This window comes from Streptococcus sp. HMSC066E07 (assembly GCF_001814695.1).
In the GTDB taxonomy this organism is placed as follows: Bacteria; Bacillota; Bacilli; order Lactobacillales; family Streptococcaceae; genus Streptococcus; species Streptococcus hominis.
Map to the genome: position 1 here is coordinate 1 of NZ_KV817414.1, position 57,671 is coordinate 57,671.

Annotated in this window: 55 protein-coding genes, 1 tRNA gene, 1 pseudogene and 1 riboswitch (1 of these 58 running past the window's edge); of the genes and pseudogenes, 8 read left to right on the plus strand and 49 right to left on the minus strand. The window is 40.5% G+C overall.

What is annotated here, in order from left to right:
• Positions 1-199: 199 nt before the first annotated feature.
• The 4 genes from leuS to HMPREF2984_RS01035 form a co-directional block, all read right to left on the minus strand.
• Positions 200-2,701: a leucine--tRNA ligase gene (leuS, locus tag HMPREF2984_RS01020; RefSeq protein ID WP_070670047.1), complete on the minus strand. Its 2,502-nt coding sequence runs from the start codon at positions 2,699-2,701 to the stop codon at positions 200-202.
• Between the two features lie 203 nt (positions 2,702-2,904).
• The gene (locus HMPREF2984_RS01025) at positions 2,905-4,572 is read right to left on the minus strand and encodes an amino acid ABC transporter ATP-binding/permease protein (protein ID WP_070670049.1); all 1,668 of its coding nucleotides are present in this window, start codon (positions 4,570-4,572) and stop codon (positions 2,905-2,907) included.
• Positions 4,562-6,325 (minus strand): ABC transporter ATP-binding protein/permease, encoded by a 1,764-nt coding sequence (locus HMPREF2984_RS01030; RefSeq protein ID WP_070670051.1) that lies wholly within the window; start codon positions 6,323-6,325, stop codon positions 4,562-4,564. The genes HMPREF2984_RS01025 and HMPREF2984_RS01030 overlap by 11 nt, the downstream gene beginning before the upstream one ends.
• 224 nt (positions 6,326-6,549) lie before the next feature.
• Positions 6,550-8,445 carry a M13 family metallopeptidase gene (locus HMPREF2984_RS01035; RefSeq protein WP_070670053.1) on the minus strand — a complete coding sequence of 632 codons (1,896 nt, stop codon included), beginning with the start codon at positions 8,443-8,445 and terminating at the stop codon, positions 6,550-6,552.
• A 176-nt stretch (positions 8,446-8,621) separates the two neighbouring features.
• Here HMPREF2984_RS01035 and HMPREF2984_RS01040 point away from each other — a divergent pair, with 176 nt between their 5' ends.
• The 4 genes from HMPREF2984_RS01040 to HMPREF2984_RS01055 all read left to right on the plus strand — a co-directional run bounded on the left by HMPREF2984_RS01040 (position 8,622) and on the right by HMPREF2984_RS01055 (position 11,960).
• Positions 8,622-9,341: a metal ABC transporter ATP-binding protein gene (locus tag HMPREF2984_RS01040; RefSeq protein WP_070670055.1), complete on the plus strand. Its 720-nt coding sequence runs from the start codon at positions 8,622-8,624 to the stop codon at positions 9,339-9,341.
• 1 nt (position 9,342) lies between these two features.
• The gene (locus tag HMPREF2984_RS01045) at positions 9,343-10,191 is read left to right on the plus strand and encodes a metal ABC transporter permease (RefSeq protein WP_306806811.1); all 849 of its coding nucleotides are present in this window, start codon (positions 9,343-9,345) and stop codon (positions 10,189-10,191) included.
• Between the two features lie 34 nt (positions 10,192-10,225).
• On the plus strand, positions 10,226-11,155 hold the full coding sequence (locus HMPREF2984_RS01050; RefSeq protein ID WP_049533312.1) for a metal ABC transporter substrate-binding protein: 930 nt from the start codon (positions 10,226-10,228) through the stop codon (positions 11,153-11,155).
• Between the two features lie 154 nt (positions 11,156-11,309).
• Complete coding sequence (locus HMPREF2984_RS01055) at positions 11,310-11,960, plus strand: metal-dependent transcriptional regulator (protein WP_070670059.1); 651 nt, start codon at positions 11,310-11,312, stop codon at positions 11,958-11,960.
• Between the two features lie 118 nt (positions 11,961-12,078).
• On the opposite strand, the gene dtd is transcribed toward HMPREF2984_RS01055, so the two are convergent.
• The 8 genes from dtd to HMPREF2984_RS01090 form a co-directional block, all read right to left on the minus strand.
• Positions 12,079-12,522, minus strand: a complete 444-nt coding sequence (gene dtd / locus HMPREF2984_RS01060) for a D-aminoacyl-tRNA deacylase (protein WP_003038975.1) — start codon at positions 12,520-12,522, stop codon at positions 12,079-12,081.
• Between the two features lie 87 nt (positions 12,523-12,609).
• Complete coding sequence (locus tag HMPREF2984_RS01065) at positions 12,610-14,826, minus strand: RelA/SpoT family protein (protein ID WP_049533310.1); 2,217 nt, start codon at positions 14,824-14,826, stop codon at positions 12,610-12,612.
• A 174-nt stretch (positions 14,827-15,000) separates the two neighbouring features.
• Entirely contained in the window at positions 15,001-15,147 is a 147-nt protein-coding gene (locus tag HMPREF2984_RS09705; protein ID WP_003028899.1) for a hypothetical protein, read from the minus strand.
• A 165-nt stretch (positions 15,148-15,312) separates the two neighbouring features.
• Complete coding sequence (locus HMPREF2984_RS01070; protein WP_070670061.1) at positions 15,313-16,056, minus strand: 16S rRNA (uracil(1498)-N(3))-methyltransferase; 744 nt, start codon at positions 16,054-16,056, stop codon at positions 15,313-15,315.
• A complete protein-coding gene (prmA, locus tag HMPREF2984_RS01075) occupies positions 16,057-17,010 on the minus strand; it encodes a 50S ribosomal protein L11 methyltransferase (protein ID WP_070670063.1) in 954 nt (317 codons plus the stop codon). It lies immediately after the preceding gene.
• Between the two features lie 3 nt (positions 17,011-17,013).
• Positions 17,014-17,493, minus strand: coding sequence for a GNAT family N-acetyltransferase (locus HMPREF2984_RS01080; RefSeq protein WP_059221200.1), 480 nt, complete (start codon positions 17,491-17,493; stop codon positions 17,014-17,016).
• On the minus strand, positions 17,490-17,933 hold the full coding sequence (locus tag HMPREF2984_RS01085) for an NUDIX hydrolase (protein ID WP_024052633.1): 444 nt from the start codon (positions 17,931-17,933) through the stop codon (positions 17,490-17,492). Before HMPREF2984_RS01085 ends, HMPREF2984_RS01080 begins: the two co-directional genes overlap by 4 nt.
• A gap of 50 nt (positions 17,934-17,983) precedes the next feature.
• Positions 17,984-18,454, minus strand: coding sequence for a DUF3013 family protein (locus HMPREF2984_RS01090; RefSeq protein ID WP_049533305.1), 471 nt, complete (start codon positions 18,452-18,454; stop codon positions 17,984-17,986).
• Between the two features lie 101 nt (positions 18,455-18,555).
• Here HMPREF2984_RS01090 and HMPREF2984_RS01095 point away from each other — a divergent pair, with 101 nt between their 5' ends.
• The 3 genes and pseudogenes from HMPREF2984_RS01095 (at position 18,556) to HMPREF2984_RS09310 (ending at position 20,908) form a co-directional block, all read left to right on the plus strand.
• On the plus strand, positions 18,556-19,827 hold the full coding sequence (locus HMPREF2984_RS01095) for a replication-associated recombination protein A (protein ID WP_049516989.1): 1,272 nt from the start codon (positions 18,556-18,558) through the stop codon (positions 19,825-19,827).
• Between the two features lie 272 nt (positions 19,828-20,099).
• A tRNA-Lys gene (locus tag HMPREF2984_RS01100) sits at positions 20,100-20,172 on the plus strand.
• Between the two features lie 222 nt (positions 20,173-20,394).
• Positions 20,395-20,908: pseudogene (locus tag HMPREF2984_RS09310) on the plus strand (DUF308 domain-containing protein).
• 70 nt (positions 20,909-20,978) lie between these two features.
• Here the strand turns inward: HMPREF2984_RS09310 and HMPREF2984_RS01110 are convergent.
• The 18 genes from HMPREF2984_RS01110 to HMPREF2984_RS01195 all read right to left on the minus strand — a co-directional run bounded on the left by HMPREF2984_RS01110 (position 20,979) and on the right by HMPREF2984_RS01195 (position 35,150).
• Complete coding sequence (locus HMPREF2984_RS01110) at positions 20,979-21,638, minus strand: HD domain-containing protein (RefSeq protein ID WP_070670065.1); 660 nt, start codon at positions 21,636-21,638, stop codon at positions 20,979-20,981.
• Positions 21,639-21,703: 65 nt separating this feature from the next.
• Positions 21,704-22,342 (minus strand): deoxynucleoside kinase, encoded by a 639-nt coding sequence (locus tag HMPREF2984_RS01115; protein WP_070670067.1) that lies wholly within the window; start codon positions 22,340-22,342, stop codon positions 21,704-21,706.
• A 186-nt stretch (positions 22,343-22,528) separates the two neighbouring features.
• The gene (locus HMPREF2984_RS01120) at positions 22,529-23,296 is read right to left on the minus strand and encodes an epoxyqueuosine reductase QueH (RefSeq protein WP_070670069.1); all 768 of its coding nucleotides are present in this window, start codon (positions 23,294-23,296) and stop codon (positions 22,529-22,531) included.
• Positions 23,297-23,627: 331 nt separating this feature from the next.
• Positions 23,628-25,250 (minus strand): chaperonin GroEL, encoded by a 1,623-nt coding sequence (groL, locus tag HMPREF2984_RS01125; protein WP_049513151.1) that lies wholly within the window; start codon positions 25,248-25,250, stop codon positions 23,628-23,630.
• Positions 25,251-25,281: 31 nt separating this feature from the next.
• Complete coding sequence (gene groES, locus HMPREF2984_RS01130) at positions 25,282-25,563, minus strand: co-chaperone GroES (RefSeq protein WP_070670071.1); 282 nt, start codon at positions 25,561-25,563, stop codon at positions 25,282-25,284.
• Positions 25,564-25,707: 144 nt separating this feature from the next.
• Positions 25,708-25,998, minus strand: a complete 291-nt coding sequence (locus tag HMPREF2984_RS01135) for a PTS fructose transporter subunit IA (RefSeq protein ID WP_070670073.1) — start codon at positions 25,996-25,998, stop codon at positions 25,708-25,710.
• A gap of 15 nt (positions 25,999-26,013) precedes the next feature.
• On the minus strand, positions 26,014-26,844 hold the full coding sequence (locus HMPREF2984_RS01140; protein WP_003035287.1) for a PTS system mannose/fructose/sorbose family transporter subunit IID: 831 nt from the start codon (positions 26,842-26,844) through the stop codon (positions 26,014-26,016).
• Position 26,845: 1 nt separating this feature from the next.
• Positions 26,846-27,697 (minus strand): PTS mannose/fructose/sorbose/N-acetylgalactosamine transporter subunit IIC, encoded by an 852-nt coding sequence (locus HMPREF2984_RS01145; RefSeq protein ID WP_003030857.1) that lies wholly within the window; start codon positions 27,695-27,697, stop codon positions 26,846-26,848.
• 32 nt (positions 27,698-27,729) lie between these two features.
• Positions 27,730-28,224, minus strand: coding sequence for a PTS sugar transporter subunit IIB (locus tag HMPREF2984_RS01150; RefSeq protein WP_003030874.1), 495 nt, complete (start codon positions 28,222-28,224; stop codon positions 27,730-27,732).
• A gap of 23 nt (positions 28,225-28,247) precedes the next feature.
• Positions 28,248-28,682 (minus strand): PTS sugar transporter subunit IIA, encoded by a 435-nt coding sequence (locus tag HMPREF2984_RS01155; protein WP_003028528.1) that lies wholly within the window; start codon positions 28,680-28,682, stop codon positions 28,248-28,250.
• A 196-nt stretch (positions 28,683-28,878) separates the two neighbouring features.
• A complete protein-coding gene (locus tag HMPREF2984_RS01160; RefSeq protein ID WP_049533299.1) occupies positions 28,879-30,165 on the minus strand; it encodes an ABC transporter substrate-binding protein in 1,287 nt (428 codons plus the stop codon).
• The gene (locus tag HMPREF2984_RS01165; RefSeq protein WP_070670075.1) at positions 30,162-30,845 is read right to left on the minus strand and encodes a response regulator transcription factor; all 684 of its coding nucleotides are present in this window, start codon (positions 30,843-30,845) and stop codon (positions 30,162-30,164) included. Before HMPREF2984_RS01165 ends, HMPREF2984_RS01160 begins: the two co-directional genes overlap by 4 nt.
• On the minus strand, positions 30,838-32,151 hold the full coding sequence (locus HMPREF2984_RS01170; protein ID WP_070670077.1) for a sensor histidine kinase: 1,314 nt from the start codon (positions 32,149-32,151) through the stop codon (positions 30,838-30,840). The genes HMPREF2984_RS01165 and HMPREF2984_RS01170 overlap by 8 nt, the downstream gene beginning before the upstream one ends.
• On the minus strand, positions 32,151-33,137 hold the full coding sequence (locus HMPREF2984_RS01175; RefSeq protein ID WP_070670079.1) for a sugar ABC transporter substrate-binding protein: 987 nt from the start codon (positions 33,135-33,137) through the stop codon (positions 32,151-32,153). Before HMPREF2984_RS01175 ends, HMPREF2984_RS01170 begins: the two co-directional genes overlap by 1 nt.
• 292 nt (positions 33,138-33,429) lie before the next feature.
• Positions 33,430-33,825 carry a single-stranded DNA-binding protein gene (locus tag HMPREF2984_RS01180; protein WP_003028522.1) on the minus strand — a complete coding sequence of 132 codons (396 nt, stop codon included), beginning with the start codon at positions 33,823-33,825 and terminating at the stop codon, positions 33,430-33,432.
• An 80-nt stretch (positions 33,826-33,905) separates the two neighbouring features.
• Positions 33,906-34,532 (minus strand): YtpR family tRNA-binding protein, encoded by a 627-nt coding sequence (ytpR, locus tag HMPREF2984_RS01185; RefSeq protein ID WP_049533296.1) that lies wholly within the window; start codon positions 34,530-34,532, stop codon positions 33,906-33,908.
• A 16-nt stretch (positions 34,533-34,548) separates the two neighbouring features.
• Positions 34,549-34,866, minus strand: coding sequence for a thioredoxin family protein (locus HMPREF2984_RS01190; RefSeq protein ID WP_003028520.1), 318 nt, complete (start codon positions 34,864-34,866; stop codon positions 34,549-34,551).
• Positions 34,863-35,150 carry a DUF4651 domain-containing protein gene (locus tag HMPREF2984_RS01195; protein ID WP_059221210.1) on the minus strand — a complete coding sequence of 96 codons (288 nt, stop codon included), beginning with the start codon at positions 35,148-35,150 and terminating at the stop codon, positions 34,863-34,865. The genes HMPREF2984_RS01190 and HMPREF2984_RS01195 overlap by 4 nt, the downstream gene beginning before the upstream one ends.
• Before the next feature lie 119 nt (positions 35,151-35,269).
• On the opposite strand from HMPREF2984_RS01195, the gene pepA reads away from it, so the two are divergent.
• Positions 35,270-36,334, plus strand: a complete 1,065-nt coding sequence (pepA, locus tag HMPREF2984_RS01200) for a glutamyl aminopeptidase (RefSeq protein ID WP_003039238.1) — start codon at positions 35,270-35,272, stop codon at positions 36,332-36,334.
• 62 nt (positions 36,335-36,396) lie between these two features.
• On the opposite strand, the gene HMPREF2984_RS01205 is transcribed toward pepA, so the two are convergent.
• The 19 genes from HMPREF2984_RS01205 to HMPREF2984_RS01295 all read right to left on the minus strand — a co-directional run.
• Entirely contained in the window at positions 36,397-36,957 is a 561-nt protein-coding gene (locus HMPREF2984_RS01205) for a folate family ECF transporter S component (protein WP_003039137.1), read from the minus strand.
• A gap of 33 nt (positions 36,958-36,990) precedes the next feature.
• A riboswitch (THF riboswitch) is annotated at positions 36,991-37,080 on the minus strand.
• Positions 37,081-37,134: 54 nt separating this feature from the next.
• Positions 37,135-38,439 carry a bifunctional folylpolyglutamate synthase/dihydrofolate synthase gene (locus HMPREF2984_RS01210; protein WP_022525281.1) on the minus strand — a complete coding sequence of 435 codons (1,305 nt, stop codon included), beginning with the start codon at positions 38,437-38,439 and terminating at the stop codon, positions 37,135-37,137.
• 65 nt (positions 38,440-38,504) lie between these two features.
• A complete protein-coding gene (locus tag HMPREF2984_RS01215; protein ID WP_070496723.1) occupies positions 38,505-39,143 on the minus strand; it encodes a hypothetical protein in 639 nt (212 codons plus the stop codon).
• Between the two features lie 263 nt (positions 39,144-39,406).
• Positions 39,407-41,266 (minus strand): proline--tRNA ligase, encoded by a 1,860-nt coding sequence (locus HMPREF2984_RS01220; protein WP_070670081.1) that lies wholly within the window; start codon positions 41,264-41,266, stop codon positions 39,407-39,409.
• Positions 41,267-41,303: 37 nt separating this feature from the next.
• Positions 41,304-42,575, minus strand: coding sequence for a M50 family metallopeptidase (locus HMPREF2984_RS01225; protein ID WP_049533288.1), 1,272 nt, complete (start codon positions 42,573-42,575; stop codon positions 41,304-41,306).
• Positions 42,576-43,016: 441 nt separating this feature from the next.
• Entirely contained in the window at positions 43,017-43,820 is an 804-nt protein-coding gene (locus tag HMPREF2984_RS01230; RefSeq protein ID WP_059221217.1) for a phosphatidate cytidylyltransferase, read from the minus strand.
• Between the two features lie 8 nt (positions 43,821-43,828).
• On the minus strand, positions 43,829-44,578 hold the full coding sequence (locus HMPREF2984_RS01235) for an isoprenyl transferase (RefSeq protein ID WP_003028510.1): 750 nt from the start codon (positions 44,576-44,578) through the stop codon (positions 43,829-43,831).
• Between the two features lie 345 nt (positions 44,579-44,923).
• Entirely contained in the window at positions 44,924-45,262 is a 339-nt protein-coding gene (yajC, locus tag HMPREF2984_RS01240) for a preprotein translocase subunit YajC (protein ID WP_003026971.1), read from the minus strand.
• 102 nt (positions 45,263-45,364) lie between these two features.
• On the minus strand, positions 45,365-45,853 hold the full coding sequence (locus HMPREF2984_RS01245) for a prolyl-tRNA synthetase associated domain-containing protein (RefSeq protein ID WP_070670083.1): 489 nt from the start codon (positions 45,851-45,853) through the stop codon (positions 45,365-45,367).
• A 92-nt stretch (positions 45,854-45,945) separates the two neighbouring features.
• Positions 45,946-47,922: a transketolase gene (tkt, locus tag HMPREF2984_RS01250; RefSeq protein ID WP_037619098.1), complete on the minus strand. Its 1,977-nt coding sequence runs from the start codon at positions 47,920-47,922 to the stop codon at positions 45,946-45,948.
• Positions 47,923-48,032: 110 nt separating this feature from the next.
• Complete coding sequence (ulaG, locus tag HMPREF2984_RS01255) at positions 48,033-49,124, minus strand: L-ascorbate 6-phosphate lactonase (protein WP_049533283.1); 1,092 nt, start codon at positions 49,122-49,124, stop codon at positions 48,033-48,035.
• 160 nt (positions 49,125-49,284) lie between these two features.
• Positions 49,285-50,955 (minus strand): BglG family transcription antiterminator, encoded by a 1,671-nt coding sequence (locus tag HMPREF2984_RS01260; RefSeq protein ID WP_070670085.1) that lies wholly within the window; start codon positions 50,953-50,955, stop codon positions 49,285-49,287.
• A 196-nt stretch (positions 50,956-51,151) separates the two neighbouring features.
• Positions 51,152-51,853 carry an L-ribulose-5-phosphate 4-epimerase gene (locus HMPREF2984_RS01265; protein WP_003028497.1) on the minus strand — a complete coding sequence of 234 codons (702 nt, stop codon included), beginning with the start codon at positions 51,851-51,853 and terminating at the stop codon, positions 51,152-51,154.
• Positions 51,847-52,716, minus strand: a complete 870-nt coding sequence (locus HMPREF2984_RS01270; protein ID WP_022525287.1) for an L-ribulose-5-phosphate 3-epimerase — start codon at positions 52,714-52,716, stop codon at positions 51,847-51,849. The genes HMPREF2984_RS01265 and HMPREF2984_RS01270 overlap by 7 nt, the downstream gene beginning before the upstream one ends.
• Positions 52,717-52,719: 3 nt before the next feature.
• Positions 52,720-53,385, minus strand: a complete 666-nt coding sequence (locus HMPREF2984_RS01275; RefSeq protein WP_049513200.1) for a 3-keto-L-gulonate-6-phosphate decarboxylase UlaD — start codon at positions 53,383-53,385, stop codon at positions 52,720-52,722.
• A 50-nt stretch (positions 53,386-53,435) separates the two neighbouring features.
• Entirely contained in the window at positions 53,436-53,921 is a 486-nt protein-coding gene (locus tag HMPREF2984_RS01280) for a PTS sugar transporter subunit IIA (protein ID WP_049533281.1), read from the minus strand.
• Positions 53,922-54,322: 401 nt separating this feature from the next.
• Complete coding sequence (locus HMPREF2984_RS01285; protein ID WP_003032305.1) at positions 54,323-54,604, minus strand: PTS sugar transporter subunit IIB; 282 nt, start codon at positions 54,602-54,604, stop codon at positions 54,323-54,325.
• Positions 54,605-54,634: 30 nt separating this feature from the next.
• A complete protein-coding gene (locus HMPREF2984_RS01290; protein ID WP_070670086.1) occupies positions 54,635-56,092 on the minus strand; it encodes a PTS ascorbate transporter subunit IIC in 1,458 nt (485 codons plus the stop codon).
• A gap of 195 nt (positions 56,093-56,287) precedes the next feature.
• Positions 56,288-57,671 carry the 3' portion of an ATP-dependent Clp protease ATP-binding subunit gene (locus HMPREF2984_RS01295; RefSeq protein ID WP_070670088.1) on the minus strand. It continues 749 nt past the right edge of the window, so the window shows 1,384 of its 2,133 coding nt (coding positions 750-2,133); the start codon falls outside the window, past its right edge; it ends in the stop codon at positions 56,288-56,290.

Genomic DNA, 57,671 nt, shown 5'->3' on the forward strand with positions numbered 1-57,671 from the left:
CTTGTCAATACCTTTTTTCATCTTTTTTTATTTTCTTGTTTTTAAGTTTAAGCTTTTTTAGTTTAAGGTAGCAAAAAAGGATTCCAAATGTTATCAGAATCCTCATTTTTCTTTTATTTCGCAACAATATTCGCCAATTTAGGTGACTTCAATAGCCTGAGAAGCTATTAAATGTTGGTGTTACGGCTAACAGAACCTATTACTTAACAACAATATTAACAAGTTTGTTAGGGACTACAATCACCTTGATGATTTCTTTGCCAGCGATTTCTGACTTGATTTTTTCGTTGGCAAGAGCAAGTTTTTCAAGTTCTTCACGGCTGGAATCTTTTGCTACAACGAGTTTCGCACGAACTTTGCCCTTGATTTGGAGAACAATTTCAATCTCGTCTTCAACGAGTTTTGCTTCATCCCAGGTTGGCCAAAGAACGTATGAAATAGACTCGCCTGATTGTGTCAATCCTTGCCAAAGTTCTTCTGCCAAGTGCGGTGCAAATGGAGCTAGGAGTTGGATCAAGCCTTTTGCATATTCCACATAGAGACGGTCTTCCTTGTTGGCGCTATTAACAAAGACCATGAGCTGGGCAATGGCTGTATTGAACTTGAGTTCTTCAATCTGCTCAGTTACAGCTTTGACTGTCTGGTTGTAGACTTTATCAAGCGCACCACTGTTTTCTGCCACAATTTCCTTGCTAGTCAGCAAGCGGTAAACGCGGTCGAGGAATTTACGCGAGCCTTCAAGACCCTCTTCAGACCAAGCGATTGACGCATCAAGCGGTCCCATGAACATTTCGTACACGCGCAGCGTATCCGCACCATAACGGTCAACCACATCATCAGGGTTCACAACGTTTTTAAGTGATTTAGACATCTTCGCCGGAGCTTGCTCCAGTTCTTCACCGGTTTCGATGTTAAAGAAGGAGCCATCACGTTTTTCAACCTTATCACTGGCAATCAGAGCTCCTCTGCTGTCACGATAGCTTGATCCCAAAATCATCCCTTGGTTAAAGAGCTTTTGGAATGGTTCCTTGGTTGGAACGATACCTAAATCATAAAGGAATTTATGCCAGAAACGAGCGTAAAGAAGGTGAAGCACAGCGTGTTCTGCACCACCGATGTAAATATCAACTGGTAACCAAGCCTTGAGCAATTCTTCATCTGCTAATTTTTCATCGTTGTGTGGATCAATATAGCGCATATAATACCAGCTGGAACCAGCCCATTGAGGCATAGTATTGGTTTCACGGCGGCCCTTCACCCCGTCTTCACGGGTCACTTCCAGCCAATCGGTCAAGTTAGCAAGTGGGGATTCCCCTGTACCGGAAGGTTTGATGTCTTTGGTTACTGGCAATACAAGTGGTAATTGCTCTTCTGGAACAGCTGTTGTTGTGCCGTCTTCCCAATGGATGATTGGGATTGGTTCACCCCAATAACGTTGACGTGAGAAGAGCCAGTCACGCAAGCGGTAAGTCACTTTCTTGTTACCAGCGCCTTCTGCTTCAAGCCATTCAACCATTTTGTCAATAGCTTGCGCTTTATCAAGACCGTCTAGAAAACCAGAATTGATATGAAGTCCGTCTTCTGTGTAAGCTTCTTCTTCAACATTTCCGCCTTCAAGAACTGGAATAATTTCCAAACCGAATTGTTTTGCGAATTCCCAGTCACGTGTATCGTGAGCAGGAACCGCCATGATAGCACCAGTACCGTAGCTTACAAGAACATAATCAGCAATCCAGATTGGCATTTCTTTACCATTTACTGGGTTAATGGCATAGCTACCAGTCCAAACACCTGTTTTTTCTTTAGCAAGGTCCGTACGAGCAAGGTCAGATTTAAGGCTTGCTTGATGTTTGTAGTCAGCAACTGCTTGCGCTTGTTCTGGTGTTGTAATAGTTTCAACAAGTGGGTGCTCAGGCGCTAAAACAGCGTAAGTCGCACCAAATAATGTATCTGGACGAGTTGTAAATACGGTGAAATCTTTGTCAGTACCCTTAATTTTAAAGGTAACATTGGCACCAGTTGATTTACCAATCCAGTTACGTTGCATGTCCTTGATAGACTCTGGCCAATCAAGGTCTTCTAAATCTTCCAGCAGACGTTCAGCATAAGCTGTGATTTTCAGCATCCATTGGCGCATGGGTTTGCGGACAACTGGGTAACCACCACGTTCAGATGTCCCGTCAGGAAGGACTTCTTCGTTGGCGATGGCTGTACCTAGTTCTTCAACCCAGTTTACTGGGACTTCCGCTTCATAAGCCAAGCCTTTCTCGTAAAGCTTGGTGAAAATCCACTGAGTCCACTTATAGTAGTTTGGATCTGTTGTATTGACTTCACGATCCCAGTCATAAGAAAAGCCAAGCGCATTGATTTGGCGTTTGAAGTTAGCAATATTTTCCGCCGTAAACTCAGCTGGGTCATTTCCTGTGTCCATCGCGTATTGCTCAGCAGGAAGCCCAAAAGCATCCCAGCCCATTGGGTGAAGAACGTTGTAGCCTTGAGCACGTTTGAAACGGCTGAGAATATCAGTCGCCGTGTAGCCTTCTGGGTGTCCTACGTGTAGACCTGCTCCAGATGGGTAAGGAAACATATCCAGCGCATAAAAGTTTGGTTTGTCAGCATCTGTTCCTGTCTTGAAGGTATGATTTTCAGCCCAATAATGTTGCCATTTTTTTTCAATTGATTTGTGATTATAAAAAGTCATTGATTCACTCCAATTTTGTGATGTTATTATTATACCATTTTTAGGCGATTTTAAAAGGCATAATTAGGGAAAGAGGAAACATAATCAAAAAAGAATACTTTACTAACTAGATTTGTTTTCTAGCTCATTTTATTGAGAAGTTTTAACTCCATAGCTAAATGGAAAATCCTCAAATATGAAGCCTAGCATTTATTCTACCCTTTTTATTGCAGTCGCTTTAACCGCGATGCGTCCAATTCATAGATTTCACCTGCAAATGCCACTGTTGACGTACGGTGTGAAATCATAAAAATCATTCCTTGGCATTCTTCTTTTACAATAGATAGAAACGCCGCTTCGTTGAGCGAATCAAGATTGCTAGTCGGCTCATCAAAGATATAACAATCCGCCTTTTTCAAGAGTGCCCGCATAAGCTCTAAACGCTGTCTTTCTCCAGCTGAAAAGTCACGCTCACCGTCAATAATTGTATCCAAACCATCCGGCAATCTTTCTAGACACTCTTTTAGTCGGCATCTTTCTGCCAACTTCCAGATACTCTCATCACTAATGTCGTTTCTCCCCAGTAAAAGATTTTCTCTCAAAGATTGGTGAAAAAGCTGAGCTATCTGTGGTACATAGGCAAATGAAGCCTGCAAATGCTGACGATTGATTTCTCTGGCGTCTACACCAGTAAGAAAAACTGAACCAGCATTGCTGTCATACCAACGCATAATGAGCTTCATCAGGGTTGATTTACCACTACCACTCTTACCAATCAAGCCAATAATCTTCCCTTTTTCAAAATGTGCAGAGAAATTATTAAACAGCTTTTGCTGATGATTGTCGTAAGCAAAATCCATATTCTCAATCAGAATATCGTCTAAAGTGACAGCTATTTCCTGACCAGTTTGGACGGGCTCTACCTCATCTAAGAGAGCAAAAACAGTACGACCAGCATTCATAGCACGTTTAAATCCTAAAGGCAGGCGGCCTAATTCTAAAAAAGGAGCAAAAGAGCTAGAAAAAGCAACTAAAACGAGAACCGCTCCCTGCCAAGATAACTGATGATTTTCCACTTGATAGAATGCCAAAAGAGCAACGCTTGTAAGAGACAGTCCCACCACCAAAAAGGTTACCGTTTGCTGTAGATATTGTTTCTGGGTAACCTGTCTTTCCAACTGGTTCACAGTCTGACTTTTGCCCGTCAATTCTACAAATCGTTCGTGACTCTTGCCAAATTGAGACAAATCGCCCATCGCTTTCAGACTTTCCAAGAAAAAAGAAACATAATTCGAGCGTTCCTGATTTTGCTTCTGCAAAATATCTTGTAAACCGAGAGCAAACATTCTCGGTAAAATAATAGCTAAAATCCCATAAGTCATTAAAGTCACTAAAGCAAACCAAAACGAGAAATATGCAAAATACATTCCCATCAAAAGAGCTGTCAAGAACCCTGTACAAATAGGAGCTATCGTATGTGCAAAAAAGATTTCCAGCGCTTCAATATCTTCACCAATCATCTTGAGCAATTTGCCGCTGTCCTGACGATCCAACTTTGCTGGTGCCAAACGACGAAGCTTCGCAAAAATGAGTTTACGTAAATCCGCCAGAGAATGGAAGGCAACAAAATGCCCGAAATAATGCTCGCCATAACGAAAAGCGCCCCGAGCTAGGGCTAGTCCAATCAGTAAGATCAGACTCCACCAAGCAGGCTGCTGACCATTTAAAGCATGGAAACCTAATACAATCACCAGAGTTGGAATTGCCACCGTCGTGACAAAGCCCAGCACCGCAAAGAAAACCGCTAGAGCAATAAAAGGGAGCAAATGGTTCATCACCTGAAAAAGTCTGCTGAGGATAACACGAGTTGTGTAACGTTTTTTAGTTTCCATGCGTTAATTCCTCCAATTCTTGCTGGGTATTTGCCAATTGGCGGTATTCTTCACTCTGTTCATAGACTTCTGCCGGTGTTCCCAAAACCGTTTTTTCTTTTCCTATAAAGAGAACTCGACTTGCTTTAACGACTTGTTTCATCTTGTGAGTAATCTCAATGACAAGTGCGTCTTGCGCTACCAAATTTAGCAAATCATAGATAGCCACTTCATTGTCTTTATCTACACTGGATGTCACTTCATCAAACAGATAGAGTGAACGCTTGGCCAAGATAGCTCGCACACAAATGATCTGCTGGCGTTGCCCCGGTGATAATTGACTGCCGTTTTCCCCCACAAGAGTATCGAGACCTTGAGGCAGATCTCTTACAAACGCTAAAACGCCTTTTTCAGCCAGCCAGTCCTCTAATTCAACCCGCGACCAATCTACCGCCAACTGTAAATTTTCAAGAATGGATGCGTTTAAAAGAACACTATTTGCTGACACATACATGACTTCCTGATAAATGGTTGATTTGGATAGGCTTTTGATTTCTTTTTCTCCTAAGAAAATGGAACCTCTGTCCGCCTGTCGTTTCCCCAACAACAGCTTGGCTAACGTCGTTTTCCCACGGCCGCTTTCTCCTGCAATGGCTAAGATTTGTCCACGTTTCATTTTAAAGCTTAGATTTTCAAATAATTTTCTATCCGCAAAAGCAAAATCCAAACCATTAACTGTCAATTCACTAAAAGGAGGCAATTCCTGCTGTTCCTCTTTTGATTCTTTTTCAATTGAGTCCAAAAATCCAAAAATTCGATCAGCCATTTTGGTATTCATCATAACTAAATGCATTCCATAACCAGCTTCACGAATCGGCGTGAAAAACTCAGTCGCAATAAAAACAAAGTAAATCATAGCAAACAGTGATAAATGCCCTGCTTGTAACATGGAAGCTGCAACGAATCCTGACACGCCAATCCCCAAGTACATGACTGCATCCATGTAGCCAACTGACTGCAGCTGAAATCCTAGAAGTTCCATAGTTGCATCACGGAAATCCTCTGCCTGCGCTGCAAATTCCTTTTCATATTTAGCATCTGCCTGATAAGAATAAAGAGTGTTCAGCCCCTGAAGATCATCTAAAAAGAGATTGCCAACATCCATATAAGACGCCCAGTAACGATTCATAATCCTGCGCGAACGCTTCTGCATGAGAATGATAGACATAGGAATCAAAGGCAGCGAGAGAATAAAAATCAAACCGCCAGCAGGGAACAGAAAAAACACAATCACCAACACTGTCAAGCAATTCAAATACGTTCGTAGATTTAAGGGGAGATAATAAGAATAATACGTATCCAAACTGTCAATTCCTTGTGACGCTACCGTCAAAACATCTGCAGCCGTCTTACTATCCTGAAATTCTCCGTCTTTATCTACGAAAGCCTGAAAAAATGCTGCTTTTAGTTTGTTGCGAGCAAACTGCGAAGCTACTCCTTGAAAATTTTTCGCCAGAAGCGAAAGCGCAAAACCTAAACAAGAAAAGAAAAACAGCCAAAAAAGAACCGACAAAAAATTCAATGGTATTCCCTCATATAAATCCGACAAAACTTTTGCTATCAATACAAAGCTCAAAATCCGCATGATGAATTGAAGCCAAGCTAAAAAAGCCGATAGATAAATCAGTTTCATTTTAGGCTGGATCAGTTCTTTCAAACGAGCAATCAGCACTTTCTTTCTGCCTCGTGATATTTTTTCTTGCTCTTCTGTCATCACTTTCTCCTCACGTTCTTCATTCTATCCTATATTTATTCATTATAACACTCCCAAACAGAGAAATAAATTAAATTTTCAGTTTTTTTAATTTGTTCAGTCCATGAAAACTTTCCTTCTTTGTGTAATTTATTCATAAGACAAAGCAATTAGCCAGCCTCTCTACGCTAAACATACAAAAAACCAGCTGACCATTCCAACTGGTTTTGAATAAAGTGATGCCATTACCAAATAATCACGCGTTCTTCTGGTTTGCGCCACATGCCATCACCTTCTTTAACATCAAAAGTCGTAAAGAAATCATCAAAGTTTGGCAATTGAATATTTGTCCGGAGTTTTCCGGGAGCATGCACGTCCACGCTGGCTAGCATTTGCATGTATTCTGGACGAGCTTTCATGCGCCAGATACGAGCAAAATTAGTAAAGAACTCTTCTGCAGAGAAGTCTGCTTCTTTCTTAGCGGCTTCCAGTGCTGCCGCAATACCACCAAGGTCTGCAATATTTTCTGAAACAGTTAGTTTCCCATTGACTTTAGCACCGTAAGAATCCTGTCCGTCAAATTGCTCAATCACCTTTTGAGTACGTGCTTGGAAGGCCTCGTAATCTTCTGGCTTCCACCAATTGTTCAAACTTCCGTGTTCGTCAAATGAAGCTCCATTTGAGTCAAAGGCATGAGAAATTTCATGAGCAATCACCGCACCGATGCCGCCATAGTTAGCTGATGAAGATTGATGTAAATCATAAAATGGCGCTTGGAGAATAGCTGCTGGGAACACAATTTGATTTTGCTGTGGATCATAATAAGCGTTGACCATATGAGCTGGCATGTGCCATTCACTGCGATCCACTTCCTTGTTCCACTTGCTCCATGTATGCGCAATAGAAATTTTTGCTAAGTTTCGAGCATTCTCAACTAAGCTCAAATTCTCATCAATCACTTTTTTCTCATAGGTTTCTGGCAATTTCTCTGGATAGCCGATATGCGGTGTGATGACATTGAGCTTGACAATCGCTTTGTCACGTGTTTCCTTAGCGAGCCAATCCGCCGTTTCCAGACGCGACTTATAAACATCAATCATAGCAGCAACTTTGTGCTCTACATCTGCTTTTGCTTCAGGTGAGAATTTTTCTCCCGCATACCAAAGACCAAGTGCTTGGCTATACGGACCTTGCGCTAGCTGGTAAGCTGCCTTTTCTTTTGGACGGGGTTCTGGGACACCTGAGATAGCGCGTGCATAGGTCCCTGAAAGGACACGAATTTCTTCAGTGAGTAAAGAAGTCCATGCTCCAGCCGCAAACAATTTCAATCCTGCATGCAAATATTCCCAATTTTCTTCTGAATAATATTCCGCTGCAAACTCTTTCCAAAAACGCTCTTGAGGAACAATCACCTTGTCTGGGCTTTGTCCCAAAATCTCTGTAAAAATTGCATCAAGTGGCAATTCTGGAGCGAGCTTCGTGAAATCTGCCCAATCATAAGGGTGATATAACTTCACATATTCTGAAGTTTCTTCATTGGAAAGGACATACTTAGCTAATTTAGCATCTAATTCCAGATATTTATCCAAAATATCTTTTGTTTCTTCTGCCGAAAAGCCAAATTTAGGTAATAATTCTTCCTGCATCTTGCGCCAGATTGTCAGCAATTCCTTGCCTTTTTCATTTCCTTCTTCATAATAGGTCGTATCTGGTAAAATAATTCCAGGTGCATCGGCCCAGAGAACATTCATTTTAGCATTCATAAAGTCTGGCGCGACGTCAAAAGTAAAAGCATTCGGCTTTCCAGCCATTTCATACTCAGCAATCTTCGCTGCAAACTCCTTGAAAGAACTTAAAGCTTTATATTCTTCCACCAGCGGCATTGCAGGGGTAACTCCTGCTCGTTCCCGTCCGTCAAAATCTGCCACCAAACGGTGGTATTTCACAAAATTTTGCAAGATTGGATCATCTGGCACATCTTGACCTGCTAACCATTTATCAGTTGTAGCCAGCATCAATTTTTCAATATCTTGATCCAAATCCATAAATCCACCTGTCATAGGTTTATCATCAGGAATAACTGCTGTTTTTTCCCATTCACCATTAACATAGTCAAAAAAATCATCTTGTAAACGTGTCATCTTGTTCTCGCTTTCATTGTTTTACCTTAATCCTATCAAAAAAGTTCTGAATAATCAAACTTTTATCAAAAGGGAGTTTTCTGGCAAACCTTGCTTCTGATTTTTCTTAAAAATTCTAAAAATTAACTTGACTTAATTTTTATTTTAATGTATATTAAAGGTAGGGGTGTATAAAAATGATACGTATCGAAAATTTAAGTGTCTCTTATCAGGAAACGCTTGCTCTCAATCAGATTTCTTTGGAAATCCAAGGCCCAACTATCATGGGAATTATCGGTCCAAACGGAGCTGGCAAATCCACCCTTTTAAAAGGAATGTTGGGCATCATTGATCATGTTGGACAAACTTATCTTGATGATAAAGAATTCTCAAAGGTACTTGGCCATGTAGCTTATGTGGAACAAAAAGTTCACATTGACTATAATTTCCCTATCAAAGTGAAAGAGTGTGTGTCTCTTGGACTGTATCCAAAAGTGAAACTCTTCCACAGACTAACAAGCACAGACTGGGACAAGGTGACAAATGCACTACGCATTGTCGGCTTAGAGGATTATGCCGAACGCCAAATCAGCCAATTGTCAGGAGGGCAATTTCAACGGATCTTGATTGCGCGCTGTCTAGTACAAGAAGCTGACTGTATCTTTCTGGATGAACCATTCGTTGGGATTGATTCAATCAGTGAAGAAATCATCATGACAACGCTACGCAGTCTAAAAGAACAAGGAAAAACGATTCTCATTGTTCACCATGACTTAGGAAAAGTCCCACATTACTTTGATCAAGTTTTAATTTTGAATAAAGAACTCATTGCCATTGGGGAAACTTCATCAACTTTCACAGAAGAAAACTTGAAAAAAGCCTATGGCTCTCAGCTTTTTGTGAATGGAGGTCTCTAATATGTTTTCAGAATTTATTGATGGACTACAAAATTTCCATTTTCTACAAAATGCGCTGATTACAGCCATTGTCATCGGGATTGTTGCTGGAGCAGTTGGTTGCTTCATTATCCTAAGAGGCATGTCTTTGATGGGCGATGCCATTTCACATGCGGTCTTGCCGGGAGTTGCACTCTCCTTTATTTTAGGAATCAACTTCTTTATCGGAGCCATTGTTTTTGGACTTTTAGCTTCGGTCATTATTACTTATATTAAAGGAAATTCAATTATCAAAAGTGATACTGCCATTGGAATAACTTTTAGTTCCTTTTTAGCTCTTGGAGTCATTTTGATTGGAGTTGCTAATAGTTCAACCGACCTTTTCCATATTCTTTTTGGAAATATCTTAGCTGTGCAAGACATTGATATGTGGATTACAATCGGTGTCGGAATCGCTGTCCTGATTGTCATTGGAATGTTCTTCAAAGAATTATTGATTACTTCTTTCGATCCACTTCTGGCAAAAGCGATGGGGATGCCAGTCAATCTTTATCATTATCTCTTAATGATTCTCTTGACGCTGGTTGCAGTTACAGCTATGCAAAGCGTGGGAACAATTTTGATTGTTGCTATGCTGATTACACCTGCTGCTACGGCTTATCTTTACGCTAACAGTCTTAAAACGATGATTATCTTGTCTTCTAGCTTGGGGGCAATTGCATCTGTCTTAGGACTTTTCATTGGCTATACCTTTAATGTTGCGGCTGGCTCAAGCATTGTACTGACGTCCGCCATTATCTTTGCCATTAGTTTCTTTATCGCTCCAAAACAACGATTTAACAAACTTAAAAACAAACCCAAGCTAAAATAAAGTTAGTATTAAATTTATCAAAGGAGAACCTTATATGAAAAAATTAGGTTTTGTCGCCGTTCTATTTTTGGCTGTCGTAGGACTCTTTGCCTGCGCTGGTCAGAAAGGAACATCTACTAAGAATTCAAAATTGAATGTTGTTGCTACCAACTCGATCATTGCTGATATTACAAAAAATATCGCTGGTGATAAAATCAATCTGCACAGCATTGTTCCAGTTGGAAAAGACCCACATGAATACGAACCATTACCAGACGATGTCAAGAAAACTTCTAATGCTGATTTAATCTTCTATAATGGTATCAATCTTGAAACAGGTGGAAATGCTTGGTTTACAAAATTAGTTAAAAATGCGAAAAAGACTGAAAACAAAGATTACTATGCTGTAAGTGACGGTGTTGAGGTCATTTATCTTGAAGGTCAGAATGAAAAAGGAAAAGAAGATCCACACGCTTGGCTCAATCTTGAAAACGGAATTATCTATGCAAAAAATATTGCAAAACGTTTGATTGAAAAAGATCCTAAGAATAAAGAAACTTACGAAAAGAACTTGAAAGCCTATACTGCGAAACTTGAAGCATTGGACAAGGAAGCAAAAGCAAAATTCAACAACATTCCTGCTGAAAAGAAAATGATTGTTACCAGTGAAGGTTGCTTCAAATACTTCTCTAAAGCCTACGGCGTGCCTTCTGCTTACATTTGGGAAATCAACACCGAAGAAGAAGGAACTCCAGACCAAATCAAAACACTAGTTGAAAAACTTCGTAAAACAAAAGTCCCTTCACTCTTTGTCGAAAGTAGTGTCGATGAACGTCCAATGAAGACCGTTTCAAAAGATACAAAGATTCCAATTTATGCTAAAATTTTCACTGACTCAGTCGCCGAAAAAGGAGAAAAAGGCGATAGCTACTATGACATGATGAAATGGAACTTAGATAAGATTTCAGAAGGTCTTAGTAAATAAGAAATGGAAAAAGGAGCCGGAATTGATTGCCAGTTCCTTTTTACTTAAAATTCTTCTTGAATAATAAGCCTTACATTCTCTGAAACAAGCGGTTATCGGCTGTATTCTTAAGTTATTTTTGATATACTAGTAAGATAAGGAGTAAAAGGACAACATGACCCCAAACAAAGAAGATTACCTCAAATGTATTTATGAGATCGGTACGCATACTCAAAAAATTACAAATAAAGAAATCGCGGCCCAAATGCAGGTGTCTCCCCCTGCTGTCACAGAAATGATTAAAAAGATGATTGCTGAAAAATTAATTATAAAAGATAAGATTAAGGGCTATTTATTGACCAGGCTTGGTCTCCACCTTGTCTCTGAACTATATCGCAAACATCGCTTAATTGAATATTTTCTGGTACACAATCTACAATACACCACAACAGATCAAATCCACGAGGAAGCAGAAGTTTTAGAACACACCGTTTCAGAATTATTTGTCGAGCGCTTAGAAAAAATGCTAGGTTACCCAGAAACTTGCCCCCACGGCGGAACCATTCCAGCAAAAGGTGAATTACTAGTTGAAAAGTATCAGCTAACATTGGATCGAGTTGAAAATACTGGAACCTATCGCTTAGCACGTGTCCATGACGAATTTGAGTTATTAAAATATTTGGAAAAGCACAATTTACATCTGGGAGATACGCTGATACTGGAACAATACGATCCTTACGCTCAACTGTATGCGCTCAAGGTCAATGGAAAAGAGCTGCAAGTCAACTCTGTTATCGCTCAACAGCTTTATGTGGAGAAAATCTAAAAAGAAGTCGAAGCTGATAACATCAACGAATTAGAAGTCACTCAACTGCTATGTCTTTCTAGAAAGTAAATGAGTCTGGAACAGTTTTGTCCCAGACTCGTTTTTATTTATCCTTTTCTCAACGATTCTTCGTATCTAACACAATCGTCACCGGTCCGTCATTGACTAGCTCAACCTGCATATCAGCTGCGAAAACACCTGTTTTAACAGCTATTTCTCGACCTAGCAATTCGTTGAAGTCATCATATAGTTGACTAGCCAAGTCTGGTTGCGCTGCACCAGTAAATGCAGGACGATTCCCTTTTTTGGTATCTGCGTAAAGGGTAAATTGAGAAATAGAAAGAATCTCTCCCTTTACGTCTTTAATGGACAGGTTCATCTTGTCTTCATCATCTGAAAAAATCCGCATATTGGCAATTTTTCTCGCTGCATACGCCACATCTTCTTGATCATCATCTGGGGCAACACCGACTAACAACAGCAGTCCTTGCTGAATTTGATTGTAAAGTTTGCTATCAATCGATACCGAAGCCCGCTTCACACGCTGAATCACTATTTTCATTTTGAACTTTCTAATTTCTGTTACATTTTGTGAGTAAATTTACAAGAACGCAATTCCAGCAAAACATTTCCGCTCTGTTGTCCTCACTTAGCCGTTTGTCCGTTTGACAGAATAAACTTCTGGCACGCTCTTAATCTTATCTACAACTGTCGTGAGCATAGATAAATTAGCGATTCCGAAAGAAACATGGATGTTTGCAAATTTCATATCCTTCGTTGGCTGTGCATTGACAGTAGAAATATTTTTGGTTGTATTGGACAAGACTTGTAGCACATCGTTCAAAAGACCTGCTCGATTCAAACCATAAATATCAATGTGTGCTGTATATTCTTTCGTAGAGGTATTTTCTTCCCATTCGACATCAATCAAACGCTGCTCATAATTTTCCTGCGCCCGCAGATTCATACAGTCCTTACGGTGAATTGCTACCCCACGACCTTTGGTAATGTACCCGACAATCTCGTCACCAGGAACTGGATTACAGCATTTGGCAATCCGTATCAAAAGCCCCGACGCACCTTGGATAATAACGCCGCCCTCATGCTTGACTTTCAGCGTTTCTTTATTCTCCCGTTTCACTTCGCCGCCCTTGACAAGCTCTTCTGCTTCAGCTCTCGCTTTAGCGCGTTCTTCCTCACGACGTTCTTTTTCTGTCAAACGGTTAAAAATAGAAATCGCACCAATCTCACCAAAACCAATTGCCGCAAAAAGAGCTTCTTCTGTTTTGTAGCTCGTTTTTTGCAGGACTTCTTCCATGTGCTTTTTGTCCATGTATTTATTGGCTACATAGCCATGTTCTTGGAATTGTGCCTGTAAAAGTTCGCGCCCTTTAGAAATGGACAATTCCTTGTCTTGGTTTTTGAAAAATTGACGAATCTTATTCCGTGCCTTGCTTGTTTTTACAACATTTATCCAGTCACGGCTTGGTCCAAAGGAATTGGAACTGGTGATAATCTCGATCTGATCCCCTGTTTTTAACTTCGTAGTCAGTGGCACCATGCGACCATTTACCTTGGCACCGACCGCTTTTTCACCAACTTTGGTATGGATTTCATATGCAAAATCAATCGGCCCAGAGTCTTTTGGCAACGAGCGGACAGCTCCGTCCGGTGTGAAAACATAGATTTCCTCAGCCAGGTAATTTTCTTTGACAGAATCCACAAAATCTTGCGCATCATTAGACTGGTCTTGGAGTTCCATCATCTCCTTGATCCAGTTCATTCCAATCGCAGATTCTTTGCTATCAACTTGACCTTTAATGCCTTTTTTATAAGCCCAGTGAGCGGCAACCCCGTATTCAGCCACTTCGTGCATCTCTTTCGTCCGAATTTGAAACTCAATCGGACCTTTAGGCCCATAAACGGTGGTGTGGATAGACTGATAACCGTTTGCTTTGCGATTGGCAATATAATCTTTAAAACGTCCGGGCATTGGTCGCCAAAGTTCATGAATGTAACCCAGCATGGCATACACATCACTTTGCGTATCTAAAATGCAGCGAATAGCAATCAAGTCATAAATTTCATCAAAACGCTTTTTCTTGTCCTGCATTTTCCGATAAATGGAATAAATATGTTTTGGACGACCGTAAATTTCCCCATGAAGATTACGCTCAGACGCATAGGTTTCAATCTTATGAACCACTTCGTCCACTAATTCCTCACGTTCCCGACGCTTTTCCTTCATCAGGTGGGAAATCTTATAAAACTCTGTCGGATTCAAATATCGAAAAGCTAAATCTTCCAATTCCCATTTAACACTCGAAATCCCCAAACGATGAGCTAATGGAGCATAAATTTCCATGGTTTCGCGTGAGATGCGTTCCTGTTTGTCTTTGCGCAGGTGCTTAAGTGTTCTCATATTGTGCAAACGGTCTGCTAGTTTTACCAAAATGACACGGATATCCTTGGACATCGCCATTAGCATTTTGCGGTGGTTTTCAGCCAACTGTTCCTCGTGAGACATATACTTGACTTTACCAAGTTTGGTCACACCATCGACAATCACGCGCACATCATGTCCAAATTCGCCTTCCAAATCGTCCAAAGTTGCAGCTGTGTCTTCTACAACATCATGTAAAAAACCGCAAGCGACACTGACCGCATCCAACTTTAGCTTAGCTAAAATCCCTGCCACTTGAATCGGATGGATGATATATGGCTCACCTGATTGGCGAAATTGCCCCCGATGCCGATCTACCGCATAGAATAGAGCTTTTTGCACCAAGGTGACATCTTCTGATGATAAATACTTTCTAGTAAGAGCGACCACTTGATCGCCTGTTAAATTCACTTCTTTTGGCATGTTCTCTCTCCAGTTCTTCCTACCATTTTATCACTTTTAAGGCAATATGAAAACAAGGAAACACAGAAGAATGCAAAGCTTCTGTGAGAAATGGCCGATTTTTTTCAAACTGCGATTACATATAAGCCATACCCAGTAAATAGTAATTACTCTAAGTTTAGAAAAAGCCCGCCTTTATATAGGCGGGTTGTGATGGAAGAGGTGATGCTTTTCTGCATGTAGCATATCTCCGATAAATTCAACATAAGCATAAATGAGATAGCAAGCTGATACAACACCTAAAATAGCAATAAACAGCTCAAATAAGGTAGATAAAGACATGATGAACCTCCTCTCCTTACCAAGCAAAAGCAGTTTTCGCAATCTAGCCAGCAGATTTGTTTCCGTGCTTCCATCCTTTCTAGCCAAACTAGATATTTCACTTATATTATACCAAAGTTAGGAGTTAAGAACAATAGAAATGAGAGCTATTAAAGCTACTTTTTCCTACTGTATCAATTCTGTCAAAACACTAACTGCACTTAATGCGTAAAGTGGAGCTGTCTCTGTCCGCAAGATACGTGGACCTAGCCCTGCAAGTATAGCTCCTGCTTCTTCCAATGTAGTAATTTCTGCTGGAGACAGACCGCCTTCTGGCCCAAAGACAAATAAAATCCGACTTCCTATTTCAAGTCCTGTCACAGCCTTGACCAAAGCAGCAGACTCCCCCTCTTTGGCAGATTCCTCATAAGCTACAATGACGCGGTCAAACTGGCTCAAACAATCTAAAAAGTCAATTTTCTTCTCAAAAAGTCGGACTTCTGGTACCCGATTGCGTTTGCTCTGCTCGGCTGCTCCCAAAACAATCTTTTCAAGTTTTTCTGCCTTTTTGGCTAATTTCTTACCGTCCCACTTGGCTACAGACCAGTCTGCTGGAAAAGCCCAGATAGCAGCTGCTCCCAGTTCTGTCGTTTTCTGAGCCACCCATTCCAGCTTGTCTCCCTTGGGAAAGCCAGAAGCAACCGTCACATGAAGCGGCAGCTCCGCGTTATCTGGAAATGCTTCTACCAGATTCAACACGTGGCGCTCCCTATCCGCAACTCTTGCTAGACGTTTAATGCCATCTTCAAAAACCAGCACCACTTCATCATCTTCTACCAAACGCATCACAGAAAACATATGCTTAAGGGTATCTTTATCTTTGATAATGACAGGCTTTTCAACCTGTCCCTTCACAAAATACTGCTGCATCTAGCCTCCTATCACTCCTGAAATCTCCTTGGTTTTCTTAAAGACACAGGCATTCCACTCGCCCTGAATCATGTGGGTCTCAAGGAAAAATCCAGCAGCTTCTGCTGACTCCCGCACCAGATCCCATTTCTCAGAGATAATCCCGCTCATAATCAGATAGCCCTCATCCTTAAGCAAACGGTAAGCATCATCCGTCAGATTTACCAAAATATCCGCCAGAATATTAGCTACAATGACATCAGCCTCAATATCAACGCCTTTGAGAAGGTCGCCAGCTGCCACATGAATATTTTCAGTCCCAGCATTCAGCGCAATATTTTCCTGAGCAACACGGACAGCCACATCGTCTAGGTCATAGGCGAAAATCTCCTTGGCACCCAAGAGAGAGCTGGCAATGGAGAGAACCCCACTGCCTGTACCCACATCCAGCACCGTTTCTCCGCCCCGCAGGACCTGCTCCAGAGCAAAGAGGCTCATCTTGGTCGTCGGGTGAGTGCCCGTACCAAAGGCCATGCCAGGATCCAGCTTGATAATCTTCTCACCAGTGGTCACCTCGTAGTCCGTCCAGGACGGCACGATGGTCAAGTCATGGGTGATTCGAGCCGGTTCAAAATATTTTTTCCAATTGTCCGCCCAATCTTCCTCTGCCAGTTCCTGACGAGTCAGCTCAATATCTCCCGTCTCCAAGCCGAAGCCGTCTAGCTCAGCCAGTCGCTCATTGGCCTGAGCTGCAATATCCTCTATATCCACCGAATCCGGATAATAGCCGGTAATCCTGACCCGCTCGCTCTGCTCAACTTCTGGAAAAAGCTCACCGTACTGGTCAACCTGCCCCAGATAATCTGCGCTGTCATCAATAGCCACGCCTTGACTGCCTAAATCAATCAGAATATTGCTGACCACTTCTTCCGCCTCACGGCTGACCGTAATGGTTAGTTCTTGCCAAGTGTTCATATGTCATTCCTTTCTTTTAATACTCTTCGTCATATAAACCATATCCATGCCCTCTTGCTCTGGTTCAGTATGCGTTTGATGATAGCCGCATTTTTCATAAAATTTGACCATAGGCTCATCTTGGAAAACCGTACATAAATCCCACTGAGTAATCGTCGAAAATGTTTTCTCAAGCAGGTGAATCCCTTCATAACCATAGCCTTTTCGCTGATACTGAGGTAAAATCGCAGCTGTCCCAAGCCAACCTTCTGTTCGCGCATCGTTGGTCTGCAAGCGAAGAAAGCCAACAATTTCCTCTTCGTCTTTGACAAAATAGTAAAAACTATTAGGACGTTCCACCAACTTCCACTTAATCCGCTCCCTATCTTCCAGATAAGGATCATACTGGTCATGATATTTTTCGTAGACAGCTTTAAAACTAACACGTTGAATACTGATAATGGTTTCTAAATCTGTAGCTTCTGCTTGTTCTATATGAATCATCTCTGCACCTCCAAATAATCTCCCAATCTACTTTTCAACTGCGGGATGACGTTTTCATCCGCTAATAATTCTTCTATATTTACTAATTTGTAGCCCTGTCCTTCGTCACCAAAGACAATCTGATCTATCAGTTCTTGACAGATAGAAGCCACCATGAAAACAGAAACTTTCTCAGGATGAACAAATCCCTGATAACATTTGACCCAAGCAATGGAATCCTCCATCAGTTCAATGCCCAGCTCCTCAAAGACTTCTCTTTTAATGCACTCAAAAGGCGTCTCGTCCTTTTCTCTCCCACCGCCGGGAAAATCCCACATATTCGGGTAAGGAATAGTCGAAATATCGTCTCTTAAAATGGTTAAAATTGTATCACCATGCAGCAAAGCAATTTTACAGCCTGAGAAATCAAACGTTTGATGCAAAACAGTCATATCGCTCATTCTTACTTTCCTCCGCACAATTAGTCGTCTTCTTGGGACACCCTTGTGTTTTAGTACCTCGGATATGGATAAAATTCCGTCTCCGTCAGCCCTGCTCTGCCTTTTTCAAAAGCTTCATTATTCCAGACGATTTCAAATTCCTCTGCCGCTGGATCTGCCAGAAAATCCATGAGAGCATCTAATCCCTCTTCGGCTGTCTGCTTCAAAAAATCCACAAAGTAGGTCAAGAATTCACGAGACAAACCTTTTTTGGGCTCGTAAGGGACAATTGTTAGATAATCCTCTGTTTCAAGGTGAGACTTAGTAGGATTATAAAAGAGAACGCTTTCTTCAAAGAAAATGTCTTCTGTGCTACTTTCTCCATCCACATCTAACAGTTCGATGCCATTTGCATTTTGCACTTCTAAGAGAAAGGACACTTCTACGGCATGATTCTTCTTATCCCAGTTTATCTCATAGTCAAATGGAAAGCATTGCCCCATTTCTTCATTTAATATATCCAAAAATCCATATTTAGCCATAGCCAGCCTCTCTCTAATCCTTTAAAATGTGTTAAAATAGATACAACTATAGTAACATAAATTAGAACAGTTGAAAAGAATACCAATAAGGAGGAAAACGTATGCCAGACAATTTAGCGATTCGCATGCGGCCTAAAAATATCAATCAGGTCATCGGTCAGAAACATCTGGTCGGTGAAGGAAAAATCATTCGTCGCATGGTGGAAGCCAATCGCCTGTCTTCCATGATTCTCTATGGTCCGCCAGGGATTGGCAAGACTTCAATTGCTTCGGCTATTGCTGGAACTACCAAATTTGCTTTTCGGACCTTTAATGCTACTGTTGATAGTAAGAAGCGTCTGCAAGAGATTGCGGAAGAAGCCAAATTCTCTGGTGGTTTGGTGCTGCTGTTAGACGAGATTCACCGCTTGGATAAGACAAAGCAGGACTTCCTCCTCCCTCTGTTAGAAAACGGTCTAATCATCATGATTGGTGCCACAACAGAAAATCCTTTTTTCTCCGTCACTCCCGCTATTCGCAGCCGGGTACAGATTTTCGAGTTGGAACCTCTGATAAATGATGATATTAAACAAGCCATCCAAACAGCCCTGACGGACACCAAACGAGGCTTTGACTTTCCTGTCCAGCTAGATGATGACGCTCTGGATTTCATTGCCACTTCCACGAATGGAGACTTGCGCTCAGCCTTTAATTCTCTAGATTTAGCAGTTCTCTCTACTCAATCAGATAATACAGGCGTTCGCCATATCACTCTGGATATTATGGAAAACAGCCTGCAAAAGAGCTACATCACTATGGACAAGGACGGAGACGGGCACTATGACGTTCTGTCCGCCTTACAGAAGTCTATTCGCGGGTCTGATGTCAATGCCAGTCTCCATTATGCAGCTCGCTTGATTGAAGCCGGAGACCTTCCCAGTCTTGCACGACGTCTGACGGTCATCGCTTATGAGGACATTGGTCTGGCAAACCCCGATGCTCAGATTCATACGGTGACTGCACTTGAAGCCGCTCAGAAAATCGGATTCCCAGAAGCTCGCATCCTCATTGCCAACATTGTCATTGACCTAGCGCTCTCTCCTAAGTCCAACTCGGCCTACGTAGCCATGGACAAGGCGCTCTCTGACTTGCGCCAGAACGGAAATCTCGCTATCCCCCGTCATCTACGAGACGGTCATTACGTCGGAAGCAAGGAGCTGGGAAATGCGCAGGATTACAAATATCCACATAACTATCCTGGTAACTGGGTGAAACAAGATTATCTTCCTGAAAAAATAAAATATGCCGATTATTTCATTCCAAATGAAAATGGAAAGTATGAACGAGCCCTTGGCATGACTAAAAATAAGATTGATCAATTAAAAAACAACTAAAAAATCGTGGTATCGTTTGCAAAAAATCAATTTTTTCTCTTGAATTTTTCAAAAATTGTGGTATCATAATTATAGAAACGCTGTGGTGTACGACTTCACACTTAAGTGTTGACCGACTATTTTTTGTATTATTAGGGAAACAAAAGACTTCTAACAGCTTGCAGGCCGTTTCACGCGGAAGCAGCTTCAGTTAGAGCGAGTTGCCCACCTGCTTAATTGCGCGGGTTCAATACAAATCGTGAAGGTCCGGCACCAATACAGCTTTTTCTGTTGCCTCCTTAGCTCAGTTGGTAGAGCAGTGGACTCTTAATCCATGGGTCACAGGTTCGAGCCCTGTAGGGGGCATAATAAAATTTAAGTAGAAAGCCTATATGATAGGCTTTTTTGTTGTTCCCACTTATAATCTTCTAACCTTGTTATAGTTACAAAAAATAATAAAACAGCCTTTTTTGTTTCACAAAAAGCCATACTAAAATTCTCAAACTATCTATTTCCTTTCTTGACATCTCCCATCAAAAGAGTTAAAATGCTTTCACTATCAAACTATACTATATAGGGGATGTAGATATGAAATTTTCTAATTGTTTATTGCTATTCCTTGCAGGAACTGTTCTTGTTTTTTTAGCACTTTTTCTATTTACAAACCCAGTAGCTAATCTTGTTGCTTACAGCTGGTGGGTTGCATTTGGTTTACTGGTTGCTTCTATAGCAGCTATTTTAGGCTATTTCTCTGTACCAAAAGAGCTTCGCTCACCTGTTTATCTTTTCCAAAGATTATCAACCTGCTCTTAGCTATTTACCTCGTTGCTTATGGATTGTGACCTTACCTTTCATCATTCCAACCATTTTAGGAATTTAGTTAATTGTAGAAGCCATTATTGCTTTCTTTAAAGGTAATTGTCTAGGACTGATTTTCTCTGCTATTGGCAATAACATCATGTGGATGACGCTACTTGTATTTCTGCTTAGATTAGTCATTTTGTTCAATCCAATAGCTACAAGCGTCTTTGTCATTTATGCCGTTGCTTTTGCATTTTTAATTGCTGGTTTTACCTATATCGTTGATGCCTTTCGTAAATAATCTAGCTGCCATTTTGGGCATATTAAAATAGCTGGGAAGTTACATTCTCAGCTTTTTCATATCTTATTTGTCACTTTTTCGCATTCCATTCAGCATAGAATTGATCTAAGTATTCTTCCAAAAAGCGATGTCTACTTTCTGCCATTTTTTGAGCAGCAGCGGTATTCATCATGTCTTTTAATTTGAGTAATTTCTCATAGAAATGCATGATAGCTGAACTCTTCCCAGTACGATATTCTTCCAATGTCATGTTTTCTCTCGGCTGCAAATCTGGATCGTGAATCGGTCTCCCTATATGACCTGAATAAGCCATAGTTCGAGCTATTCCAATTGCTCCAATCGCATCTAAACGGTCGGCGTCTTGAACAATTTTCCCCTCCAAAGTGCTAACATTTTTCTGCTGATGTCCACCTTTAAATGACATCGTTGCAATAATCTCCAGTACATGAGCTGTTTCCTCATCTGAAGCCTGATGATTCTGTAGCCATTGCTTGACCTTTTGCAGGCCCACCCCTTCATTCTCATTTAATTTCCCGTCAGCTATATCATGCAGCAAGGCAGCTAGCTCACAAATAAAAACATCTGCTTGTTCTTGTTTAGCAATTTCTACAGCATTGTTTGTGACACGCACAATATGCCACCAGTCATGTCCGCTCGTCTCGTCTTTCAATTCAGCATAAACAAAATCTCTTGCTTCTTGAAGAATTTTCGCTTGTCTATCCGTTATCATCTGTTATCCTCTTTATTTATATACATAAAAATCTCGAAGTGTTTTCGAGACTTTCTTGATTGAATTTATTTTTCAAGCCCAATCGTTTTCATTTTTTGTTGAATTTGTTGGTAGACGTGATTCCAGTCATTTGGATTTGCAATATCTAAATCATCCGTTGCAATTCTCATTTTAGGACTGTAATTGTAATCTTCATACCAATTTTGATAATGCTTGTAAAGCAGTTGATAGTAGTCAGCTAGCCCATTTTCTTCATTTGGTTGCTCATAATCGCGACCACGTTTTTTGATATTGTCCATAATGTGATCGAAGCTACCGTCTAAATAAATTAACAAATCTGGCGCTTTCTTAGGCAGACCTTGGATTTCTTCCATCATATTGTCCAAAAGTTCCAAGTAGATATTGTACTCTTGCTCACTGATACTGCCCTTTAAGGTATTGATGTAAGTAAACAGAGCGTCTTCATAGATAGAACGATCTAAAATATTATTGTCATCATAATAAGCCGCTTTGATCATTTTAAAGCGTTTATTTAGAAAATAAATCTGCAAAGCAAAACCATACTTATCAGGGTCTTCATAATACTTATCCAAAATAGGATTTTCTTCTACCGGTTCAAAAAATGGCTGTGTTCCTAATTCCTCGGCTAGTCGATAAGTGTAGGTCGTCTTTCCTACCCCAATCATGCCCGCTAAAATAATCACTATCTTCCTGCACCTCCCAAATCTATCCAATATCAGGTTATCAGCCTCAGCCAAACCACCATATATTGTGCCAAAGAAAATGATAACACAATATATTGATAACGTCAAGATATAAAACTTCTAAATGTATAAACAAAAATAACCTTGTACAAAGAAGCACGATTAGCTCCAATACAAGCGTTATTTTTAGGATTCTCCATTCGTGACAGTAAATTTAATATGCGAATAATCTTTTTCTAAATCTTTCCCTTTCAAAAAAGCTATCGCATCTTTTTTAATCTGAATGAGGTCAATTCCTTGTGCTTGTGCTGCAAATACACAACCACAATAGCATTGGCGGTAAATGTCGTACTCCTCGCACATTTCGACCGAGCGCTTATAGCCTTGATTTTTCTTGAAATCACTAGGAAGATACTGCGTTGCGTAAACTTTCTGCACTTCAATTCCAACGCTATTGATCGTCTGCGAATTTTTATGAGGGCTGATTGTCAAGGCGCTTCCAAAATAATCAAATCCCAAATCAACCGCCACTTGCGCTGTTTTATCCAAGCGATAATCATAGCAAACTTTACAACGATCGCCACCTTCCGGCTCTTCTTCCAAACCGTGTACTGTTCGGAAAAATTCTTGTGGCTCATAGGGGGCTTCTAAATATTGAACATGATTACCAGTATTTTCATTGAAATCGTGAACAAATTTTTGGGCAACATAGGCACGACGCTGGTATTCTGCTTTGGGATGAATATTTGAATTAGCAAAATAAACCGTCACGTCCGCATACTGGGTCAAATACTCCAGCGTATAAGTGGAGCAAGGCGCACAGCAGGTGTGCATTAAAATCGTAGGACGCTTCTGGTCCGCCTCCCAAACTTTGACCATTTTTTGCATCACGCGGTCGTAATTGATCTTTTGATTGGGATTCATCTTACTCAGAATTTCTTCAACATCAATCATCGTTTCCTCCTTGGAAATATATCACTATTTTACCACAGAAAGGGAGTAGTGACAAATAGACAGAATAGAATATCATTCTCATGGCAACACGAATTTATTCAGCAAGAGAGAATAAATCTCTAATATTCAATGAACAATCATTCTGTTTCGTTTGTCTTCTCTGTACCTATCTTATATGCCCAAACTAAAAAATAATAAAAAGAGAAGTGGTGATGGATTCAATAAATCCATCACCACTTCTCTTTTTATTATCCTTGAGGACACGCTTACACTTTAATATAAAAGTAATCTTGTACAAAATTGAACATGATTAAGAACTGTATTTCTTAAACTACATCATTCCACCCATCATGCTTGGATCCATTGCTGGAGCGGGGCTAGCTGGTTCTGGTTGGTTAGCAACAACTGCTTCAGTTGTTAAGATGAGGCTCGCTACTGAAGCTGCATTTTGAAGAGCAGAACGAGTAACCTTGACTGGGTCAATAATTCCTGCATCAATCATATTCACCCATTCACCGGTAGCAGCATTGAAACCAGTCCCTGCTTCCGAATTTTTCAAGCGGTCAATGACGATAGAACCTTCAAATCCTGCATTCAGAGCGATTTGACGAACAGGTTCTTCTAATGCTCGAAGAACAATGTTGCGACCAGTTGCTTCGTCACCTGACAAGTCTAGTGCTTCAACGGCACTTAAAACATTGACAAAGGCTGTTCCACCACCTGAAACAATTCCTTCTTCAACAGCTGCACGAGTCGCATTGAGGGCATCTTCGATGCGGAGTTTCATTTCTTTGAGTTCTGTTTCTGTTGCAGCACCAACTTTGATGACAGCCACACCACCTGACAATTTCGCTAAGCGTTCTTGGAGCTTTTCACGGTCGAAGTCAGATGTAGAACTTTCGATTTGTGACTTAATGACAGCCACACGGTTGGCAATCGCTTCTGCATCACCAGATCCTTCAACGATAACAGTGCTATCTTTGTCCACAGTTACTTTTGAGGCTTGTCCAAGTGCTTCAATCGTTGCATCTTTCAATTCCAAACCAAGGTCTTCTGTAATCACTGTACCACCAGTCAGAATCGCAATATCTTCTAGCATCGCTTTACGACGATCCCCAAATCCTGGTGCCTTCACAGCGACTACATTGAAAGTACCGCGGATTTTATTCAGTACAAGAGTTGGAAGAGCTTCACCATCTACATCATCTGCGATAATCAAAAGCGGACGGCTTGTTTTCAAAATATTTTCCAACAAAGGAAGAATTTCTTGGATATTAGAAATCTTCTTATCTGTAATCAAAATATATGGATTATCTAAGTCAGCAACCATTTTTTCATTATCTGTTACCATGTATTGAGAAAGATAGCCACGGTCAAACTGCATACCTTCAACAACATCTAGCTCTGTTTCCATTCCTTTTGATTCTTCAATAGTGATGACACCGTCGTTGCCAACTTTTTCCATGGCTTCAGAAATGTATTCTCCGACTTTTTCAGAACGTGATGAGACAGCTGCAACTTGCGCAATGGCTTCTTTATTAGAAACCGGAACAGAGTTTGCTTTTAAGGCTTCAACAGCTGTTGCAACAGCTGTTTCAATACCACGACGAATGCCAATTGGGTTTGCACCAGCCGTTACATTTTTAATCCCTTCGCGGACAATTGCTTGGGTCAACACAGTCGCAGTAGTTGTTCCGTCACCAGCGATATCATTGGTTTTTGATGCAACTTCTGACACCAACTTAGCTCCCATATTTTCAAAATGATCTTCGAGTTCGATTTCTTTTGCAATGGTGACACCGTCATTTGTGATGAGTGGTGAGCCAAATGATTTTTCAAGAACGACATTGCGCCCTTTAGGGCCTAAGGTTACTTTAACGGTATCTGCCAAAATATCAACACCACGCACCATGGCGCTTCTTGCATCCGCTGAAAATTTAATATCTTTTGCCATTTTTACAATTCCTCTTTCTATAAATTTTTATTTATTCAACAATCGCTAAAATATTTGCTTCATTGACAACGAGGTACTTTTCTTCGCCGTCTTTAACATCAATTCCCGCGTGGCTTTCAACGAGAACGGTGTCACCAGCTTTTACGCTTGGCGCAACGAGTTCACCGTTGAGTGTACGAATCCCTTCCCCGACAGCCACAACTTTTGCCATCTTTGTGGCGTCTTGTCCTGCACCTGCAATGACAAAACCACCAACTTTCTGTTCTTTTTCTTCTATTTTTAAGACCACACGGTCACCTAATGGTTTAAGCATTTGTTTACCTCCAATATCTTGTTTTAGCACTCCATGAGCGCGAGTGCTAATATTTACATTTTCTATTGTATCACTTGGTCAGAAATAGTCAAGAAAAAAACTCTGTCAAACGACAAAGTTTTTAGGGGGAAAGCAAATAAATTTTTATCGAACCAATCTTAATTTTTCTTCAAAATTATCAATGACTTTTTTGAGATTCAATCGTCCTTTGTAAATACCATAGCCAAAAACGAGCATGGCTAATATTCCCAACACTGCTAGGATCATTCCAAGAACAAAGGCAATGAGATTGGTTTGACGGAAGAAATAGACCAGAACAAGACCGATACTAGCAATGGTAAAGAAGAGACTAAACCAACGTCCGAGATTTTCAATCATGTGTTTTTGATATTGAATTTCCGTTTCATATCCTTGAATCAATTCTTGTTCTGTCATAATTTTCTCCTATTTTTAGTATTTCAATCCTGGGTTGAAGAATCCAACCAATACACCAAGGAAGGCTACTACAACGAGAAGCAACATTACCTTAATTGGTGAAAGGTTTTTCTTCGCCATCAACCACCAGCAAAAGACAATAAACAAAGCTGTCAATAGACCTGGATAAACACCATCTAATTGATCTTGCAGTACCAAGAAAGCCTTTCCTGAAGAGTCTTTCAATTTGAAAGCTGTCTTAACAGGTACCCATGTCGCTGCAACTGCACCGATGACCATACCACCAATGATAGAAACAGACTTACGGATAGCTTGTCCTTGAGGTCCGACAAGAAATTCAACCGCTTTGTCTCCAAGTTCATAGCCTTTAAAGTAGGCAAATTTCATACCAAAGTAAGCGAGCAAGTTCCAAACAACGATATAGAAAATGGCACCAAGTGGCGAACCACCATTTGACAAACCAAGAGCAATACCTAGTATAATCGGAATCAAGGTACCAACAATCAATGAGTCACCAATCCCTGCAACAGGTCCCATCAGACCAGCACGAAGACCGTTAATCGTTTCATCATCTACTCCATCAGCCCCATTCGCACGCGCTTCTTCTAGACCAGCTGTAATCCCTACAATCAAAGCACCTAATTGCGGTTCTGTGTTGAAGAATGCAGTGTAAGTGTGCATTGCTTTGGCTTGGTCTTCTTTTTTAGGATATAATTCTTCCACGATTGGCAGCATTGAAGCTAGGTAACCAAATGTTTGCATATGTTCTTGTGAGAAGCAAGTTAAGTTCCCATAATACCAATGATGGAAAGATTTTCCTAATGTTTTTTTCGTTAATTTAACCATTTTAAATATCCTCCTCATCGTCGTCATCATCAAAACTTGCACTTGCGGCTGCTTGTGCTCTTACATTTTTAGCCATTTGAATTTCATAGAATAATACTGCGAAAATCAATGAAATGACTGCACAAGATACAAGGTTAAGTCCTAATGAAGCTGCTAATGTAAATCCAACAAAGAATGGAATGAAATCGACAGCTTTTTCAACAATTTGTTTCAAGAGGATTGCAATTCCGACACATGGAAGGAGAGAACCGACTGTAAAGAGGGTTTTCATTGGAATACCGTCCAATGGAAGTGCCGTTTTCAAGGCCGTAACTGCATCTGCACCTAATTTACACATAATGAGGGTTGGCAAGAATGAGAATACCAAGTGTGAAATCCAAGGGAAGCCCCAGTCTACTACATATAAGCGTTTAAATTCACCTTTTTCAACAGCTTTCCAACCAATATGTTGCCAAAGCAAGTTCATGGTAGCTGTACCATAGAAAAGAACTGTACCGACTGTACCAACGAGTGTTCCCATTGATTTAGCCAAGTTAGCAGCGTCTGCAGAGTCAAGTGATAGTCCTTGCGATTGAATAGCTACCATTGCCAACGGAATTCCAATATAAGAAACCGCACGAACGTCAGCCGAAACCGTACCACCAGGTGTTACCAAAGCGATATAAACGAGCTGCATCGCAACCCCACAGATGATACCTAATTTCACATCTCCTAGGATCAGTCCTGAAACTAAGCCACCTACAAGTGGGCGTCCAAGAGTATAGTTACCAATGGAAGTACCACCTAAACCAGGCATAGATGACAGACAGGCAAATAACCCTAGTAAAGCGGCTTGAAACCACGAAATTGTCATAATAAAGCCTCCTTAATGCTTATTATATTTTTTTAAAAACCAAATTTAGATTTGAAATCGTCCCAGTAGCCAATAGACACATCTGGCAAGAGTTGGAATTTCACTTTATAGCCAGCTTTTTGAATCGCTTCAAGCGCTTCCGCTTCCTCTTGTGTAATAGATTGGTTATTTCCTAATTTAATAGCTCCTGGACGGTCATTGGCTGGACCAACAATAATTTCTTTGATATCACCAGGCACAAAACCTTGATCAACTAGTATTTCTTTCATGTCAATTGGATTTTTAGTAATCAAGAAATAGCGACTATCGGAATCCAATACCTTTTGTGATTTTTCTTTCCATGCTTCTTTTGTCCAAACGAATGTTTTTTTATCAGAAGCTGCTTTGTAGGCTTGTTTCAAAACTGCATTTCCTGCTGCAGCATTATTGACAGCAACTAAGCCGTCACAAGGATATTCTTTTGCCCAACGAGTTACTGTTTGACCGTGAATCATACGGTCATCAATACGTACAAATGAAATTGTCATGATAAATCTCCTTTTATTTCTTCTTAAATGTCATCTTCGTCATCTTCATCACTAGCAGTCACATCAAATTCTTGCAGAGCTGCGGATGCTTCTGAGAGAATGGCTTGTGCCAAGTCTTTTCCTTCCAACATATCTTTCATTACTAAGCCTGTGAGTGCCATTGTCAAATTGAGACCACCAAGTACGACTGCCGTGTTTAACTTGCCAAGTTCTGACAAAACGTTGCAAGCTGTCGTCAAAGGGCTTCCTCCGACAATGTCTGCCAACACCAAAACCGTATCTTCTGTTCCCAGATTTGCTAACGCTTGACGAAAGTCAAGAGCGAAATCATCAACAGACTTGCCTTCTTTTAGACCTACTGCAATGACTTGGTCGGTCTTATCACCAGCAAACATCTTCAATGAGCTTTGCACACCTTCTGCTAGTCCACCATGACTGACTAGTACTAGATATTTCATGTTCTTTCCTCCTTCATTTCTGTCTTTATTTTACTAAATATGGAACCGGTTTCACATTGTCAAATGTCACTTTGTAAAGATGACATTTGTTAGTTAAAATATGACAAATGTCATATAGTTTTTCAAAAAGAAAAATAGCCAGCTTTGAGCTAAATCTCTCATCTGACTATTTTGATATTTATTCTTCGTTAAATCTCTATTTGCCTGTTTCTTCCATTTCCCTTTGAATACTTGGTAAGATACTGTCTATTTCATTATTTTTGAGAGCATTTCCTAGTAAATAATCCAGCCGTTCCAAAGAATGATAATCTAAGTCTCTGCTAATATCTAACACCGAATGCTTCATCATATGATCCAGTCGTTGCGATGTCAGCGAATCTAGCCCAAAATCATCTGCCTGTAAAATCTTTTTCGTCTGACTGCTTTTGACAATTGATGTCAAGACAGAGGTCCCTTGTGATTTTGCAAATAGTTCTTGCTGATTTTTTTGATTTTGACACAGCAATTTCATAAACTCCCAAGCTAATTTATCCTGTTTTGTCTTTGAAGACATAGCAAAAAGAGACGTTTTCACTTGTGTTGCAGGAATGCCCGCTTTAGCGGCTGGCATAGGAATACAGGTCCAAGAAAATCTAGAATATTTTGCCACATGATAGGGATAGGGTTTGTAGGTTCGATATTGAGCCAAACTCATGGGATAAAAGGCTACCTTACCTTCATCAAAATCATTTGACGTTACCTTGTACCGTTGATTTAATGAATCCAATTTACTGATAAAGGAGAGTGCTTGATGCATTTCCACACTATCAACATTGACACCACTTTGATTTCTCAAATGCCCATTATAAGCTACCAGAGCCTGTTTCCAAGTATAATCCGTAATACCATACTGGTCAATCAGACCGTCACCATCTGTATCCTTTGTTACTTTTTGACAAATCGCATATAAGTCTTCTAAAGTCCAATTGGAATCAGGAATCGAAATGCCTTCTTTTTCCAGCAAATCCTTATTGACACACATCATGATAGGATTGCTTTCAATCGGTAAAGCATAACTGTGTCCCTGATATTGCCCAGCTTGATAAGCAACTGGATAGTAAGCTGCAGCCTCTTCCTTACTAATCAAAGAATCCAAGGATTTAAAAGCCCCAGAAGCCGCTAACATAGAAAAATCATTTTCAGGCACCATAAATACATCTGCCTGCTCACCTTTTAGAATCTTTTCTGCTAGCCAATTGTCATAGTCCTTTTTAGGAATGCCGCTCTCATAGACGACTTTGACATTGGGATGTGACTTTTCAAATTGGCGGATAATATTGTCTAATACTCTATTCTCACGACTATTCGGAACGTCCCAGCTGCTGCCTGCATACACTCCAATTCGCAAAATCTTTTTTTGATTGGAAGTCCATAAAACAAAGCTAAGGGTCACTAAAAGGAGAGCCGAGACGAACATCGTCAAATACCTCATCCGCCACTTCATTTGTCATTGTCCTTACTAAAATCACGTTGGGTAACACCTGTCTGCACAGCCCAAATAGCTAATTGCGTGCGATCTCGCAAATTTAATTTCGTCAAAATGCCTGACAAGTAATTCCGCACGGTCCCTTCAGATAAAAATAACTTAGCTGCAATTTCTTTGTTTGATACCCCAAAGCCAATTTGCTGAATAATCTTCCACTCAGTCTGACTCATGTCTTCCACATTTTCTTCCGCAACAGAAATAGCAAAATTGGACTGTGCCATTTGTGAAAAGATTTTAAACACTTTGGTAGCAATGTTAGGGTTAATCATAGCACCACCTTTGTAAACCGTTTGAATGGCTTGGTGCAATTCTTCAGTAGAAACTCCTTTTAAAATGTAACCAGAAGCGCCATATTTCAATGCTGAAAAAATGAAATCATCATCATCGAAAGTTGTTAGAATGATAATTTTGATATCTGGATATTGTTCTTTGACCGCCTTTGTACAGAGAACGCCATCCATAACAGGCATTCGAATGTCCATCAAAATCACATCTGGATGTACATGGTGAAGTTTTTCGAGCACTTCCTTGCCGTCACCGACTGTTCCCACCACTTCAATATCTGAATGAGCCGATAAAATAATTTGTAAAGACTCACGAATCAAGGCTTGATCATCTGCAATTAAAACTTTAATCATTCTTTCCTCCTATTTTCGGAATTTCAATATAGGTATAGAAACCGTTGCGATTTTCAAAATGAACATTCCCACCAATAATCGCCAAACGCTCCTGCATTTGTTTGAGACCGAAACCATAGTGAAGCTCATCAAAGCCGACCCCATCGTCTTGTATGGTCATGATATAATTTTCTTTTTCCAATAATTCAATCCAAATCGTCTTGGCATGTCCATGCCGCACTGAATTTGTAATGGACTCCTGAATCACCCGAAAGACAATATCCTCTTTTGCAACATCCAAATCAATCGTGCCCCATTCATAGAGAAAATGAATTTCTAAATTAGAAATGGCTTCATATTCTCGAATAATTTTGAGCAATGCTTCTTTTAAACTATTGTTTTCTAGAGCGCCGGGACGCATTTTATTGAGCGAGCCTCGCACATCACGGATACCGTCTCGCACAACCACAGAAACATTTTCTAACTGCTCCTTAGCACGATTTTTGTCAATATCCACCAAAACCTTAACCGCATCAATCCCAGCTGAAATTCCTGTCAAAGCATGCCCTAATGTATCATGGATTTCTCTGGCAATCCGCTTTCTTTCACGGTCTTCCGCAATTTTTTCAGATAAGGCTAAATAACTATTTAACTCACGATTGGCTTGCGCTGCCATCCGCAGCTCTTCTTCAATATGGTGCTTTTCGGTCATTGCAGATAAAATATAGAATAGCAAAGAAATCATAAAGACAACCAGATTTAGTGAAAAGAGAAAATTCTTTCCAAAAAGGAGTGCCATGCGAATAGATTCTGGACAAAAACGAATATAAGTATCTAACGAAGGCAATTTAACAAAAAGCGACATCAAGTCATAGTTGGACAAGAGCAACATACTAAAGCTCAAAACGATAAAAGAAAACCAATATTTCCGATCTTTGGAGGTGTTAAATTCCTTAGAACCGTAAAAAATATCTGCAAAAACCAATAGAATCAGACCATTATAAGAAGAATGCAAGACAGCAAAAATAACCAACATCAGCAAAATCTCAATAATAGTTACTTTATCATAAACAGATAGCTGATTTGGATGCTTCTCACGGTAATAAAAAACCAACAATAAGCAAGCATAAAAGGCAATCGACATCGAAAAACTAAAGCTCGGCGAGCCTGGGATAGCATCCAAACGTCCTAGCAGTGAATGAGCATAGCCTTTTGCCACTACATAATTCGTTGCAAAAAGATAAATAGAAGCATTATAAACAATGGCAATAAAATTGATGACCATTAAAGCAATTTTGCTATAAAAAATACTTTTATTTCGTCTCATTATTGCCACCCTGTAATTGTATATTGCCCGATATTATCTTTATTCACCAAATGAACAGGAATGAGATATTCCTCTTTGTAAGCTTGATGCTTCATCATGCGCTCAATCACTTCTGTCACCTTTCTGCCCATTTGAATCGGAGACTGAGCAACCGTTCCTTGAATATCATTGGTGTTGGCAAGGAAATTCTTAATATCAGGCGAGCCATCTACGCCATAGATAGCAATCTTATCTGTCACTCCTTGGTCTTTTATGGCTGCGAGAGCTCCGATTGCAGCACGATCATTTAAAGACATGACCACATTAAATTGCATTCCTTCGTTCAATGCTTTTTTTACTTGAGGCATACTTTCTTCCGTTTGCCCCAATGTTTCCCGCTCAGAAACCACCTGATAAGCAGGATGCCCTTTAATCGTATCTAAAAATCCTTGAATCCGATCCATCGCAGACACAGCGTTATGATGTTCCAATAGTAAGATATTCGCACTTGACAAACGTTTCATCATGTCTTTAGCTATCAGCACACCGGCTTGATAATTGTCTGACACAATAGTAGTATCAACTTTAGCATCTTTGCTAACAGGTGCATCCACGACAATAATCTTGATTCCCGCTTTTCTGGCTTTATTTAAAGAAGTCAGAATCTTTGGACTGTCACTCTTAACTGGGTTTATAACAATCACATTTACTCTTTCTTGAACAAAATAATCAATCTGTTGGCTTTGCTTGTCTTCGTCTAATTCTGGGTCTCGCACATAAATCCGACTTCCTTGTTGATTGGTTTTTTTCTCAATTTCAGCATTTAAGGTTTTATAAAAATCATTGTTCATCGTCATATAGGTCGCTCCTATCTTGACCTGCTTGCTATCTGATGAATTCCCTTTTACATAGAGGAAAACTAAGCCAGCCAATACAAGGACAAACAGAAAAAATAATAGATATTTACGATAATAGCGATATTGCTTTTGTCCTTTACCTGCTCCCATTTTTTCTCCTTATCATCATCAGTCTTAAACAGAAGACTCTGTTTTATCTAGGTTTATTATATTATATTTATACAAAAAAGCAAAACCTCGCCAAGAAAAAGAAGTGTAAAAAACTTGAAAAATCCCCCTAACTTCCTTGTTTTTAAACTCAAGTTAAAACTAAATGCAATTCTCAGACTGTTGACTTCTATCTTCCCCATATTATTCATACATCATTGAAAGCATAAAATGCTAATTTTTTCGCTGACTAAAGACAAATAGACTGGATGTTGTCCAGCCTAGCTTATCTTTATTAAAATGGCAATTCCTCTTCTTCCAGAAGCAAATCTGCCAAGTCTGCACCTGCATTATTCTCACGAAGAGCTCGCTGTGCACGGCTTTCTAATAGCTGGAAACCATTGCAAAGCACTTCTGTGACATAATGCGTCACTCCGTCCTTCTCATAGCGGCGAGTGCGAAGTTCGCCGTCTAGTGAAATCAAGCTGCCTTTACTTGCATAACTTGCCAATGTTTCGGCTAACTTGCCCCAAACAACGACATTGACGAAGTCTGCTTCTCGTTCACCATTTTGTCCTTTGTAGCGACGATTGACCGCAAGTGTTGCACGCGCCACAGATTTATCATTAGCTGTTTTGTTTAACTCTGGTGTATTCACCAAGCGACCGATTAAAATTACTTTATTATACATTTTGTTTTCCTCCTAACTATTTATTCGTAAGAGAAAAGAAAAAAATCGTGAAAATTCACGATTAAAACTTAATTTCTATTTTACTCTTGCCAATGCTTAGTTGGATCAAAGGCTGTTCCTACTACTTCCGAACTTGCTAATTCAATAATCCCACGTTTTTGCGGAGCGTTTGGCAGCTGCAATTCGCGAGGACTACACATCATACCAAAACTCTCTTCTCCACGCAGCTCACTAGGAAAAATCAAGTTTCCCTTTGGCATCATAGCACCCGGAAGCGCCACAATCGTCTTGAGACCTACTTTAGCATTAGGCGCACCTGCTACGATTTGAACCACTTTATCTGCTGCTACTTTTACTTGACAAATATTAAGGTGGTCACTATCTGGATGAGCTACCATTTCCACAATTTCACCAACCACAAATTTCGGCTCAAGGTCATTGACCAATTCTGGCTCAAAACCTGCTTGGCTCAATTCTTGATTCAGAATTGAAATTTCTTCATCTGTCAAAAAGACTTGACCGCGTTCGGTAATATTAACAAGATTAGAAATCTGAAAAATATTCCAAGCAACCGTTTCTCCATTGTCCAAACGATAAACACGCGCTACGTTGCCCTTGCGTTCAGCAGCTAACTTAGCAGCTTGACCGTCTGCAACAATCACCATTAGCACGTCACCCACATGCTCTTTATTATATGCAAAAATCATTATTTCTCCTATATCTTCAGTTTAACTGGGCTAAAAATTCATTGATTTGCGTCTGCGTTTTTCGCTCGCGATTAACAAAACGGCCAATTTCTTGTCCATTTTCTAGGACTACTAGGCTAGGAATCCCATACACATCCCACTTTTTGGCAACTTCCATATAATCGTCACGATTGACCTCAACAAAGGTAAAATCAGGATTCTCTGCTTCAATCTCAGGCAAAAAAGGTTTAATAAAACGACAGTCTCCACACCACTCGGCTGTGAAAAAGAACACAGTCTTTCCTTCGCGTTTCACAAATGATGCCAATTCTTCTATATTTGCTGGAATAATCATTGTTCTTCCTCATAGGTCAATTCGCCATTTTCATACACAAATATGAGGTGCCGACCATCTTCATACACCACACCACCAACCAATCGATGCTCATCTGACTTGTATAATTGCACATATAGTGTGGCAATATCGCCTAGCTCAGACAAACTTTTCCGAATTTCAGCAACTAATTGCTCACGCTGCTCAGCTTCTTTTCGTTCGTCCAACGTTTTTTTAGTCGCATAAGCTGCAATCCCTACTCCTGCAAGTGCAGCCGTTGTTAATAGAATCTTTTTAGCTTTCATGACAATATTTTAACACAAAAGATAAATTGGGACAAATCGAAACACTACTGTTTTTTATCTTTGAATGCTACCCAACTATGATAGAAAATGATAAAATAAGAACAGAAAGAAGGTTAAAGATGTCAGAATTATTTTCAAAAATCAAAGAAGTAACAGAAATTGCTGCCGTTTCAGGGCATGAAGCGCCTGTTCGCAATTATTTACGTAAAAAAATGACTCCTCATGTGGACGAAGTCGTAACAGACGGCTTAGGAGGCATTTTTGGAGTGAAACATTCAGAGACTGTTGATGCACCGCGTGTCTTAGTAGCTGCCCACATGGATGAAGTTGGCTTCATGGTGAGTGAAATCAAACCCGACGGAACTTTTCGTGTGGTGCAAATTGGTGGCTGGAATCCACTCGTCGTTAGCAGCCAACGCTTTAAACTTTTTACTAGCTCTGGAGTTGCAATTCCTGTCATTTCAGGATCCGTTCCTCCACATTTGACTCGTGGAACAGGTGGACCAAGTCTACCAAGGATTGAAGATATTGTTTTTGACGGTGGATTTGCTGATAAAGCAGAAGCTGAAAGCTACAGCATTCGTCCAGGCGATACGATTGTACCAGACAGCTCTGCTATTCTCACAGCTAATGGGAAGAACGTTATCTCAAAAGCTTGGGACAATCGTTACGGTGTCCTCATGGTGAGTGAACTGGTTCAAGCTCTAGCTAGACAAAAACTTGGCAATGAACTCTATGTTGGAGCCAATGTCCAAGAAGAAGTCGGCTTGCGTGGAGCCCATGTTTCAACGACTAAGTTTGACCCAGAAGTTTTCTTTGCAGTAGACTGTTCGCCTGCTGGCGACATTTACGGAGATCAAGGAGCTATCGGAGAAGGGACTCTGATTCGTTTCTTTGACCCAGGTCACCTCATGTTGCCAAATATGAAAGATTTCCTTTTGACAACGGCAGAAGAAGCAGGCATCAAGTATCAATACTACTGTGGCAAAGGTGGAACTGATGCCGGCGCCGCTCATCTCAAAAACGGTGGTGTGCCTTCTACAACTATTGGTGTTTGTGCACGTTACATTCATTCTCATCAAACACTCTATGCAATGGACGACTTTTTGCAAGCTCAAGCTTTCTTACAAGCTCTGGTTAAGAAGTTGGATCGCTCAACCGTTGATTTGATTAAAAACTATTGAAAAGTGTATATTTGAAAAGGCTGTGGACAGTGATGTCTCAGCCTTTTTCTGCTCTCATTTTTTTACTTATTGTTTAATCCCATTAACTTACGTAATTCGGGGATTCGTTGCAACTGTGGAACAATGAGCATTGTCACAACTACTCGTAAAGGAATTTCAAAAACAGACCATGCCCGAGTAGCGTATAGTGCAACAAAGGGTACTCCATATTGTAAATGGAGAGCTAAGGGCGTTAAAGTAAAGGTCCCCACTCCCATAACAGCGATAGTTGCTAGCGTCACCCAAAGCCAGTCTTTCTTCCGTTCAAATCGTAATTCTTTGCCATAAAAGAAATAACCATAGAGAATACCTTGCAAGGCTTCAATCAATGTAAACCAGATAATGAATGGTTGTCCCTGACTCAAAAAGAAAAAGGAAAGCATATCATATACGGCAGAAACCAGACCAGATAAAACCGGACCAGCGACACTTCCCATAAGGGTATAACCGATAAAAGCTGGACTCAGCTTCAGCAAACGAGGGATGACAAAGATTGAAAACTTCTCTAAGACAAAACAAAGAGCCACAATCATTGCGAGGGCAACCAATAGTTGCACCGATAACTTTGGCGAGTTTTTTTTCATATTCGCTCCTTTTCTTTCGGGAGCCGTCAAAATGACAGCGGATGCAATGGCCTACCGCACAAATGTTTCGTTGTATGGCAACATCCCATCCATACACACTTAACGCAGACCACTTACTCTGTGCAAACAAATTGCTCTTTCATTCTATCACATTTTAACTATTTAGAAAACCTCCTTTTACCTATCGCTCATTAGATATTTTCTAACTTCTGCAAGGAAATAGAGGGAGCCTGTGATAAGCAGCAGCTCTTTCTCTCCATGCTTGGCTTTTTTGTATTGCTCCAAATAAGGCAACCACTCTACATATGCTAACTTTTCTCGCTTTGCCAAACATTGCATTTCTCCTGTTGAAAAACTCCGTGAATCCTCAAAAGTTGTCAAAAGTACGCGAGATGTGGGAACCATTTTTAGTAAAGCAAGCATTTCATCCAACGCCTTAGTTTGAATACATGTAAATAAAATCGTTTTTTGATAATCTGGAAAATGGCTTTCTAGGGAAGCAAGCAGAGCTTTCAGTGCATGAGGATTGTGCGCCCCGTCCAGCAAGATCAAGGGTGCTTTTGAAATTTTCTCCAAGCGAGCAGGCCAATACGTTCGTTTCAATGCCCGTCGCACCTCATTTTCACTCAACAATGGTAAACCTTTCAAGCTGCAATATTGATCACACAGTTCAATTGCCAGTCCCGCATTCTCAACCTGATGAACGCCCAAAAGAACAGTTTGATAGTCCTCTTTTCGTCGAAATGCATTTGAAAAACGAAATTTTTCTCCCTCTTCTAAGCCTTGCACAGACTCCACCTGATAATCTTTCTTATATCGTATGTGGAGTGCCTGACATTGCTGAGCAATAGTGTGAATAACTGTCAGTGCTTCTGAAGAAATCTTCCCTGTCACTACTGGCACACCTTGCTTGATAATCCCCGCTTTTTGCTTGGCAATGTCTTCTAATGTCGTACCTAAAATAGCTGTGTGATCTAGTCCGATTGTCGTAATAGCTGTCAAAACCGGTTGACACACATTGGTACTGTCCAATAAACCACCCAGACCTACTTCCATTATGACCACATCTACCTCTTGCTGGCAGAAATAATCATAAGCCAATGCCGTAATAATCTCAAACTCTGTTATTTCCTGCAATATCGTATCATCTGCCTGCTTTTTTAATAACTCTTGATAAGATTGCAACAAAGAATAAAAGTCTTCGCCTGAAATAGGCAAACCATTGATTGCAATTTGCTCATTATAGTTAAGAAGATAAGGCGATGTAAACGTTCCTACACGCAGTTTCTTTGCTTGCAATAGCTGACGTAAATGTGCAATCGTTGAGCCTTTTCCATTGGTACCTGCCACATGAATGACTGATATTTGTAAATGAGGATTGCCTCGCAGCGATAATAGTCGTCGCACTCTTTCTAAGCCCAAATGTGGCTCTTTTGTTTGGTGCTGCTGCAACCATTCTAACTGTTTTTCTTTTTGTATCATTGCTCTTCTCATCCAATCTATAATGCTCTCATTTTATCATAGAAGTGGGATTTCTACAAAACAATTTACCAAAAAATAATCAAGAAAAGAAGAGAAAAGCTATTGCGCACCAAATGACTGAAAATGGAAAATTCCAAACGAAGAGTTGGCTTGGAAATCAAGAAAGAAAGTAAACTCCCTAAACCTGTATAAACAATAAAACAAGTTAAATTAGCTGGATTTCGTAAAATGATAAATAACAAACTACCTATCATAAAACTCGTTTGCGCTTGACCTTTTGACACAAAAAGATAAATAATAGATGACCGAACCTCAGGCACGAGAGCTATTACATCAACACCCAGCAAAAAAAGAGAGGAGTGGATGAACAGACTCATAAATAATTGTTGACTTTCTGAAACAGTAGCCGTCCCTTCTAAAATCATCAGATAAACTCCTATCGCATTGATAAATACTATCATGAGATAAGATAATCGCAGGAGAGGCCAATAACGAGCCGTTAAGATCTCTGATTTAAAATTTGTTAATTCTCTGGAAAAATAGCGAAAATAAAGCAAGCCAGCAAAAAATAAAATGAACAAAAATACAAAACTGGACTGCTGAAAAGTTAATGATTTTGGCAAGGGTGTCGTCAGCAAGACCAAAGTAATCTGTGTCAAAACGATTAGCAAACTCATTTGAAGAATATTTTTTATCTTTCTCATTTCAACTCCTTTTTTACCTTGTTAGTATAAAATATTTTAAAGGTTTCCTCGGAAGATGCCCTAAAAAGTTATTTTTTATCTTCAAATAGTAAAAAATGAAAGAAAAATAAAACACATTTCCCTTAGCAGTCATTCTTTGTCCCACACCAACAAGTCGACGTAAAGTGACAACTCAAAAAAACAGACAAAATCTCTTTTGGATTATCTCCAATTAAGATTTTGTCTGTTTTTGAATGATAATTTAGTTCTTGTTTCAGACCTATTTATTTGTCTTTCTTCGTTAAGATTGCAAGTGTTTCAAGAAGATTGTCAACATGAACTTCAATGGTATCACCTGTCGCTTTGATTTTGACTTCAACGATGCGGTCAGCTGCTTTTTTCCCAACAGTCACACGAATCGGTAACCCAATCAAGTCACTATCGCTGAATTTCACACCAGCACGTTCGTTACGGTCATCTGTCAAAACTTCGTAGCCAGCTTTGACCAGCTCTGCTTCTAGTTGTTCTGTCAAGACAAGAGCTTCCTCGTCTTTGACATTTACAGGGATTAGATGCACATCAAATGGTGCCAATTCTTTTGGAAAATTGATTCCCCAAGCATAGCGATAGTCTCCTTTTGGCGTTTTATTGACAAAGAGACGTGCATGTTGCTCCATAACAGCTGATAAGAGGCGACTAACACCAATACCATAGCAGCCCATTACGACAGGAACTGCACGACCATTTTCATCTAAAACCGTCGCATTCATGCTTTCTGAATAACGAGTTCCTAATTTAAAGATATGTCCAATTTCAATGCCGCGTGCAAATTTCAAAATGCCTTGTCCGTCTGGTGAAACTTCTCCTTCACGCACCTCGCGAATATCTACATATTCTGCTGTGAAGTCTCGCCCTGGATTGACACCTGTCAAATGATAACCGTCTTCATTCGCACCAGCGACTGCATTGCGGATGTCTTCTACCTTACGGTCTGCGATGATTTGAACATCTTCTGGAAGATGAACGGGTCCAAGAGATCCAAAGTTTGCTCCAAACAGTTCACGAACTTCTTCTTCGCTTGCCGGTTCAAAGAAATCAGCACCTAGATAATTTTTCAACTTCACTTCATTCAGTTGATCATTTCCGACAAGCAAAGCCACGATAGGCTTTTCGTCAGCAATGTAAACTAAGGTTTTGATTGTTTGACTTTCATCAACATGAAGAAAAGCAGCGACTTCATCAATTGACTTGCAATCTGGGGTTTCTACACGAATCAATTCCTCTTCTGCCACAACACGATTGCTTGGTTTGTATTCATCTGTTGCCATTTCAAGGTTTGCAGCATATCCTGACTCACTCGAATAAACAACAGTATCTTCACCAGACACCAACCAGCTCGTCAATTCTTCTTTTATCGCTTCTTGTACATCTGTCGGAATTTCATCAAAACTAGTGACTGACTTATCTAGAACAACCCAGCGCGTAAGGTCGGTACGGTCAGGTGTAATGGCCATAAATTCTTGGCTATCCTTTCCACCCATAGCACCACCGTCACCGATAATCCCTTTGAAATCAACCTCACTTCGGGTAAAAATATTCTCGTAGGCAGTCTTATACTCATCGTAAGTCACATCTAGGCTATCATAATTGGCATGGAAGCTATAACCGTCTTTCATGATAAACTCACGTGTCCGCAATAAGCCATTGCGAGGACGCTTTTCATCACGGTATTTAGCTTGAATCTGATAAAGATTAAGCGGTAATTGCTTATAAGATTTTACAGAATCCCGTACAATTGCGGTGAATGTTTCTTCATGAGTTGGCCCCAAGATAAAATCTGAACCTTCGCGATTTTTTAGCTTATAGAGATCTTCACCATAGGTATCGTAACGACCTGATTCACGCCAAAGGTCGGCACTAAGGAGGGCTGGAGCTAACATTTCGACCGCACCGATTTTTTCAAATTCTTCTCGCATGATTTTCTTTGCTTTTTCGATCACGCGATTAGCCAATGGTAAGTAAGAGTAAACACCTGCTGAAATTTGGCGGACATAGCCCGCACGCAGCATAAGTGCATGACTGATGACTTGTGCATCACTAGGCATTTCACGTAGTGTTGGGATTAACATTTTACTTTGTTTCATAAATTCTTCCTTTTATTTATTATTTAGAATTCACCTTTTAAAAGAAGGTTCTCATAATATCATTCCAGGTCACCGCAATCAGCAACACCACCATAATGGCGACACCTGCTAAAGTAACATAGGTTTCTGTTTCCTGCTTTAATGGCTTGCGACGAATGGCTTCAAGAAGATTTAGCACAATCTTTCCACCGTCAAGCGCTGGGATAGGAATGAGATTAAAAATACCAATATTCAGAGAAAGCATAGCTAAGAGAGCGATAACACTTTCAATTCCGCCTTTAGCAGCGTCACTACTAGCTTTGTAAATCGCCACAGGTCCGCCTAGTTTATTGATGTCTGGGTGGAAAATTAAATTTTTTAAAGCGCCAAAGATGCGGAAACTAGCGTTCCAAGCCATGCTAAATCCGCCCGCAATCATAGACAGAAAATCTGATTTCAAGCCCGGCATCACTCCTAATAAATATCTGCCTTGCTCTTTTTTAGGCTTAACTGTCAGCTCTTGAACTTTAGTTCCACTTTTAACCGTCACATTTAGTTCTGATTGCCCTTTACTATTTTTTGTTTCAGACTGAACAGCCTGGGTCAAATCCGACCAATTCTTAATTTCAGCTTGACCAACTTTTAAAATCTGGTCATTATTTTTTACACTGGCCTGAGCCAAGGCACCGCCCTGTAAAACGCGAATGTGATTTGTATTGGGATTGGCAACGCCACCCTGCATAAAAATCAACAGCAGAAAAGCTACAATCCCTAAAATGAAATTATTCATTGGTCCTGCAAAGTTGGTAATGAGGCGCCCGCCTAAACTAGCATTTTGATACTGCACATCAAGCGGAGCAATCCGAACCTCTGTACCGTCTTCTTCTACAATTGTTGCATCATGGTCAACTGCATAGGTCTTTTGTTCATCTAGTACCAAACCAGTGATTTCCAGCTTGTCTTCTAAATCAAAGCCTGTCACATTCATCGGCAGAGCGGTTTGATCAATTTTCTTGCCCGAAAGATTGATTCGGACGACCTTACCTGCTTCATTTAAAGTCAAACTAGCAGGTGTTCCTGTTTTAATCTCGGTCGAATCTTCGCCCCAACCAGCCATACGAACATAGCCACCCAGCGGTAACATTCGAATGGTATACGCCGTACCGTCTTTTCCGATATGAGCAAAAATTTTCGGGCCCATTCCGATAGCAAACTCCCGCACCAAAATACCCGATTTTTTCGCAAAATAGAAATGTCCAAACTCATGAACGACCACAATAATTCCAAAAACAATGATAAAGGTGATAATTCCTATAATACCTGACTGCATTACACCAACCTTTCTACTTTCTGACACGATCATCTTACTGAATTGCACACAGCAAATCAAGAATACTTCACTCGGCTTAAGATTTCCTTATAAAGTTCATTCACAAAGAGGCTGGGATGAACGTTCCCCAGACTCTTACAATATATTATTTTTACTACAAAACGCAGTGGTGAGAAACTCTGTTAACTTTAGTCAATTTAGAGTTCCCATGCACAATTGATTAGGTACTTTAGTGCCAATCAATCACTGCTGAGTGGCAGTTCTAATCCCTTGCTACGCAAGGTATGACGACCAACCCCTAGTCAACTGCATAAAGTGAAATGACAAAATCAATTTCTTGCGAAATATTGATTCTTTACGTCATCTTCTCAGATTTCATTTTTCGGTGAGTGACTATAAAACAATCACGTTAGTCTGTCTCACTTCATTTTATCCTTCTCATTAGAACAATCCAAAGAAATGCATCAAGGGAAAGACAAACAGCATGCTGTCAAAACGATCTAACACACCACCATGTCCGGGTATAAATTTACCAGAATCTTTGACTCCAAAATGGCGCTTAATCGCACTTTCTACCAAGTCCCCAAACTGTCCTGCAATACTAAAGAATACTGTGAAAAGAAGCATGACAAACATATGATGAGGTGCGGCAACGTTTCTATCAAACAACATGAAAACAAATGTTACAAGGACTGCTGAAGCAATGCCCCCTAGACTGCCCTCAATAGTTTTATTTGGAGAAACATGAGGAGCCAAGCGACGTACGCCATATCTCCGCCCGACCAAGTAAGCTCCGCTATCCGTTGCCCAGACAATAAACAAGGCTAAGAGCACTTTGTCAAAACCAGCCACTCGTGCATCTAGCAAAGCATTGAAGCCAATCCCCACGTAAAAACTCGCAGCGATTGGATAAGCCGCATCTTCAAAACTGTAATTTTTCCCTAGAACAGTTGAGCCTAATAGAAGAAAAACAACTAAACTATAGGCCACAACATTTCCGTCTATCGGCAAAAATTTCAAATAGTTTTCGAGTGGAATCGTCAACACAAAACCTGCCAACATGGCTAAGACACCTTCTAGCGTGGTACTTCTCAGCCCTTTCATTTGCAGCAATTCATGAACACCCAGCATGGCTAGAAGCCCCATTCCAATTTGCAGAAGCGCCCCTCCTATCATCAAAACTGGAATGAAGATAGCAAGTGCCACTCCGCCAAAAATAACACGTCTTTGTAAATCCTTATCCATAAATTCTCCTACACACCACCAAAGCGACGATTTCGTTTACTATATTCTTCAATAGCTGCTTTCAAAGCTTTCTCATCAAAATCCGGCCATAAAATATCTGTAAAATACAGCTCACTATATGCACTTTGCCAAGGCAAAAAATTACTCAAACGCAATTCTCCGCTCGTTCGAATGACCAAATCCGGATCGCGCAATAATCGAGGTAGATTGCTGGTTTGTAGATAATTGGCAATCATCTCTTCATCAATCTCACCCGGACTGAACTTGGCATCTAACACATCTTGAGCAATCATTTTAACCGCCTGAACAATCTCAGCACGGCCACCATAATTCAAGGCAAAATTCAGAATCAAGCCTGTGTTGAGCCGCGTTAATTCTTCTGCTTTGTAAAGCGCCTCATAAGTTGCCTTAGGTAGCCGCTCTGTATCTCCAATCATTTGAATTTTTACGTTATTTCTATGCAACTCAGGCACATAACGGTCGTAAAATTCAACCGGCAAGTTCATGATAAAGCTGACTTCTTTTTCAGGGCGCGACCAATTTTCTGTGGAGAACGCGTAGACTGTCAATACTTGGACACCCAACTCTTTAGCTGCAATGGTAACATTTTGCAAAGTTTCCATTCCAGACTTATGCCCGAAAACGCGCGGCTGCATTCTCTTTTTAGCCCAACGACCATTCCCGTCCATAATAATACCGATATGTTTTGGTATTTGTAACGGAACTTCAATTTTTTCTTTTTTCTTAAAACTAAACATCTGCTTGTTTTCCTAATAAAGTTTTACATTTCATTATATCATAAATCCTCTAAAAATGGGATTTATGCTAAATTTCAGATAAAAAAGAAGCCGAAACATAGAAATTTTTGGCTCCAACTTCTTTTTCACATTATTTTACGATAAAAATTAAATGCTTGATCTTTTTTAAATTCCTATTCTGCTAAAGGAATATTTGTTACTTGGTTAGCTTTGGCGTCAAAAATAGCTAATTGGCGACATCAAAGTAGAAAAAGAATTATTCTTATAAGTTGTAAAAGAAACCTTTCAAACAAAAATAAAAAGAATTGGAGAAACTCCAATCCCTTTTTCTAGCTTAAAACACTACTATTCTTCTTCAATAGCTGTATCTTCTGACATATCAACACTTCCGTCTGCACCAGCAACTGCTGTGATTCCCTCTGTGAGAGGCAATACGGTCTTGATAGCTGTTAATTCAAATGTCAAGTAAACACCGTCTACATCAAGGACAACTGTTTTCTTTTCAGTATCAACTTCATCAACCGTACCATACAAGCCACCAATTGTGATAACTTCATATCCTTTTTGTAGTTTGTTCAAGCTTTCCATCCGTTTGTCTGCTTGTTTCTTTTGAGAACGTTGCATGAAGAACATTAAGCCCATCATCACAACCAACATGATTAAAATTGAAAAACCGTTACCCATTTTAGTCTCCTTTAGATTTCATATATTATCTACTATAGCAGATTCCTAGAGAATTTACAAGGAGGGGCTGAAATTTCTAAAAGGATTCCTCCTTAAGCCTGACTAGCAGCAAATTCTTTTGACAGTATGCTCTGCTTTTTCCAAAAAGCGTAAAAAGTCCGCATAAGCGATATTGAGCGTTGTTGTATTGACAAAAGGATGAAAACCCACGGTCAAGTTCGGATCAACCTCCTCGTCCACAATCAGCTGGACTTTCTTTTCCTTATCAAAAAGCAACCCAAAAGGTGTAACCGCACCTGGCTCTACCTGTAAAAGCTCCTCCAGCTCCTTATCATTGGCAAATGATAATCGTTTTTCATCAAGGATTTCTGCCAAATGCTTGATATCTGCCGTTTTTTCGTCCCGCAAAATGACCAAATAAAATTGACGCCCCTTTTTATTTTTCAAAAAGAGATTTTTGACCTGTTGCCCCGGTAGGACAATTCCCTTTTCAACCGCCTCAATAACGGAAGAAATTGGTTCATGATCCAGACGATCATAAGAAATTTTCAATTCATCTAACAGCTGATAAATCATACTTTCCTTTGTCATTTTCACACCTCCGAGATAGAGTTTTCTATTTTCATTATAGCACTTCTAGTTAGAAAAACCGAAGCAAGCCTCGGTTTTTTTCTTGATAGTTACTATTTCAAATTTTTCACAACTTCTACGACATGAGCAACGGTGAAGCCATATTCTTCCATTACCTTAGCAGCTGGGGCAGAAGCACCGAATTTGTCAATACCGATAACAGCTCCGTCAAGTCCGACATATTTGTACCAAGACTGGGTTGCAGCCATTTCGATTGCAACACGGCGACGAACTGCATTTGGTAAAATTTCTTCTTTGTAAGCAGCATCTTGTACATCAAAGATGTCTGTTGACGGTACGCTGACAACGCGAACCTTTTCTCCTTGTGCTTCCAACTCTTTAGCAGCTGCAACAGCTAAGTTGACTTCAGAACCAGATGCCAGAAGAATTGTATCAAAGCCACCTGCTGTCTCATACACGACATAGGCTCCTCTTGCTACCTTGTCAAAGTCAGTTCCAGCTTCAACAGTCAAGTTTTGACGTGTGAGAACCAAAGCTGTTGGAGTTGATTGACTCTTGAGTGCCAAGTACCAAGCAGCCTGTGTTTCACGTGCATCTGCTGGGCGCAAGACATTGAGGTTTGGAATGGCACGAAGACCTGCTAAGTGCTCAATCGGCTCATGAGTTGGACCATCCTCACCAACTGCGATTGAGTCATGCGTAAAGACATAAGTCACAGGTAAGCCTTGAAGAGCTGACAAGCGAACAGCCGCTTTAACATAGTCTGAAAAGACAAAGAATGTACCACCATAAACACGAAGTCCCCCGTGAAGTGCCATACCATTCAAAATAGTTCCCATAGCAAATTCACGCACACCGAATTGAATATTGCGGTTAAGGCGGTGGGTATCGTCTTGCAAACCGTCTTCTTTGATATAAGTCATATTAGAATGAGCGAGGTCAGCAGAGCCACCGAGGAATGTTGGAAGTACTTTTGCTGCGGCATTTAAAGCATCTTGGCTAGAATTACGAGTAGCTTGTGAGAAACCTGTTTCTACTACTGGGAAATCTTCTGGCTTGATCTCAACTGGATCTTGTCCAGCAATAATGGCAGCAACTTCATCAGCTAAGTCAGGATAGGCTTGTTTGTATTCTTCAACGAGTTTTTCCCAAGCATCATAGGCAGCTTTGCCGCGTTCTGCAACATTAACTCGATAATCTTCGTAGACTTCTTCTGGAATTTCAAATGGTGCGTAATCCCAAGCAAGAGCTTTGCGAGTAGCCGCTGCCTCTTCTGCACCAAGAGGCGCTCCATGAACAGCATTTGTCCCTTGTTTATTTGGCGAGCCATAACCAATCACCGTTTTGACTTCAATCAATGACGGTTTGCCAGAAACTTTTGCAGCTTCAATCGCCGCATTGATTGCTTCTAAGTCTGTTCCGTCTTTAACCAAAGCTGTGTGCCAACCGTAAGCATTGTAACGGTCACGAACACTTTCTGTAAAGGAATCTTTCGTTTCTCCGTCCAAATTGATGTCGTTTGAATCATAGAGAACGATGAGCTTATCTAGCTTTTGCAGTCCAGCATAAGAAGCTGCTTCAGCAGACACACCTTCCATTAAGTCCCCGTCACCACAGATGACATAGGTATAGTGGTCAAAGATATTATAGCCTTCACGGTTGTACTTAGCAGCTAGGAAACGTTCTGCTTGCGCAAAACCAGTTGCCATCGAAATTCCTTGACCGAGGGGTCCAGTTGTCGCATCTACGCCAGCTGTATGTCCAAATTCTGGATGACCAGGCGTTTTAGAACCCCATTGACGGAAGTTCTTGATTTCGTCCATAGTGACATCTTGAAAACCAGACAAGTGAAGAAGTGCATAGAGCAACATAGACCCATGACCTGCTGACAAGATAAAACGGTCACGATTGACCCAATTTGGTACTTCTGGATTCACACGCATTTGCTTGGTAAACAAGTCATAAGCCATCGGTGCTGCGCCCATGACAACACCTGGATGCCCAGATTTTGATTTTTCAATGGCATCAATTCCTAAGAAACGAATGGCATTGACAGATAAATTTGACATTGAATTCTCCTTTTATAATACTACCCTTTCAGTAGCAATTATTCTACACTATCATTATATGAAAATTATCCGCATATCGCAATGTATACGGATAATTCCCACTTAATTTTTTATAGTAAAGCCTTAAATTGAATATTTGAATCGTGCTCGAAGCAATCATCAAAACCACGTGGATGGTGGTATTCAATTCTGTCTTTGTCTTGCGGATAAGTGTATTTACCGCCGACTTCCCAAATGAATGGATGGAATTGGTATTGCAAGCGCTCTTTGCGCATTTTCCAGAGGGCAAGAATCTCATCTGTTGAAGCCATGAAATTAGACCAGATGTCGTAGTGAACTGGAATAATGACTTTGGCACGCAGATTTTCAGCCATACGAAGCAAATCAATCGAAGTCATCTTGTCTTGAATACCGATTGGGTTGTCACCGTAGTTGTTAATCGCTACATCAATATTGAAATCTTTTCCATGTTTGGCAAAATAGTTTGAGAAGTGAGAATCTGCGCCATGATAAATCGTACCGCCCGGTGTTTCAAAGACGTAGTTAACTGCCTTACGCGCCATTTCTTCGTCAGTTACAGCAAGCCCTTTCAGCTCACCGTCTTGAGCATCCGCACCATCAACTGGAAGTGTGACCAAGCAAGTTCGGTCAAAGGATTCCACAGCCGATACTTTAATATCTTTAAACTCAAAACTTTCGCCGGGTTTAATCACGATGATACGTTCTTCTGGGACACCCCATTTTTTCCAAATTTCGCTACATTCGTAGGGGCCGACAAACTTCACATGATTTAATTTTGGATTGTTGACGATAGCTGCAGCAGTATTGATGTCAATATGGTCGCTGTGGAAATGAGAAACAAGGTAATAGTCTAGTTCGTTAATCGCAAATGGGTCAATCACCATTGGTTGCACACGGAGATTTGGTTGCAATTTGCGGACACCAGCCATATTGGCCATTTGGTGACCACGCACCATGTCTTTGACCTTTTTGGTTGATTTTCCGCGGTTGGACCAGAGATCCATGACCACATTAGCACCACCTGGTGTCTTAATCCAAACACCACAATTCCCTAACCACCACATAGCAAAGTTACCTTCTGGCACAACTTCTTCTTCAATTTCTTCATTGAGCCATGTTCCCCATTCTGGGAAAGTGGATAAAATCCAAGATTCTCTTGTGATTTCTTTTACATTTGGCATTGCTTATCCTCCTCAAGATATTTTATTCTACATTCTTAGTATAACTCCCTTCAATAGATTAAAAAAGACCAAATAAAGCACATGTCTGTGTTCAAGATTGGACTATTTTTCACAACTAAAAAAGCCGGGAATTTTATCCCTAGCCAGTCATCTTATTCTTTCATTCTTCCGTTGAAGTTGATAATAATTCTTCGTTGACAAGTTTTTGAATTTTATTTTTCAGCTCTTGTGTACGCGTTGAATCCTTGAGGTATTGTGACAAAAGTCGTTCTAAATCTTGACTAAATCGCACGCCTTTAGTAGAAAGAGTTTGATCTTTGACAAAAGAAGTAATATTCAATACGTCCTCGTAGTCCAAAATGGGCTGAACCTGTATCGTTGGCAGAGTGGTTTCCAATCCGTCATTTGTCGTAATTAATAAATCCACATCTAAAATGTCTTCGACGCTTTTGAATTGTTCTGTCGTAAAAACAGCACTTAAATTTTCATTTGGTAGATGATACAAGCACTGTTTGAGTAGCAATTTCTGCACAGCTACTCCTTCATCACAGACTAAATAAATCCGTTTGGCATCTTGTTTTTCAGCACGATTATGTTTTAAGAATCCACCCATATGAAGAGCAAGATAAGCAACTTCATCATCAGTTAGTGAAATAAGCCATGCTTCCTCCAAAATCACAGAGCAAGACTTGGTGACTGCAAACAAATCTGCATATTTTTCCTTGATCTGTCGTGTCAATGGATTTTTAGACAGAATGCCGTAGGTTTTACGAAACAGCAAAGCCTTGCAGTGCGTCAATAAATTTCGCAACAAATCTTCTTTATTTTCAATTTCAAAATGCGAACTGACTTCAAACCGCCAAATAAACTCATCAATCGCTTCTTTTAATTGGACAAAATCTTGACTGGTTGCATGAATATCCCGATCTTTCCGGTAAGAAAGCAAAAGAACGGCTAAGAGAGAAATTTCAATATCATTTAATTGCAAGCCAAATGTTGCCCCTAAATTACTATTCAAATTCTTGGCTGCTTGGTATTCTATCCGCTTGCGAATCAAGGTAAACTCACGCTTCAAGTCTTCCTGCTCTTCCTCATTTAAAGCCATATTGCGACAGCTCAACAGCAGATAGGGCAAAACTTGCAGCATGAATTTGATTTCATGGCGATTGATTTTCTTGCCTAAATCCTGCTCCACATCTTGCACTCTTTGATTGAGAAAATCTTGCAATTCATCGGACAAAAGTAAATCTTCTCCGATAAATTCTTTTATCTTTTCTGTCAAAATCATCACAAAACTATGATTTCCCTCTGCAAAAATGTCATACAAAAGAGAATGAACGTACTGAATCTTATTGAGCGGGTGGCACTTCAAAAAATATCCTTGTGCTTTTGTGGAAGTGAGATTGACTTGATACTGCTCCGAAGCCAACTGATTGCGGATTTCATTCAAATCATTGAGAACCGTATTGCGGGATACTTCTGTCAATTCCATTAGCTTTTCAATAGTCACACGCTCCTTAGCAATACAGATATAAAGCACAGTCAGCTGCATACGCTCGGTCATGCTCATGACATAGCTATAAAAATCAACGCCTTCCAATAACTCTTGACAGAGTTCTTTTTGGTGTGCGGTTAAGACAATCCCTACTCTCGGACGGCTACTAATGACTTCGCCGACATCCGCTAAAGCATCATTGATTTTTTCTAAATGATAATAGATTTTCCTCCGCGATTGATTGGTTGCCCGTGAAATGGTCATAATCGTTTCTGGCTCTTCCAACTGAATGAGGTATTTTAGTAAGTCACAACTTGTTTGATCCAATAATATCATCATTTACTCCTTGAAAGGGATTGCAAACCATTATAACATCTTTTCACACATCATTCACATGAAATCGAAAGAATTTATTCGTTATTTTGGTCATTTTTAGCGCTTTTTCATAGCAAAATGAGAAAAGCAAGGCGAGGAACCGGCATCATGACTGCTCTCAATCATGGTAGTCGTCCTTCTCCTTGATTTTTCATAATTATTTTTTCTGTCCGTAGTAAGCATTCTTTCCATGTTTTCGCAGGTAATGCTTATCTTTGAGATCTTGCGGCACTTCCGTCACTTCTGGATTGATAGCTTCTGTGTAGCGTGCCATACGAGCGGCTTCTTCAAGGACAACTGCATTATAGACGGCCGCTTTTTCGTCCTTGCCCCAAGCAAATGGTCCGTGATTGCGGACGGTTACAGCTGCTACTGCGAGCGGATCTAAGCCACGTTTGGCAAATTCTTCGATAATGACTTTCCCAGTTTCTTTTTCGTACTCGCCATTGATTTCCTCTGGTGTCAAGGCACGAGCGCATGGAATTGGACCGTAGAAAGTATCAGCGTGCGTGGTGCCATAGCATGGAATATCACGCCCTGCTTGCGCCCAAGCCACTCCTTCTGTCGAGTGCGTATGAACAATGCCACCCACTTCTGGAAATGCTTTGTACAGTTCCACATGCGTCGGCAAATCTGACGACGGATTCAGGTCTCCTTCGACAATATTACCGTCCAAATCAGTCACAACCATATTTTCTGGAGATAATTTTTCATACGCTACACCAGAAGGTTTAATGGCAATCAAGCCCTTCTCACGATCAATTGCCGAAACATTTCCCCAGGTAAATTTCACCAAACCATGCTCTGGAAGCTCCATATTGGCTTTATAAACACGTTCTCGTAATTCTGGTACTAACATTCACATAACCCCGCTTTCTCAATGAGTGGATAAAGGAAATCTTGCGCTTCTTTGATAGCAGCTTTGGTTTCTTCCACCGTTTCGCAATTCTCAGACCACATTTCAATCAAGAACGGACCTTGGTAATTGGTTTTCTTCAAAACAGCAAACATTTCTTCCCAATTGACACAGCCTTCCCCAAAAGGTACATCTCGAAATTGCCCTTTAGAATGCTCCGTCACGGCATAGGTATCTTTTAAGTGCAGCGCAGCAATTGCCTGATGACCAAGGTAAAATTCACTCCAGAGGTCATTATGCCAAGCAGAAACATTACCTGTATCTGGATAGACAAAGAGATAAGGCGAATTGATTTCTTTCGCCACAGCCAGATATTTTTCAATGCTGTTGATAAATGGGTCATCCATGATTTCAATCGCCAACATAACTTGTGCCTGTTCAGCCCAATCACATGCTAGACGCAGATTTTTTAAGAAACGAGCACGCGTTTCAGGTGATTTCTCTTCGTAATAAACATCATAACCTGCTAATTGAATGACCCGCACACCTAAATCCTGTGCTAACTTGATACATTGTTTCATCGTTTCAAGCGATTTTGCTTCTAACTCAGGATTGTTTGAGCCTAATGGATAACGCCGATGTCCACTAAAGCAAATACTTGGAATCCGCACACCTGTATCATAGATAGCTTTGACAATTTCTAGACGTTCTTTTTTAGACCAAGCGAGACGCGCCAGCCGAGCGTCACTTTCATCAACCGACATTTCCACAAAATCAAATCCCATTTCCTTGGCAAATTCTAACCGTTCCCGCCAAGAAAAATGCTTAGGCGTTGCCTTTTCATAAATTCCAATCGGACGTGTCATAGTTTACCCCCAGATTCGCTTGATTTCGTCTTTGAAAGCACGCGCAGCTGCTGCTGGATTTTCAGCTTCTGTTATTCCGCGTCCAGCAATAAAGGTAAAGACATCCACTCCTTCAAAGAGTTTGAGTGTATCCACATTCAAACCACCTGTCACAGACACACGAAAGCCCATTTCAATCAATTTCTTAACTTTATTGAGATCTTTTTCACCCCAAGTTTCGCCAGCAAGAAGAGCATCGCGTGATTGGTGATAAATAGCTTGTGAAATGCCAGCATCAAGCCAAGTCTGAGCTTGCTCATAAGTCCAATCGCCGTAAAGTTCAATTTGAATCTCACCGCGCTCGCCACGTTCTTCTTGAATCGCTTTTAGAGCGGCTTTCATAGTTGGAATTGTTGCACAGCAAATGCAAGTCATCCAGTCTGCTCCGCGAACGGCATTATTTTTGGCAACCGTACCACCAGCGTCAGCACATTTCGTATCGGCAACGATGATTTTATCAGGAAATAAACTACGCAGCACTTCTACCAACTCACTGCCGACTTGCAAGAGGCAAACTGTTCCTGCTTCAATAACATCTACTTCATGACCTACCGAGACAGCTGCTTTAATAGCTCCTTGCAAATCGGAATGATCCAGTGCAACTTGTAAATTTGGAAGACGTTTTGACATAATTTTCTCTCTTTCTATTCTTTTCTAATGGATTGAAACACAATCATTTACTAACTATCTAAATCCAATCCTTCTAAATAAGGACTATTTTTTGACTCATCAATCAAAGCTAGAACTTCTGCTTCTGTTTGACATGCTAATAGGCGGTCAATAGAATTTTCCAATTCAAACAGGGCGATAATCTGCGGAATGGCAACACTCGTATGAATTTTTGAACTCGTTGCCGCAAGAGCTAACAAGACACTCACATCTTTTCCGTCTGAGAAGGTTACAGGTTCTTTCAAAGTCACCAAAGAAAAGGCATCTCTTTGTACACCAGCTTCTGGACGAGCATGCGGCATCGCCATACCTGGCATCAAAATATAATAAGGCCCATAGCCTTCTGTGGATTCGATAATGGCCTCATAATATTCAGGTTTGACGGCCCCACTTTCAATCAATGGGTCAACAGAAAGTTTGATTGCTTCTTGCCAAGTCGAAGCAGAAAGACCCAACCGAATGGATTTGTTTTCAATCAATGCTTGCTTTAAATTCATTGCTTCTTCCTTTCGTTGGAAATGGAAGCTCAAAACAGGTGGTGCGCATGAAATTCTGTACTATTTGACGAGCACAACGAATTCCAAGCTTTTCCACGTTTTTAACTTCACACATCCTTTTAAGCGAATGGGAGTGGGACAGAACTTATCTTGAAAATTTTAAGTTCGTAGTCCCACCCCCGCAAAGGTGCTTAAACAGTTATCAAGCTGTTTAAGATTGTAGATGAAGAAAACTTCGTTTTCTTCAAAGGTGCTCTTCCGAGCTTGAAAAGTGAATGAAGAGTCCAATCACCTACTGCGTCATTCGTTTAATACTAAATGAGATAGAGAATAAAATACTTTTTGCTCAGCCTCTATATCAATTTCTTAAGCGACGAGGCTGAGACAAACCTCTAGCCGCATCATTCCAGTACTTGTGATAGTTTTTCAGTGATTTCTTTGTCATCCATCAGATTATCCAGACCAATCAATTTACCATTTGTCCGTCCATCCAATTCATGAATCAAATGAAGAGAAGCAATGACAATATCATAACCAGAAGCAAGGCTTTTTGCTTCTCCAACACTGCAAGAATTGACGGTAAAATCTGTTTGTCCTAATTTTCGCAGAGCATTTTCTACTTTCATCTTAATCACCATAGATGAGCCCATGCCATTTCCGCACGCTGTTAATACCTTAACCATATTATTTTCCTCCAATATTTAAATCTATTTTTATTCTTCTGCTTGAACATCACCACGATAGTAGGCTTCCTTGTCTTTTGCTTTGGCAAATTGTAGTTGTGGAATAATCAGCAAGAATACACAAACAAGAATGTAACCTACAATGCCAAGATATTTGAAAAGATAGCCAAATCCAAGCCATGGGAATTCAAAGTCAATATTTCCATGGTAACCGCCGTAAGAAGCAAGACCGAGAAGCGCCACACAGAGAGCACCAAGCGCTACTTGTAGCACCCCTGAGATAAAGGACAGGATAACCGCTGCTTTCCAGCCACCACGTTTATCCGCATAAACTGCAATCGCTGCATTGTCAAAGAATACTGGAACGAAACCGGTGATAATCAGAATTGGATTCTTAAAGACAATTAAGAGCATAATGGTAATCAATTGTCCAATCAAACCGAAAGCAAATCCTGAAAGCACCGCATTTGGTGAACCAAAACCGTAAGAAGCTGCAACGTCCACAGCTGGGAATGAACCAGGAAGCAATTTGTTAGAGATACCTTGGAAGGCATTGGTCAATTCTGCTACGAACATCCGTACACCTTGCATCAAGACAAAGAGATAAACGGAGAAAGTGAAGGCTGTTTGAATGATATACATGTAAAAGTCTTGCTTAGCAGAATTGTAAACTGTACCTGATGTGATAACTTTTGCATTTGACATGATATCTGGACCCAAGATTAAGAGAATGGCTCCAAAGAAAACCAACATCAATGTCGCCGAAGCAACCACTGTATCATGGAAAATAGACAAGAATTTTGGCAACTTCAAATTGTCAAGATTTTCTTCTTTCTTGCCAAATTTGCTTGCAACTTTATCCACAAACCAAATCGCAAACTGTTGTTGGTGACCAATCGCAAAACCACCGCCACCAGTTAAACGTTGTGTTGCTTCTACTGTCATATTAGAGCTGACTGCCCAGTAAAGTCCACAGATGACACCGATTGCCAGTACGCCCCAGCTATTACGCAATTGAGGAACAAGGAGAAGAACCATCAATGAAACGGTCGCTGCTTGTTGAACCATGATATGACCTGTAATGAACAGCGTCCGTACTTTCGTAATTTTCCGAAGAGCAACGAGCAGGATATTGACACCAAAACCAATCAAAAGTGCTGTTGTTGCTGCTCCGACAAAGTTTGGAAATTCTTCTGCAATCTTTGTATTTGCCGCTGTTAGTCCAAAGTATGGGTCAATAACCGCGGCACCAATCTTAAACTTAAAGTTCAAAGCCGCCAAAATCGGACGGAAAGTTGTTACCAAACCTCCAGCCCCAACGTTCAGCAGCATATAACCAACTGTTGCTTTGATGAAACCGGCATAGACATCATGCGCTGGCTTTTTCAATAACGCATAGCCAACGAGAACCAAGAGACCTACAAAGAAGGCTGGATTCTGCAAAATATTTTGCGAGAACCAGTTCAAAATGTTTAAAATGATGTTCATTTTAACTCTCCTTTTTCTATTTTATTTGTTCTTTATAAGCCTATTATAAACCATGTAAGCGGTAACAAAAAGACCAAGAATTACACAAGCAACTGTTCACTCTTGGACTGTGAAAAATAGGGTGAATAAAAAAGAAGCTGAACAGCTTCCATGATTGTTCTACAATCATAGGAAACTGCCCACTTCTCTGGAGAATTATGCTTTTGTAGCTAAATCATCTGTTGCTTCCTCAATGACTAATTCATCATCTTTAAGGTCAGCTAAGAGATGTTTTACATCCAAATGATCCAGATGATAGTCGGTTACTTTGTCACGGATTTGTTGTTCAATCACACGGCGAAGCGGACGAACACCCATGACTTCATCGTAACCTTCTTCTGCTAGGTAAGCTTTTGCGGCATCCGTTACCGTCAGAGTGATGTCTTTCTTAGCAAGCGTTTGGTTGACTTCATCTAGCATCAATTCAACAATTTCAGCCAAGTCTTCTTTACCAAGGTGTGAGAATTCAATAACTGCATTGAACCGATTCAAGAATTCTGGACGGAAGTATGGTTTCAATCGATCCATAATTTTCATATCTTTTTCTTCGTCACCTGTAAAGCTTTCATAGCCAAATCCTGCGTTAGAAGTAGCAATAATAACTGTATTCTTAAAGTTGACAGTATTTCCTTGTCCATCTGTCAAACGACCATCATCTAAGACTTGCAGCAACAGCGTGATGACTTGTGGGTCTGCTTTTTCGATTTCATCTAGCAGAATGATTGAGTAAGGATTGCGACGAACACGTTCTGTCAACGTATTGCTATTGTCATCATATCCCACATAACCAGCTGTTGTACCAATCAGCTTCGACACGGCTGTACGGTCAGAGTATTCAGACATATCCAAACGAATAATCGCATCTTTTGTACCAAACATATCAAGCGCTAATTGCTTTGCTAGCTCTGTTTTTCCGACCCCAGTTGGTCCGACAAAAAGGAAGCTACCAATTGGACGATTGCCTTCATCAAAACCTGCACGATTTCTCCGAATAGCACGCGCCACCGCTTCAACTGCTTCATTTTGTCCAATGACTTTTGTCTTCAAGCGCGCATTCATCTCTTTCAAGCGCTCAATATCGCTGCTACCCATTTGAGAAACAGGAATACCCGTCATGCGTTCTACAGACTCTGCCACATCATTGACAGTTGCTGTCACTTTCATGTCTTCTGTATGATTTTCAATTTTCTTTTCTAGCTCTTCAATACGCATCTTGGCATTCAAAGCAGTTTCAAAGTCTTCTTTTTCAACCGCAGCTTCTTGCTTTTTCTTTTGCTCTGCAATTTCACGTTCCACTGCATGCACATCTGTAACGGGGTGTTGAGCTGCTAAGTGAGCCGCTGTCACATCCACTAGGTCAATCGCTTTATCTGGCAAACTGCGTTGCGGAATGTATTGAATCGAATAATCCACAGCCGCTTTTAACACTTCATCTGGCAAGATAACATTGTGATGTTTTTCGTATAAGTCACGAATTCCTTGTAAAATCTTATAAGTATCTTCTGCAGAAGGAGCATTTACCTTTACTTCATTGAAACGA

Coding starts and splice junctions, on each gene's coding strand:
- leuS (WP_070670047.1), bottom strand. CDS start 2,701: ATGACTTTTTATAATCACAAATCAATTGAAAAAAAATGGCAACATTAT.
- HMPREF2984_RS01025 (WP_070670049.1), bottom strand. CDS start 4,572: ATGGAAACTAAAAAACGTTACACAACTCGTGTTATCCTCAGCAGACTT.
- HMPREF2984_RS01030 (WP_070670051.1), bottom strand. CDS start 6,325: ATGACAGAAGAGCAAGAAAAAATATCACGAGGCAGAAAGAAAGTGCTG.
- HMPREF2984_RS01035 (WP_070670053.1), bottom strand. CDS start 8,445: ATGACACGTTTACAAGATGATTTTTTTGACTATGTTAATGGTGAATGG.
- HMPREF2984_RS01040 (WP_070670055.1), top strand. CDS start 8,622: ATGATACGTATCGAAAATTTAAGTGTCTCTTATCAGGAAACGCTTGCT.
- HMPREF2984_RS01045 (WP_306806811.1), top strand. CDS start 9,343: ATGTTTTCAGAATTTATTGATGGACTACAAAATTTCCATTTTCTACAA.
- HMPREF2984_RS01050 (WP_049533312.1), top strand. CDS start 10,226: ATGAAAAAATTAGGTTTTGTCGCCGTTCTATTTTTGGCTGTCGTAGGA.
- HMPREF2984_RS01055 (WP_070670059.1), top strand. CDS start 11,310: ATGACCCCAAACAAAGAAGATTACCTCAAATGTATTTATGAGATCGGT.
- dtd (WP_003038975.1), bottom strand. CDS start 12,522: ATGAAAATAGTGATTCAGCGTGTGAAGCGGGCTTCGGTATCGATTGAT.
- HMPREF2984_RS01065 (WP_049533310.1), bottom strand. CDS start 14,826: ATGCCAAAAGAAGTGAATTTAACAGGCGATCAAGTGGTCGCTCTTACT.
- HMPREF2984_RS09705 (WP_003028899.1), bottom strand. CDS start 15,147: ATGTCTTTATCTACCTTATTTGAGCTGTTTATTGCTATTTTAGGTGTT.
- HMPREF2984_RS01070 (WP_070670061.1), bottom strand. CDS start 16,056: ATGCAGCAGTATTTTGTGAAGGGACAGGTTGAAAAGCCTGTCATTATC.
- prmA (WP_070670063.1), bottom strand. CDS start 17,010: ATGAACACTTGGCAAGAACTAACCATTACGGTCAGCCGTGAGGCGGAA.
- HMPREF2984_RS01080 (WP_059221200.1), bottom strand. CDS start 17,493: ATGATTCATATAGAACAAGCAGAAGCTACAGATTTAGAAACCATTATC.
- HMPREF2984_RS01085 (WP_024052633.1), bottom strand. CDS start 17,933: ATGAGCGATATGACTGTTTTGCATCAAACGTTTGATTTCTCAGGCTGT.
- HMPREF2984_RS01090 (WP_049533305.1), bottom strand. CDS start 18,454: ATGGCTAAATATGGATTTTTGGATATATTAAATGAAGAAATGGGGCAA.
- HMPREF2984_RS01095 (WP_049516989.1), top strand. CDS start 18,556: ATGCCAGACAATTTAGCGATTCGCATGCGGCCTAAAAATATCAATCAG.
- HMPREF2984_RS01110 (WP_070670065.1), bottom strand. CDS start 21,638: ATGATAACGGATAGACAAGCGAAAATTCTTCAAGAAGCAAGAGATTTT.
- HMPREF2984_RS01120 (WP_070670069.1), bottom strand. CDS start 23,296: ATGATTGATGTTGAAGAAATTCTGAGTAAGATGAATCCCAATCAAAAG.
- groL (WP_049513151.1), bottom strand. CDS start 25,250: ATGGCAAAAGATATTAAATTTTCAGCGGATGCAAGAAGCGCCATGGTG.
- groES (WP_070670071.1), bottom strand. CDS start 25,563: ATGCTTAAACCATTAGGTGACCGTGTGGTCTTAAAAATAGAAGAAAAA.
- HMPREF2984_RS01135 (WP_070670073.1), bottom strand. CDS start 25,998: ATGACAGAACAAGAATTGATTCAAGGATATGAAACGGAAATTCAATAT.
- HMPREF2984_RS01140 (WP_003035287.1), bottom strand. CDS start 26,844: ATGGTTAAATTAACGAAAAAAACATTAGGAAAATCTTTCCATCATTGG.
- HMPREF2984_RS01145 (WP_003030857.1), bottom strand. CDS start 27,697: ATGACAATTTCGTGGTTTCAAGCCGCTTTACTAGGGTTATTTGCCTGT.
- HMPREF2984_RS01150 (WP_003030874.1), bottom strand. CDS start 28,224: ATGACAATTTCATTTGTACGTATTGATGACCGTATGATTCACGGTCAA.
- HMPREF2984_RS01155 (WP_003028528.1), bottom strand. CDS start 28,682: ATGAAATATCTAGTACTAGTCAGTCATGGTGGACTAGCAGAAGGTGTG.
- HMPREF2984_RS01160 (WP_049533299.1), bottom strand. CDS start 30,165: ATGAAGTGGCGGATGAGGTATTTGACGATGTTCGTCTCGGCTCTCCTT.
- HMPREF2984_RS01165 (WP_070670075.1), bottom strand. CDS start 30,845: ATGATTAAAGTTTTAATTGCAGATGATCAAGCCTTGATTCGTGAGTCT.
- HMPREF2984_RS01170 (WP_070670077.1), bottom strand. CDS start 32,151: ATGAGACGAAATAAAAGTATTTTTTATAGCAAAATTGCTTTAATGGTC.
- HMPREF2984_RS01175 (WP_070670079.1), bottom strand. CDS start 33,137: ATGGGAGCAGGTAAAGGACAAAAGCAATATCGCTATTATCGTAAATAT.
- HMPREF2984_RS01180 (WP_003028522.1), bottom strand. CDS start 33,825: ATGTATAATAAAGTAATTTTAATCGGTCGCTTGGTGAATACACCAGAG.
- ytpR (WP_049533296.1), bottom strand. CDS start 34,532: ATGATTTTTGCATATAATAAAGAGCATGTGGGTGACGTGCTAATGGTG.
- HMPREF2984_RS01190 (WP_003028520.1), bottom strand. CDS start 34,866: ATGATTATTCCAGCAAATATAGAAGAATTGGCATCATTTGTGAAACGC.
- HMPREF2984_RS01195 (WP_059221210.1), bottom strand. CDS start 35,150: ATGAAAGCTAAAAAGATTCTATTAACAACGGCTGCACTTGCAGGAGTA.
- pepA (WP_003039238.1), top strand. CDS start 35,270: ATGTCAGAATTATTTTCAAAAATCAAAGAAGTAACAGAAATTGCTGCC.
- HMPREF2984_RS01205 (WP_003039137.1), bottom strand. CDS start 36,957: ATGAAAAAAAACTCGCCAAAGTTATCGGTGCAACTATTGGTTGCCCTC.
- HMPREF2984_RS01210 (WP_022525281.1), bottom strand. CDS start 38,439: ATGATACAAAAAGAAAAACAGTTAGAATGGTTGCAGCAGCACCAAACA.
- HMPREF2984_RS01215 (WP_070496723.1), bottom strand. CDS start 39,143: ATGAGAAAGATAAAAAATATTCTTCAAATGAGTTTGCTAATCGTTTTG.
- HMPREF2984_RS01220 (WP_070670081.1), bottom strand. CDS start 41,266: ATGAAACAAAGTAAAATGTTAATCCCAACACTACGTGAAATGCCTAGT.
- HMPREF2984_RS01225 (WP_049533288.1), bottom strand. CDS start 42,575: ATGCAGTCAGGTATTATAGGAATTATCACCTTTATCATTGTTTTTGGA.
- HMPREF2984_RS01230 (WP_059221217.1), bottom strand. CDS start 43,820: ATGGATAAGGATTTACAAAGACGTGTTATTTTTGGCGGAGTGGCACTT.
- HMPREF2984_RS01235 (WP_003028510.1), bottom strand. CDS start 44,578: ATGTTTAGTTTTAAGAAAAAAGAAAAAATTGAAGTTCCGTTACAAATA.
- yajC (WP_003026971.1), bottom strand. CDS start 45,262: ATGGGTAACGGTTTTTCAATTTTAATCATGTTGGTTGTGATGATGGGC.
- HMPREF2984_RS01245 (WP_070670083.1), bottom strand. CDS start 45,853: ATGACAAAGGAAAGTATGATTTATCAGCTGTTAGATGAATTGAAAATT.
- tkt (WP_037619098.1), bottom strand. CDS start 47,922: ATGTCAAATTTATCTGTCAATGCCATTCGTTTCTTAGGAATTGATGCC.
- ulaG (WP_049533283.1), bottom strand. CDS start 49,124: ATGCCAAATGTAAAAGAAATCACAAGAGAATCTTGGATTTTATCCACT.
- HMPREF2984_RS01260 (WP_070670085.1), bottom strand. CDS start 50,955: ATGATATTATTGGATCAAACAAGTTGTGACTTACTAAAATACCTCATT.
- HMPREF2984_RS01265 (WP_003028497.1), bottom strand. CDS start 51,853: ATGTTAGTACCAGAATTACGAGAACGTGTTTATAAAGCCAATATGGAG.
- HMPREF2984_RS01270 (WP_022525287.1), bottom strand. CDS start 52,716: ATGACACGTCCGATTGGAATTTATGAAAAGGCAACGCCTAAGCATTTT.
- HMPREF2984_RS01275 (WP_049513200.1), bottom strand. CDS start 53,385: ATGTCAAAACGTCTTCCAAATTTACAAGTTGCACTGGATCATTCCGAT.
- HMPREF2984_RS01280 (WP_049533281.1), bottom strand. CDS start 53,921: ATGAATTTAAAGCAAGCATTGATTGAAAACAAATCCATTCGGTTGGGT.
- HMPREF2984_RS01285 (WP_003032305.1), bottom strand. CDS start 54,604: ATGGTTAAGGTATTAACAGCGTGCGGAAATGGCATGGGCTCATCTATG.
- HMPREF2984_RS01290 (WP_070670086.1), bottom strand. CDS start 56,092: ATGAACATCATTTTAAACATTTTGAACTGGTTCTCGCAAAATATTTTG.